The organism is Cohnella endophytica, assembly GCF_003628305.1.
In the GTDB taxonomy this organism is placed as follows: Bacteria; Bacillota; Bacilli; order Paenibacillales; family Paenibacillaceae; genus Cohnella; species Cohnella endophytica.
Genome location: NZ_RBZM01000011.1, coordinates 115,344 through 173,014 on the forward strand (window position 1 = coordinate 115,344; position 57,671 = coordinate 173,014).

The window sequence follows — 57,671 nt, forward strand, 5'->3', positions numbered from 1 at the left end:
GAACAGGCCGAACACTAAGGTAAGCATAAGGATTAGGGATAAACTTTTTTTCATAACCTTTTTTTCTCCTCCTCGAGAAAATATCTGTTTTGTTTGTTTGGAAGAATTATAGCTCGAATCTCTCATCGGTGTTTCACCCCCTTCCTTGAGTAGAGCATTGTCTATAATTGATGTCTGACGGCATGCCTAGTATGTAGATCATGTCGCAGAAACTCGTAAACGGTAGTAAAAAATCGATAGCGAACACAAAGAGGGCAGGGTAAAATATGCCACTTTCCCCATTATACATGAGGCGCTTGTGCAGCGTAAAGAAGATTTTGCTAGAGAGATCAGAAGATTAGTTCTAGAGTCCCTCTCGTTAGGCTCATCATGTTAAACGCACGGCGCGAAGAAAAGTTGCGATTATAATCAAAATGCCTTAACTTTTTTTAACCATATCTTATACGATCAAACCTTTGGCTATATGTAAGGGCATATCGCTACTCTAGTATAGCTTGGACAAGAGCCCTAGTCATTGGTAAATCATTTCCTTCTTAACCAATGAAAGCGAGAAAAAGGAGAGATCCATGGATCTCTCCTTTCTCTCAGCAGTCAGACTAGCTTAGATTTTTCGGGAAGATGCTTGTGCTTTTCTTCAACAGCTCGACCGTAATCTTACCGGCCTCCGCTCGCGTCATATAGCCTTTCGGGTTAAAGCTGTATACCGGCTTCTTCTGGCCCGGTACCGTTACCGGCGTACCCGTCATAATTTTAGCCTTGTTGACGGCATCGATGGCCGGCCTTGCATAATAATGGATGCTGCCGGAGTCCACGAAAGCTTTCGCCAGATTGTTCTCCAGCTTCGTATCGTTAATCGCCATCTTAAGCTTCATTGCCCTGGCGATCATAACCGCCGCTTCTTGACGGGTAATCGGAATTCCGGCGCCGAAGAATCCTTCGTCCAGTCCGGTTACGATACCTGCCCTTGCCGCGGTTTCGATATGCTCGTAATCCCAGGTCGTCGTTTTCGTGCCCGGCGTAATGTCGAAGAAGGTTTGATTCCCTCCGGCGTTAATCGGAAGATTCATTCCTTTGACTAGCAGCGTCGCAAATTCCCCGCGCGTAGTCATGTCATTGGCGCCGAACTCGTCGAAACGGACGTTATTCATAATGCCTTTGGAATAGAGAGCGTTCAAGATGTTGCGCGCCCAAGTATGGTTCGTAATATCGGTAAAGCCTTTTCTCAGCTTCACGACCATGTAATATCCGAAATCATCGAACGGTACGGTGATCGTATGTTTCTTGGTATCGACTTCTCCACCGATGTTCTCCCAATCGCCTTTGTCCGTGTAACGGAACACGGAGACGGTGTACCCGACTTCGTCAACGACGTTGGTGTCGTACTTGAGCGTCAATTGGCCGCGATTGGTCGGAATGACTTTGCGCTCGAGCTCGTACTCCGTAAATCTACCTTCTACGGAGTAAGGTGCAAGACCGTTAGTTGCAGGTTTGTACCCGATCTGTCCTTTATTGCCGAGTTCCCCTACCCCGCCGCTAATCCAGTAGGTCGGAGAGATTCTCGTGAAGTTCGTCGTATTCGTATTGTTGCCGAAACGAATGACGAGATAATCCGGAATGAGAATCGGGCTAGCGCCCTGATAGGTCCGAGCATCGTTGTTCACGTTAATGATATTGCCATAGTCGTTCCTTCTGTCCACGACGCCATCTACCGGATCCGCGATGCCGAACAGGAACATCGTATCATTATATAGCTTGGTAATTCCGTTCGTATTCGTGTTAGCCGATTTCAACACCGTTCCTTTAGGGAACGTCAACTGCAAGTTCTTATTGAATACATCGAATTTAGTCGTTAACTTCTGCATGAATTGGCTATCGACTTGAACGGTGCTTGTGTAATACACCTGTACCGTATCGCTGATCGTCGTGTCCGCCCGTTTGATCTGTACTTTGATGGCCGTCTGCTTGTCCGCTTTGAGTCCGACGAAATCGTAAGTAAAGCGATTGTTCAGATCCGCGCGTTTCGTAGCGCTGATGCCGTTAATCAAGACGTCCGTTGCGCCTTCGGCTTCGATGTCGAAGCGAACGAAGTTCTTGTTCACGATGATCTGATTGCCTACCGTCGGTTGAGGAGACAAGATCCGGTATGGAGAAACCTCTCTCGTGATCTCTAACGTCTGGTTCGTGCGAGCGCCGGTGCTGTTGATCAACTCAAGATTATAGACGTGAGAGCCTGGAGCTGCATACTTAATGTCTCTGATCCGCAGAATAAAGTCCTTCTGGTCCCCTGCGAAGTCATAATAGTAGGTGGTTCCGTTATATGCGAACGTGAGACCTTGCTCTAAAGTAGGCGAACCTTCTACCGGTATCGTCTTCGTGAAGAAAGAATCCGATCCGAGCTTCAGGTTAAGAATCGAAGCTCCGCCGCCGCGCATAACGAGATCGTAGCCGGTTTCGCTTGTTACGTATTTATCCGTTTTGAAAGTGAACTCGGGAGACACGGCGAAAATGTTCGCCATCTGAGTCGACGTATACGCTCCGAGATTTGCCGACGTAAATGCCTCTCGAGTAGCTACGCTAAGCGTAGGCTGCAGACGCGAGATCGTCGACACGTTCGTATCGATGAGGTAGATCTTGATTTCCTTGATGATCTCTTGGCTAATGCCCGTGGCGCCAGTATTCACGCCTTTGAATACGATTTTGTTTTCCCCGAAAACGAGTGGGCCGGTTCCGCCTATCGTGAGATCCAAGCTGAAACCCGCAGTCGCGTTCGCGTTATTAAGAACCGGAGTAGTCATCGCGATCCCGTTCACGAAATACTGAACGCCCGAAAGGTTCTTGAAGCCCATGTATTGACCGCTGACCGTCAACTTATTGCCGGTGGTCCGGGAATCGAACGTATAAGTCTGTCCGTCGTACAAGTTGGCTACATAGATGTAGCTTTTCTGAACGTAAGTAATATCCGCGTTATAAGTAGAAGACGAACCCGTGTACTTGAATTGGATCTTTTGTTGTCCGTTCGCGAAATTGTCTACTTTGTAGACTGTTGAAGTACCAGCAGTCCCCACCAGAGTCAATGTTAATGTTGTTGTGCTAAGAGGAAGATAAGATCCTAACAAAGGCGTAGTCGGCACTTTGTCAGAGTCTACCAAGATATAGAATGTCGAATCGCTTACCTCAGCTCCATTTAACGGCTCTTTGGCTGCGGTAGCAATGCTGCTAGTGCCATCGTAACCAGGCAGATACTGCATTTTCGTAATCGCAGTGTCGCCGGGCAAATATTTGAACTTACCGTTAAACGTCGTACTGAACGTTCCATAGGTGACCGTCAGATTTGCCACTTGATCTTTCAAATAGGCTCCGCCGCTTACGTCGAACGGGAAGCTAGCAGGCGTCACGAAGTGGATCAGCTTGTACTGCGGCGTAATGCCGTCCGCGCCCGGAATAATGGTTTCGGTAGTAGAAGTCGCAGCCGGAATGGTCGCCGTAACGCTACCGTTCAAGTTGTAGGTGGCCGTTCCGCCGAAAGCGGTCGCCGAGTATGGAGCGAGCATCGTCACGTCGAGCGTGGCTGTTTCCCCAGGAGGAGTCGTTCCGCCGGTCGTTAATTGCGGGATGTTATTCAAAAGCTGGTACGTTCCCGAAGAATGAACCAGCTTCACGTCCGTGTAAGGCTTGTTCAAGTCGAAATAATAAATATCGCGGGTAATATTGATCGTATTCGTTCCGTTGGTAATCGACATCTTGAGAGAGTTCAAGCCCGGCTGCAAAGTCAATGCCGGCGAGAAAAACGTACCGTCGTCCAACACGGAAGTCAGTACGGCCGTACCGCCGTTAACGCTTACGGTTGCTTTATTCGCGTTCTTGGCAACCCCTTGCAGCGTAATGGTTTGCGAAGGAACGACTGCTTGCGCGCCTTCGTTCAGATTAATGGTCGTAGATCCGCTAATGACCTTTAAGCTTTGAAGATACGGGATTTGATCATAGAGAACGTAGAAAACGTCCGAACGTTGGATCGATCCTTGCATCCCCGTGAACGTAATTCTGTTCATCCCGCTGAACAAGGTCAAGTTGCCAGCAGTAAACCGGTTCGTCGAACCCGTGTCCTCTTGAACGGAACCCGTCGTAAAATGAGTCGCGTCGGGTGTCCAAGTCCCATTTTGTTGGAGGTTCAACTGATCGATCTTAACGCTCATCGTCGTAGCTGAAACATACGCGAATGTTCCCTTGACCGTCAGATTTCCGGTATTCGTCGTATAAGCATTCGCGCGCGTAAGCAGAGTCGAAGCGCCAGCAACGTCGATCGTTCTTAACGCCGTGTCGCGGATTCCCGTAGTATCCGGAATGAAATAGGTGGCCGAACTGGCCGCGGTCGCTTCTTTCACAAGACCTGCAGGGACCAAGGTTACGGCTAGAACGAGTGCAAGAAAGGCTGATAATAATTTCTTCACGTAACTTCCTCCTTATGTATGGCTAGAGTCGTTGGACTCCCACTTATTAATGATGGAATGGCGATAGTCTATCTACGAACAAATCTCCCGATTGAGTTCCTCCCTATGGCGGTATTCGCCTAATTCGGCATGTTCTACCATTAGACGTCACGATTCCGCAAAAGTTCCGTACTCTTGTTATCGGGCTTCCGCAAGGAAATGTTTAGACGATCGGACGAAAAAAAGACCGGATCGCTCAACCTTATCGAGATAAGGTTAGCAATCTGGCCTTTGAGGTGTATGAATAAATGAATAGGATTACTTCCCGCGGGATTGAGTCTGCGGCTTCATGCGAAGACGAGCAATCAGATCAAGCACGGGACGGCGAGTCTGATCGACGATACCGATCAGTTCGGCTCCGATCTGGAGCAGGAAGACGAGCGCGCAAATAACGATGAACGTAATCCAATTGCCTAGACCCGAATTCGATACGGCGGACTGAATGACCGCGCATGCGCCAAAGAACGTCGCGATTCCATAGATGATAAGCACGGTCATGCGATGGCTGAATCCGAGCTGCTGTAAGCAGTGATGCAGATGCCCTTTGTCCGGGGCGAAGATCGGTTTCTTATGAATCCAGCGGCGAACGATGGCGAAGAACGTATCGGACAACGGCACGCCGATGATCAGCAAAGGCGTTACGAAGGAAACGATCGTAATCTGCTTAAATCCGAGCATGGATAGAGTCGCAAGCGCGAACCCTAGGAAAAGAGAACCCGAGTCTCCCATGAATATTTTCGCGGGATGGAAGTTAAAGAACAGGAAGCCCACGATGCTGCCGAGCAATACGGTAGACAGCAATACGACTGTGCTGCTGCCCATGATGATGCCCATGACTAGAATGGTAGCGACCGCGATGCCCGAGACGCCTGCGGCGAGCCCGTCCAACCCGTCGATCAAGTTGATCGCGTTCGTCACCCCGACGATCCAGAAGATCGTAAGCGGGATGCTGAGCCATTCGCCGAGCGGCTGCATGGACGAGCCGAACGGGATGTTGAGCAAGTTGATTTTGACGTCATAGCCGAATACAACGATACAAGCGGCACCGATCTGGATAAGCAACTTAAGCTTAGCGGATAGATCGAACTTGTCGTCGAGCGCGCCGAGGAGAACGATTACCGTTCCGCCTACGAGCATGGCGCTGATTAAATTACGGTCGTACGCGCTCAGCGTGCCTTCCGGCACCCAAGGCAATATAAGCAACAACCCGATAACGAACGAAGCATAGATCGCTACGCCGCCAAGACGGGGCATAATTCTCGTATGGACTTTTCGTTGGTTCGGCACGTCGATCGCGCCGATGCGAACCGCCAGTTTCTTGACGAGCGGCGTAAGTACTAGCGCAAGACCCAAAGCTGCAATGAATGAGATGAGTCCAATTCCTAGCATCCAACCTGACACCATTCACAACTCCCCTTTTTTCTGTACCGGATGAATTATACTCCCGCCGGAAGGATATGAACAAGGTGAACATTTAGTCGTTTTCAGCCGTTTTAGTTTATTTTCATCATTTTCATGAAAGTTTTCACGATGAATTGCTCTGTTTCAGGACTTTTTCTCCGTCTTTAATGACTTTGAGGGCAAATTTCGGAAGAACGAGCATCCGTCCGAACCGGCTAGGCTGCTGCAGCAGTCTGTAGAACCACTCCATCCCCATCTTCCGAAAAATGGCCGGAGCGCGCTTCAGCTTGCCCGCGACGACGTCGAAGCTGCCTCCGACCCCCATCACGACGGGTACTCCGAGCTCGGATTGGTACTTCTCAATCCAAGGCTCTTGATTCATCGTTGCGCGCGCCACGAATAACAGATCCGGACGAGCTTCGCGAATCGCCGCCACGACCTCTTCGTCATCCTTATCGGTAAAATACCCATCGCGGTGGCCGACGAATCGTACGCCGGGATAACGTTGACGTAATTTCTCGTAGGCAGTTCCGATAATGTCCGACGAAGCGCCGAGCAAATAAGCGCTCCAACCCTTCCGGTCTCCTACGCTCAGAAGCTCGTGCATCAGATCGAAGCCGGCCACCCGTTCCTGTACGGGCTGTTTAAGACGGCGCGCCGCCCATACGACGCCCGAACCGTCGGGAACGACTAAATCCGCGGTCGCCAGCGTATGATGGAAGGAAGGGTTGTCCAAGCCGACCATCAGCATGATCGGGTTCCCCGTCACTACGCGATGAAGACGACGCTCTTCGATCGCTTGGGTCAAGTATGCGACGGTTTCCTCCATGTTCATCTTGGAAAAAGGTACTCCGTACAAGGAAACCGTAGGATACGGCTTCGTATTGGGATTCAAATTGGGTCACTCTCCAGCTGTCATGTGGTTTGGCTGTAAACGCACATCTCTAAATAGTACGTATAGAAGCGATGATTTGTTGCGCGGGTCTCGTCGCTTCCTGCTTCAGGCGCTCGATCGCCGCGTCGGACTTTTGATGCCAATCGCCGGAGTCCCGTAAAATATCGTCGGCCTCGCGAGCGAATTGTTCCGCGTCCAGAGCCTCGGTCGTGCCGACGGCGCGCTGTCCGAGCCGTTGCAGAAACTGATCGATCTTGGGATCGTACGATACCCCAAGGAGCGGAATGTTACGATTCGCCGCATAAATGAGCGAATGAAGCCGCATCCCGATGAGCAACGCGCATCGGCCGACCTCCCGCAGCATCTGCTGCGGGTCATCGTGCGCCGGGGCCAACTCCAGCTCCGCCGGAGCGCCCGAGCGCGCTAGCCGTTCCATCACGTAGCGGGACGCGTCTTCGTCCTCGCCGCGATGGAACGGCAGGAAGCGCAGCCGCACGCCGCCCGGGCGGCGTCGGGCCAGCGCTTCAAGCGCGTCGGCCACGCGGTCCATGTCCGCGCGGTCGCCGCGCCAGAACCTGACGGACACGCCCACCAACGGTGGCGTGTCCACTTCCGCGGCGGCGGCGCTAGCACCCGCCGCAACGCCCTCGCCGCCGGTCTCAGCCGGCAGCGGCAAGCCCATGACCGGATCCGGCACCACTTCAATGTGCCCCGGATCTACGCCATAACCCCGCAGCAACGACGCGGATTCCTCGTCGCGCACCGACACGTACGCGGCCTTCTTGAAGGCCCGCGCGATGAAGGGCTTGAACATCGCCCGGTTTACCGGACCGATGCCCTGCGCGTACACGAACGTCGGCTTGCCCGCCCATCTCGCGAGCGCCATGATTCCCAAATAATACGGAATAGAACCCATTCCGGTTGCATCTTGGAGCAAACTTCCTCCGCCGCTGATGAGCCCGTCGCTATTCTTAAGCGCCTTGCGCACTTCGCCGAGCTTCGTCCGATGAACGGCTTCCACTCCGTACTGCCCGCGAGTCCATTCCGGATCTCCCGACAGCACGACCGGTTCGACGGCGATTCCGGACCGCTCCGCCTCCGCTTCGAGAGCCGCGAGTATGCTTTTGAGCACCGCTTCGTCCCCGCTATTGCGGAAACCGTAATATCCCGAGAGCACCACGCGGAACTTCTGCTTCCCGTTTTCATTCGCTTTTCCGTCACGATTTCCGATTTTCTCCCGCCCCAATCGCTTAGGTATACTTGTAGGATGCTCCATCGCGGCTCTCTCTACAAGTTACCATTTCTATATCCACTAAGCCCAATGATAATTTTTTAACGTTCTATCCGAGCCTCTCTTCGCATCAAAATCCCCCGCCGGCCGATCCTTCGGCCGAGCAGGGGATCGAGTGCGCTCGATGAGCTCCGTGTAAATCGGTTTCGGTTAAACCGTACGGTTTAACTTGTTCCGATATTTAAAGTAATATTTCTCCGCGACCTGCCAGACTGCGATGATGACGAGACCGAGCACGATTCCGATGCCTAACCCCAGAAGTATGCGGATTATGGACAGCATAAGCGGCGTATGGATGTGAGCGAACGTATCGACCAGGGACAGTTGCCCGATCGTACCGGCAATAATCAGCACCATTGCCCAACGGTAACGCAGCGCGAGAAAGATGCCCGCGAAGAACAACGGATGTCCAAGCAGGAATTCTTTCGTCCGCGGACGTACTCCGAACGTATTTTCCAAGATCGAACGGAACTTCATTTCGATTCCCGATACTTGACCCGCGTTACCCGTCCGAGTTAAGTAGTACATGCCCGCCGCTCCGAGAATTCCGATTGCGACGATCCACAGCACGGTAAGCGGCATGGACAGTATTCTTTTGGCGTTGCCGTATACCGTGGTTCCCGTACCGTATAAGAACACGTACAGGGCGACCAATGCGATCGGCGCCAAGTGCAGCAAAGCTACGCCGCGGAACTGTTGAAGCACCAAACTATACGAAATATGGTTAAGCAGCGCCACGATAAAAGGGATACCCGCAAGCGACAACAGCGTAGTCCGGACGAGAAGCAAAATTGCCCCTCCCAATCTGCGAACTCCCGAGATCGGTTGGCCCGCTCCGTTTTCTCTCAGAACGCGAAGGCGCTTGACGAGCAATATGACGGAAGCCGTCGGCGCGGAGATGGCAGCAAGCAGCGCTAACGCCTGTACCATAAGCGTCGGGCTCAGAACGTATAGGCCGGCTCCCCCGATTCCTCCGATAAGGAGCGCGGGAAGAAGCAACCCTGGCACGAACAAGCCGAAGGTTAGAGCGATAAGCACCATCGCGCCAATCATCGTGATACCTCTCAGCAAGAGCTCCTGCGGAGCTTTATGCACGTCGAACGCCTGCGGCACTCCGACTTCGAAGCCGAAATCTTTCAATTGCTGTACGACGCCGACCGAGTCTTCATCGCCTTGCAGAACGTCCTCGATCATCTGCATTGGGTGAGTGACTTGCCCTTTGACTACGTCCTTGACCGCTGCCGCGCGCAAATAGAGCAAACGTACGTCGCGATCCTTAACGGCCAATACGAGACGGTCTTCCAGAACGGGCTGCTTGATGACGGTCATTTCCGCCGCTCCGACGGAATGAGCCCGGATCGCGTTATAATCGAGCAGGTTGGCGAGCGTCGCCATCCCTTTCTGAGGAACCTTTAAGTTTTCGAAAATCGCTACGCCGATTTTGTGCTTCTTCAGTTCGCTGGCGAAGGTATGCAGGTTGGCGATGGAGATTTTATCGCCCTTGCCGTAGCCCGTAACCGCGTCTCCGTCGAATGCCACCTGCTTCACGCCCAAGTCTTGGAACGACTGAAGCCACTTGTCCATTTCTTTCGGATCGAACCGTTCGAAACGATCCGACAGCCTCGGCACGATGTTAAAGCCCGCGTCGTGAAGCATTTGCATCGCCAATGGATTCGGCTGCATCGGACGGATAGAAGCGTCGTCGTAGCCCATGTTGATGCGCAAGCCCGCCTGGCCCTTTACCGTCCACTCCGTGACCTTCGCGCCGTGCTGGTTAAACGCCCATTCGATGATCGGACGAAGCGTTTGTATGTGCTCAGGGCGATTGAATAAGAGGTACGTACCATTGTCCGTAGGGGGAGAAACCTGCCCCTCCAACAAACCGGCCTGCAGGGTATTGTAGACGTTGATCTCGCCTGCCCAAGCAAGTTCCTCCAGCGTGCTCTCGAACACGGTCATGCTGTTGACGCCCGAAGCCTTCAACAGCTTAAGTTGCTCCTGCACGAACCCCTGCGGGTCCGCTTGCGTATTGCCCACTTGGAGCAAATCGCGATAATCCATACCGATGGCGACTTTATCGGCGGAAGTCTCCGTCTGTACCCTCGCGTACATGACCGGCAAAGCCGCGACGACGCCTACCAACACGACCCACCAAAGCCATTTCGCAAATCTTGCGTTCCATCTGTTTAACCACTGGGGCACTACGGTCCACTCCTTCATTTCGTCTAGGCCAGCGAATCTACCCGTGCCATAACCGCTTTAGACAGCTGTCCGAGCGCTACTTTCGCGTTATCTAAGCTCGTGCCGCGCACCGCGAAATACACTTTGATCTTAGGTTCCGTCCCCGAAGGGCGCAAGCAGAACCATGAGCCATCCGCGAGCATGAATTTCAACACGTTCTCCGCGGGCAATCCGTCAAGTCCCTTGGAATAGTCCAGCACGCGGGTAACCGCTACGCCTCCGAGCTCCGCGGGAGGATTCGAGCGCCAATCGTTCATGATCGCGCCGATCTGCTCGACTCCGTTTTTTCCTTTGAGCGTTCTTGATTCCAATTTTTCCAGATAAGTGCCGTATTGCTCGTAGAGCTCCAACAATACTTCATATAATGTCTTGCCTTGCGACTTATAGAACGCAGCCGCTTCGCAGATTAAGAGGGACGCCACGACGGCATCTTTATCCCGCGCGTACATGCCCGTGAGGTAACCGTAACTCTCCTCGTATCCGAACAGGAAAGAATGGGAGCCCGTAGCTTCGAACTTCGACATGAGCTCTCCGATATATTTGAACCCGGTCAAGGTGCTGAACACCTCGCAGCCGTAGGAAGCCGCGATGTCCGCTCCCATCTCGCTAGTAACGATCGTCTTAATGACCGCTCCGTTAGCGGGCAGTTTGTCCTGGGCACGCAAATTCGATAATAAGTAATTCACCATTAACGCACCCGATTGATTGCCCGTGAGAACGACGAATTCGCCTTTATCGTTCTTCACGACGGCGCCCATTCGATCGCAATCCGGATCCGTTCCGACGATAATATCGGCGCCGGTCTCGTTCGCGAGCTTAATCGCCAGCGTGAAAGCTTCTTGTTCTTCCGGGTTCGGAGATTTCACCGTAGGGAACAACCCGTTCGGCTGTTCCTGTTCAGGAACGACGCGGACGTTGGCGAAGCCGGCTTGCGCCAATACGTTCCGGATCGGTACGTTACCCGCGCCGTGAAGCGGCGTGAACACGACGCCAAGATCGGCTCCGGCTCCGCCTTGAAGCACGTCCGGGCGAACGGACTGAGCGACGACGGTGTCCACGAAACGTTGATCCTCGGCATCCCCGAGCCAACGAATAAGCCCTTGCCCTTCGGCTTCCGCTTGCGTGAGCCGTTTGACTTGGTCGAAGGATTCGACGTCGCGTATGTACCCGATCACTTGCTCGGCATCGTGCGGAACGAGTTGTCCGCCATCCGCGCCATATACTTTGTACCCGTTATATTCCGGAGGGTTGTGGCTGGCCGTTACGACGATCCCGCCGGTTGCCCGAAGATCGCGAACCGCGAAAGATAATTGAGGAGTCGGACGCAAAGAACGGAATAAGTAAGTTCGAATGCCGTTCGCCGCAAGCACGCAAGCCGCCTCGAGCGAGTACACGTCCGAGTTGTTGCGAGAGTCGTGCGCGATGACGACGGATGGAGTCGCGGATTGTCCAAGCAAGAAATTAGCGAAGCCTTGCGTCGCCTTCCCGATGACGTAACGGTTCATCCGGTTCGTTCCCGCTCCCATAACCCCGCGAAGACCGCCCGTACCGAACTCGAGATCCCTATAGAAGCGGTCTTCGATTTCGCCGGTTTGTCCCGCGATCTCCCGTAATTCTTCCTTTGTTTTCTCGTCGACGTTCGGGTCGCTCAACCATGCCTCATATACTTGTTGCGGATTCTTTGCCATTCGCGTATTCCCCTTTCGGATTAGCCTTTTGACGGATCGGACAGCGCGAACATCAGCTCGCCTTCGGCTACGATCGTATCTCCCACCCTGGCGGTACCCCGGCCTTTGCCGATCGGTCCCTTCAAGCGCGTAACTTCCAACTCCAAAGTGAGCGTGTCTCCCGGTTTAACCTGTCCGCGGAATCTGAATTCGTCGATGCCCGCGAAAAATCCAAGCTTGCCTCTATTTTCTTCAAGCGCAAGCATGGCCACCGTTCCGACTTGAGCTAGCGCTTCTACGATCAGCACGCCCGGCATAACCGGATAGCCCGGAAAATGACCGACGAAATAAGGCTCGTTCATCGTTACGTTCTTCAGCCCTACCGCGCGCTTGCCCGGCTCCAGCTCCAAGATGCGGTCAACGAGCAAGAACGGGGGGCGGTGGGGAATTAATTCTTGAATTTGTACGATATCCAACATTTCTGGTTCCTCCGATTGGGCGACGTCCGGCGTCGCGATGTTGAGTTGTCGGGTCGCGCATAAGCCGCCTCGCGGCGGCGAATAATACGATCATCCCTGAAGCGAGCTGCAGTCGCGAAGGTTGATATAAGAGAGCTTGCCGCCATAAGCCGGCCGCGGGCTCTTTTGTGATCTTCGCGCTCCTTTTATCAGGATGCCCTGTTTAAACTTTTGAATTTCATAAAATAAATAAACGAAGCGACGAACGATAAAACAATACCGCACCAAAGCACGGTAAGGCCTCCCGGCAGATCGAAGAACATAAGCGTGATCGCGACGTAGTAGATCACCGTAGTCGCTTTGCCGAGCAAATTCGCCGGAACGGTCTTCAAACCGCGGAAGTGGAAAATGGCCGAGCCGATGATCATCGCGAGCTCCCGGAACGCCATAACCGCGAATGCGACTAACGGGAGTACGCTTTTAATAAGAAGCGCAAGAACGACGGACAACATCATCAGCTTGTCCGCTAGCGGGTCCAGCATGCTTCCGGTTAACGTGATCTGGCCGCTTCGGCGAGCGATATAACCGTCCAGAATATCGGTTACCCCGGCTACAAGCAAAATGCACAAAGCGACGATCGGCTCATCGTTCAAATAAAACAATAAAAACAGGGGGATCAATACGAACCGGGACATCGTCAAACTATTGGGTACGTTCATCCCCTAGTCCTCCCCACTTCCATAAAGTTCCCCATCATTATAACGCTCACCTCTACAAATGAAAACTCCCCGGGCGGAAGCCGGGGAGTTTCTGTCCCGGTTGCAAGACGCAGGCCAGGCATCAGCCGCTCTCCGCGAACACGAGATCATACATATGCTTCCAAGTGGTTGAATCGAACACTTCCGACGTGGGCCTGTTTCCCAGAACAACGTATCCGACCGCCAACCCTATGATGAGAGCAGCGATACATAAGACGGGGATTATCAGTACTTTGATGCTTGTCCATATGATTCGGGCGATTATCCTGCCGGAGGAACGCCGGTTAGGTTCATTAGGACGGGATGTCGCTTTCATGAAGCTTTCGTCTCCTTCAAGCGCGCAACGCCGTGGTCCCGTAGAGCCCGGGTCCGCCGCTAATCCCTTAACCGCGCAGGCTATTCGCCATCCCCATCATTTGTTCGCTTGAGGAAAGCGCCCTTGCGCTAAGTTGATAGGCTCGTTGCACGATCATTAAATCTGTCATTTCGTCCGCCATGTTCACGTTGGATTGCTCCACGAAGCCTTGACGAACCGTAATGCCGGTTTCTCCGTTCGGCAACGCGGCAATATCCCTTACGACATTGCCCGGAGCAACGTTGGCCGGTACTCCGTATAAGTTGTCCGCGACCGCTTGCAAGAGGCTGGGATTCGTCACTTCGACCAACTTAAGCTTGCCGAGCGCGATCGGCTCCAAGCCGTTGCCGACCGCTGTTAAAGTGCCGTCCGTCGCTACCGAAAGATCATACCCCTCGGGCACGCGAACGAAATCCTCCGTCCCGCCTACGTCCGCAACGACTTGCTGACCGGAGTTCGTGACCAAAATGCGATCGCCGTTGGCATCCGGAATGAGTTGAAACGGACCATGGCGGGTAAATGCACGAGCGCCATTGAGGTTGCCATCCGTACGAACCTCGAACAATCCGTTGCCCTCGATCGCGATATCCGTCATGTTGCCCGTCTGCTGCAACACGCCTTGGGAGAGATCCGTCTGCATGGCGGCCAATCTCGCTCCCCAGCCAAGGGTGAAGCCCAGCGGCGTGCGGCGTCCCGGCAGGCTGAAATCCTGCTCTTGCGGGCTGAGGCTAGTCAAAATATCTTCGAACACCGCGGTTTTGCGTTTGTAGCCGACGGTGTTGGAGTTGGCGATATTATCGGCAAGCATGTCCAACTTTTGTTGTAGGGCGCCCATAGAAGTGGACGCGATGCTCATGGAGCTGTTCACTTAGGAGTTCCTCCTATTCGTGTAGGTTATACGCGTCCGATTTCGTTAACGGCTTTTTCCAAGCTGCGGTCGTAGGTTTGGATAACTTTCTGATTCGCTTCGTATGCGCGCAGCGCCGCCATTAGGTCTACGGACGATTGGGCGGCATCCACGTTGGAGCGCTCTAGATAGCCTTGTCGGACGTCTACCCGGTCGCCTGCCGCGATCTGTCTAATGCCCGCCGGATCTCCGGCATAGCGGAAAAGTCCGTCGCCTTGCCGGACGAGCAGATAAGGGTTGTCTACTCTCATTATGCGAAGTTGCGGGTTGCCGGCCAAGGGCTGTCCGGTCGATTTGTCCAACAATCTTCCGTCGCCAGATACGCTTACTTGATCCCAAGAAACGTTCACGACGATGGGTTGGCCGTTCGCCCCTACGACGCTGAGCCCGTCGGCGGTCAAGAGCGTGCCGTCCGCGGCCGTCTTAAAGCTGCCGTCCCTCGTATATTCTTCCGCGCCGTTCGTCGACAAGACCGAGAAGAAGGCTTGCGGCTTATAAGTAACTTGTCCGTTCGCATCGATGGATTTGCCGGACTCGTCGAAGTTGACGCCGTCCACGAGCATGTCCGAGACTAAGGCCAAGTCCTGATTGCGATAAGTTTGTTGCAGATCCCCTTGGGTCAACTGCATAAGGTTTTCTTCCGCGAACACGCCCGTGCTCAGCTTCCCTATGCTGCCCTCCTTAGGATTAGCCCCTCCCATAACGGAGATCAGCATGTCCGGGAACGAACGGTTAACCGCATTGCTGCCCTTGAATCCCGGCGTATTGAGGTTCGCGATATTATTCGTGATCGTATCGTGGCGCCGTTGTTGCGCCACCATTCCGGACGCTGCCGTGTATAACCCTCTAAGCATGGAGAATCCTCCTCATATGCGTTGCGCTTGACTGCCGAGCTTCCGTCGTAAGGATTACCCTAGCTTGCGAGTCATTTTGTCGAGATGGTCGAGCATGATTCCCGTTCCTTTAACGACGCAATGCTTCGGATCTTCGGCGATCAGGACGGGCACTTTGATCTCGTCCGCGAGCAACGCGTCCAAGCCGTCCAGCAACGCTCCGCCGCCGGTCAAGATTACTCCGCGGTCGATAATGTCCGCGGACAATTCCGGAGGCGTGCGTTCCAAGACGGATTTCGCCGACGCGACGATCGACATGACCGGCTCCCATAGCGCTTCGCGCACTTCGTCGGAGTGGATCGTCACCGTAAGCGGAAGGCCGGTAACCATGTCGCGGCCGCGAATATCCATCTCTTCCCTGCGGCCGTTCAGGTATACGGTTCCGATCTTGATCTTAATGTCCTCGCTCGTGCGTTCGCCGATAAGTAGCTTGTATTTGTTCTTTATGTAGCGCATGATCGCGGAATCGAACTTGTCCCCCGCGACTTTAAGAGAAGAGGCGGTTACGACGTCGCCCATGGAAAGAACGGCAACATCCGTCGTACCACCGCCTATGTCTACCACCATATTCCCGCTCGGCTGGAAAATGTCCATTCCCGCTCCGATGGCCGCCGCTTTCGCTTCCTCTTCAAGGAATACTTCCTTGGCTCCGCTTCTCTCGGCCGCTTCGCGAATCGCTTTCTGTTCAACGGACGTAATATTCGTAGGAGCGCAGATCAGAATACGCGGACGGCTATACCAGTTCCTGCCGCCGACGCGCTGAATGAATGCCTTAAGCATCATGTCCGTCACTTCGAAGTCGGCGATAACACCGTCCCTAAGCGGACGGATCGCGATGATATTGCCGGGGGTACGTCCCACCATGCGATGAGCTTCTTCCCCGACCGCAAGCACTCTGCGAGTGTCGCTCTCGATCGCGACGACGGAAGGCTCGTCGAGTACGACTCCCTTGCCTTTCACATGAATAGAAACGTTAGCCGTCCCTAGATCGATGCCGATGTCTTTGCTAAACATGCGTCTATTATCCCTCGCCAAATAGTTAGTGTCTAATATTGTAATAGTATAATATTCGCCGCTTAAGCCGCAAATCCTTCTTTTTCTTCGACACCGTTAGCAAAATTATACTTTCCCCGCTGTCATAACTTCTCGTTTTTTGATCGTCGTCTTCTTGTATTTGATCTTGGTCGCTTCTCCCCCCCTTAGGTGCCGGATCGACTTATGGTACTCGAGGATGTGTTTAACCTGGTCCGCCAAATCCGGATTAATCTCGGGCAACCGTTCGGTAAGGTCTTTATGCACCGTGCTTTTGGAGACGCCGAATTCCTTGGCAATCGTTCGCACCGTATTGCGCGTCTCCACAATGCTGCGACCAATTTTAATCGTGCGTTCCTTGATGTAGTCGTGCACGCTCCCGCCTCCCTGCTGAAATAGATTGGTACAGTATATGAGGGGCGCGGTCACTTATTCTATGTTGCCAAGCCTGACGAGCTAGGAAAGTCCCTTTTCTGACTCTTTTTATAGGTCCGACAGCCTTTCGGGTGCATCTTAAGCCCTAAGAAAAAAGACTTGAGGGGAAATTCCCCTCAAGTCTTCGGACAGGTTGATCGCGTTATCGATCGGCTTTGCCGACGATTACGACGTTAGGATGCTGTTGCAGATCGAGCGTATACCGGCTCTCGACCGCTTTACCGTTCGCTTCGCCCACGATCTGGACGACGGGCCGTTGGATCGGACGCCCCGCCGTTTCCACGACTTGGGCGATCCGGCCGTCGCTCAGTTTCACCCGCATCGATACCGGATAGATGACGACGTGGTTCAAGAACTTCTTGACCAATTCCCAATCGAAATTATAGTTTCCGGAAGCGAATAGAAACTCGACCGCTTCCCCGGGCCTATAAGCGTTCCTATGATGACGCGGGGATCCAAGCGCATTATACACGTCCGCGATCCCGACGATCTGCGCGAACTCGGGAATGTGTTCGACGGTCATCCCTAAGGGATATCCCGTGCCCAAGTATCTTTCGTGATGCAGCAACGCGCATTGCGCCGATACCAACGGGATGTCTTTCATTCCTTTCAGCACGCGATACCCTTCGCTCGTATGTTGGCGCAAGATCGCAAGCTCCGAATCCTTCAGCTCGCGATTTACTTTCGTGAAATCCATCGGCAGCCGGGTCATCCCGATATCGCAGAAGAGCGCGCCTACCGCCAACTCTTGTTGTTGCGAACGATCGAGTCGCTGGGCGATTCCCATTACGCTCGAACACAAGGTAACGTTAAGGGCATGCTCGAACAGAATTCGGTCCGTCTGCATGATGACGCTCAGTTCATCGGCGAGGGCGGGTTGCGATACGATATCCAGGAGCATCTCGCGAAACTGTTGCCTGAACTGGCTCTCCGGAAAAGGCAACGCTACCCGTTCCAGAATTCGTTCTTCGTCCGCGAACTCCGCGACCAGCTTGACCGCTTCCTTGCGTGCCTCCTCGTTGTTCTTCATCTCTTCGATGTCCGACCTCATCCACGACTCTTGCAAGGAATGTCGAGATGCTCTGACATTATCGGCCACGAACGTTTCCGAAGCGTCGCTCAGGTACACGGTTTTGATCTTCAAGGTTCTAAGCCTATGAATATATTTCTCCGTAAGAACCGTTCCCGCCTCTAGCATTACGATTCCGTTGTTGCCAAGAACCGATTTTGCTAATACGTCTCCGGTCTCCAGTTCCGTTATTCCGATTATCCTCATCGTACTCTACCTTCCTATCGCAATCTCGTGAATAACTTGGGCTCTTCGCCAAATTATGACATATGGATCCCGATATTGTCGAGAATTCGATAAGGATAGCAAAAGGGCGACCCTATCGCGTCTTCGCGTAAGGATCGCCCTTTTCTTTCTTGCTTCTCGCGAATTACTTCGCGGACTTGATCAGCGTGTTCGGGTTCACGGAAATTCCGTTGTTGCGAACCTCGAAGTGGACGTGCGCCCCTTCGCTCGGTTCAAGCTCGCTTGTTCCGGAAGTCGCGATTTTGGCCCCTTGCTTCACTTCGTCTCCGACTTGGACTTTCAGATCGGTCAAGCTTTGATAGACGGTAACCAAGCCGTTCGGATGCTCGATTTGCACCTCGTAACCGTTAGTCGGCGTCTGGTCGGCAACCGTTACTTTACCGCTAAGCGCGGCGAGCACATCGAACGTCGCCGCGTCTTTGCGGGCGAAGTCCGTCGCCATGTGCGGCTTGAACGACTGATCGTACTCTACCATTGCCGCTTCGCGATCTTCCAAGGATGCCGTAGCGTCATAGAACGGAATCGGCGTGGTCATGTCTTCGATCTTGCTTACCGGCCACTTGAGCGTTTCGCCGTTGGTAGATACCGCGGCTGCATCCGGGCTGGCCTTTCCGTTTGCGGTTGCTTCGTTCTCGACGCCTGTCAGACCGGGGACGGCAGCCTTCGGATCTTTTTGACCCGTTCCCGAGTTCAGCCAGAGAATCGTAACGATAATTGCTGCCGCGGCCATGTAAGCTGCAGGGAATACCCAGCGTTTTGAGAGCAGCTTTTTGAATCCTGAAGGCCTGGCAGCGTGGGATGTTCCCGCAACCTTGTGAGACTCTTCGATCTTGCGTGGCGTTTTGTTTCCATCATTCATTATTATCATCACCTCAGTAAGCCATTGTTACCAGGTGACGGGCTTTTATACCTGTTTCGCTTAAAAGTTTACAATTTTTATAGTGAAGGTTCCTCTATGGATACGATTAGAGGCCTAAAGCAAGCTTCGAAACTTCCTCCGTCCGGACTCCCGTATAATAGTATTCGACGATTTGCCTGGCCGTCTTTCCCGCTTCCGCCATGCCTTCCGCTCCCCACTGGCTCATCCCGACGCCGTGTCCGCTACCGAATGTCGTGAGGGTCAGGTTCCCGTTCTTCACGCTCCAATCGAAGGCGGCGGATCGCAAACCTAGCATATGCCGCGCTTCCGTGCCGGATAACTTCTTCCCGCCGACTACCATTTCTTTCACGCGGCGCCCCGGCGTCCATTCCAATATTCGCATCGTCTTGGGCGTATTGGCGCTTGCACCGACCGGAACATCGACCAAGCCGATCTTGCTATAGAAGTCCGCCATGCTCATCTCCACCGTTTCCTCCGCTCTCGGGGAATTCGCTTTATCCCACGGACTCGCCACCGACCTCAAATAAGGCAGCTTCATTGAGAACACTTCCTCCGAATTTTCCGTAAACCCATTGCTGGTCGAGAAAAACAAAGCTTCGATAGGCTCGTCCCCATAGACGATAATCCGGCCTTCCGTGTTCTTCACCGCCTCTTCTACTTTGTGCCATTCGCTATTATGTTGATCTTGCAATTTTTTCATGTCCTCTTGCGATTTATAGACTTGATGGGTTTGAGTGTTCGTTACGTCCGCGCCGTCGACGGGAACGCCCGAACGATCATGAAGCCAAAGCCTACGAACAATGTACGTACGCGCGGCCATTGCTTGAGCCTCTAAAGCCGCCGGCTTGAAGTCTAGCGGCATCTCCGCGGCAACCACTCCCGCGACGTAGTCTTCCAACGGCAATGTCTCGATCGTGCGGTCCTCTTCTAAATAAACGCGTATCGCGATTCCGTCGTTCTTCGGCGAGGAACCGGATTGGGGCGCATTTTTCTCCCGCAAGGTTTCGCCGATTATAGATCGAGAGTCTTTCGTATCGTCGCCGCTCTTGCCCGGAATAATAGACCACGCTTGTTCATTGGCTATTCTCGCTTCGTTGTCCGCGATCAAAGGTCGGGCGGGTCTAGTTCCCGCTTCATGCAGCATGAGCCACGCCATTGCGGACACAAGCAACCCGCTTACGAAAGCCAGCCAATACTTCATTCCTCCATCCGCCGCCCGGCTCCTCTTCCAGATCGGACTAGCGATTCTCGCCCGCGCTCTCCCAACTCCGCTTGACCCCTGCCTCACTCTTTCACCTCATCTAGCACGATTTCGGAGTTCCTTTCGCCTTAGCAGTTCTATCGCATAACCGTGATTTCAAAATATGCAAGATTCGCAGACGATAGAACCTTCCTTGCTAGATGGGAAATTTCTAATCGCGAACCTATTGAAGGGGACGAGCGAAAAACAAAAAAACCCCCGTCCGCATGGAGGGAGTTCTCGATTGTTCAACTTATCATCGTAAGTATAAGTACGCGTTAAAGATTACTTATGCAAGCGTAGGTTGAATTTTGCGTAGTACGACTTCCGGCACTGCCGTTGCGCGTTGCTCCAGCTGCTGGAGCAGCACCTCCGGTTGTAAGGACGCTTGCTCGGATTCCTGCAGAACGTCTTCAGGCGAAGGAGCACGGTAAATATCCGCACCGAGAGCAGCTAATTTGTTCACGATGTCCATGTAGCCGCGTTCAATATGATGAATGCCGCCCACTTCCGTGTTTCCATCGGCGACGAGCGCCGCGCATATCAGTGCCGCGCCTGCCCTAAGGTCGGTCGCGCACACGCTGGCTCCGGAAAGCTTGGTGCCTCCGGTAACGATGGCCGTACGTCCGTCCACTTTGATCTCCGCGCCCATCTTAATCAATTCATCCACGTGCATGAACCGATTCTCGAATACGGTTTCCGTAACGATGCTCGTTCCGTCGGCGACCAACAACAGCGTCATCATCTGCGCCTGCATATCCGTCGGGAAGCCGGGATAAGGCAAAGTCTTCACGTCGACCGCGCGCAGCGGGTTCAGTGCTTTTACGCGGATGCCGTTCTCGTCGCAATCGACGACGACGCCCATTTCTTCCAACTTAGCCACGATCGGCCCGAGATGGTCCCGAATCGCGCCTTCTACATAAACATCTCCGCCCGTGATGGCGGCTGCGATCATATAAGTTCCTGCTTCGACCCGATCGGGAATGACATGATGCTCCGCACCATGCAACCGTTCCACGCCTTCGATGCGAATAATGCCCGTGCCTGCGCCGCGGACTTTCGCACCCATTGCGTTAAGGAAGTTAGCAAGATCGACGATTTCCGGCTCTTTAGCTGCGTTCTCGATAATTGTGGTTCCGATTGCGGTAGCGGCGGCCATCATGATATTCTCTGTAGCGCCTACGCTCGCAATGTCCAAATAAATTCTCGCCCCGCGTAATTTACCCTCTACGGTAGCTTCAATGGTTCCTTGACCGAAGCCGATCTCGGCTCCCATCGCTTCGAACCCTTTCAAATGCTGATCAATGGGACGCGTTCCGATCGCGCATCCGCCCGGCAAAGAAATTCTGACTTTACCAAGACGAGCCAGCAATGGCCCCATAACTAAGAACGAAGCACGCATTTTCCTCACAAGCTCATAAGGTGCCTCGCATGAAGTCAGCGATTCCGCATGCAGACGAACGCTTCCGTCGTCTTGCTCTGCGTAAACCCCCAAAGCCGCGAGCACTTGCAGGATGTTCTTAACATCGTCCAGGGCGGGAACGTCATGAATGACGCTGGATCCTTCTTCCGCTAATAAAGCTGCGGCAAGGATCGGAAGGACGGAATTTTTAGCGCCGTGCACGCGGACAGTTCCCGTTAGGGTACGTCCGCCGCGGACGATGATTTTGCTCATGGGTGGTTCCCTCCGCGCGTTATAGATTCATTCCGAAGCTCAGCCAGTTGCCAGACCCCGAAAAACCCAAATTTTATCATACCACTCTGCCCAGCAAAGACACAAGCGGCATTTTCTGGGGATTTTCTCATTATTTCGACTTGATTCGTTGCTTCGCAGAAGATTTCGATGCATTGAATATTATTACCCAATCTTCTTGATCCGTCACATCGATTTTCGCGTTGCCGCGATTATTATTCATCCGGAACCGAACAACCACTTCAATGTGCCCACCCAATTCCAATAATCGAGAATAAATCCCGCAACCATTCGCCCCAGCGCGATCGCTAACAGCAACTGCAATACCCTTACTCGCGGCCCTCTCGGTTGGCGGGCGATTTTATCGAAATTGATTTCTTGCAGTACGATCCACGAGACGAAAACGCATCCTAACGTAACGAAGATCGAGAATAGGCCGTTCCAGCCAGCCATTTCGAACAGACCTGCATCATTGCCCATAACTTACGATTCCCCCTCCCCATACTGCTGATCGCCGCTACTCGGGTTGTTCATGCGGCATCCGATGAGGTTAATCATTGGACAATTGCAACTTGAGCCCGTAATACTGAGTGCGGTTGTACCGATTGGCCGTTACCTTCACGTAATAGCTTCCCGGCAACAAAACCATTTGTCCGGCAATCGACTTTTGCGCTTCCCCATTTGTCCATTTCTTTAGGGTTTGCAGCTTTTTATTCCGTAATTCAACGCTCAGGACCATTTGATCGGGGATGTGATCGACGGAAATCTTCACGACTTGTTTCTTAGTCAGCGTGAACCGAAACCAATCCTGATCGTTGTTCGTATAGATTAACCCGTTGAAGTATTTATCGGGAGTAAGCGGCGTGGAGGTAAGCGGTCCATCATTCGGTTCGTATAGATCCTCTTTTAACGCAATATATTCCAACGATACGGCATACGTCCCGATTACGGCTTCCGGGTTCGTAGAAACCGCGTTCGAGATCCGAATGAAGTATTTTCCCGCTTTGGCTTCGTTCGCCGTCCACTGTTCGCTCTCGCCGTCTCCATGATCGTCGACGAGTATTCCGGTTCCTCCGACAGGCTGAATCCAAATACCGGGATCGATTCTCGTCGTATCCGTCGTAACCGTAATCTTGAATAGTCCCGGTTTAGGCAACGTGATCGTGAACCAGTCCATATCTCCGCGTTGGTGGAAGGTTCCCGTCCATTTCTGACTTCGCGCGGGCAGAGTGAAAGCCGATGCCGCGCTGTCGTTCGGCTCGGTATCGTCGGCGTTCATCGCGAATCGGGAAACAAGCCTGTAACCATCCGGAGAGACTTTGCCGCTCGTCGGCTTCAGAACCTGAAGCCAATAGCTTCCTTTCTTCACTTGCCATTGCTTATAGATTCCGCCTTGAAGATTTGTCGCCGCGCGAGGTTGGACCTGGCCTTCTTTGCCGTAAAGCAGCAAACGCGATTCATCGCCCGTCAGGCTAAACAATCCATCGTAAGGCATATCCAGAACGAACCAATCGGCATCGGAAGCGCTGTCCCATGTTCCGGTTACCTCTTTGCCTAGAGGGAAACGCTTCGCATCGGTTCTCGAATCGTTCGGCTCCCGCCAATCCAGCGTCGAGGAATCCGTCTGAAGCGCCCCGATCGCGGAGATGAATCCATAGCCAACGCTCTCGTTCCAATCCGCCGCCCCATTACGCAACGCGGATCTTCGCAGCGTCTCTCTCACGCGGACCGGCTTCCAGTCGGGATGCATCGCCAGGACCATCGCGGCTATGCCGGCTACCTGAGGAGCCCCCATGGAGGTACCTTCCATCTCGATGCCGCCGCCGCCGATTGCCGAGGTTTGAACGAGCCATGCCGCGCTGACGTCATTCTCCGGTCCGGATGTCGATTGTTCGATCGGCTTGCCTCCGTCGGAACCGGATACCGCAAGCACCGACGGGTAAGAAGCCGGGTATTGTACGGCCGCCTTCTTCCCGAACACCGCCGCATCGTTGCCGCTCGCGGCTATGAGGAGAACTCCCTTGCTTTCCGCATAAGCGACAGCTTCCTTTAAACCCGCCGCATCCCTGCGTAAGCCTAGGGAAAGCACGATAATATCCGCTTTCTGGTCTACGGCGTACCTGATTCCTTGGGTCAGCTTATCTTCATTGCCCGACCCGTATTGGTCCAACGCTTTAATCGGCAGCAAACGCCCTTTCCATCTCCCCTGGCCGGAGGAGTTATCTCCCGCCTTGGCTATGGCTGCGATTACGCCGGCAACCGCCGTACCGTGTCCGTTATCGTCTTGAGCGCTTTTGCGATCGTTGATCAAGTTCTTTCCATCAAGGAGATACGGTTTTAAGTCCGGGTGATTGTAATCGACGCCCGTATCGACGATCGCGATCGTGGCATTAACGTCCTCGTTTAGCGCCGCCCAAGCTTCGGGGATCCCGATAGATTTAAGGAATGGCGACACACCGGAGGCAAGAGCGGGCATTGCGTTATCCGTAGCCAGAACATGTGCGTATTCCGCGATTTTTACTTCTCCCGATTCGGATGAAAAAGAATACGATGACGTTCTCGACGGATTATTCAAGCGATAGGGAATCATAACCTCGCTGACCATCGCGCAAACCATGAGCAAGAGGAACGCCAGCCTCGCGCTCCGATAACGCCGATTCACGCTTGAGTATTTACGCAACATCACCACACCTTTTCCTAGGTTTCCGCATAAAGGTAGTATTTAACTTCTATTTTCGACACGAATTCCCTTCTTTCCTAAGTAAAATCGGGTCTTTGGTCGCAAAACGAATCGCCCGATGACGGACATTTGTTACATACTAACGGCAATTTCTTCCGTTAATTCCGAGTTGTTAGTGATATCGGCAAGCTTAACATCCCTATTTGCCGCTATTATGGCCCCAAACAAACACCAGCCCCCAAGCCATATGACTTGGGGGCTGTTCGTTTATCCTAGTTTCCTTATCCCTGAAACATGACCAGATCGACCGGTACGGAGAAAATATCGTTAATCCAACCGAGAATCGGCATTGGCAAGAAGCCGAGCGCCAACGTCGCCAAGGTGCACAGTCCGATAACGATAGCGGCAGGCACCGTCATGCGCAAGCCTGAATCCAATGATCCGCTGCGCATGTACATCTGGCGAATTAATCCGAAATAGACCGCGTAGGAGATTACCGTCGTCACGAGAAGAATCGCCGCGAGCCAGTATTTATGGACTTGAACCGTCCCGAACAAGATGAACAGCTTACCGAAGAAGCCTCCGGTGACGGGCAATCCGGCCAAAGAACAGAGCAGCACCGTCATCGCGATCGCCGTCCAAGGCGCCCGATGGTATAAGCCGGAAAATCCGGACAGAGATTCGTTCCCGGAGTCCCTGCTTACGATCGTAAGCACCGTGAACGCGCCGATGTTCATGAAGGCGTAAGCTACGAGGAAATAAATGAATTCCGAGACCAGGGATTCATGCATCGGGTTCGCGAATAGGGTCGAAAGCGGGATCAGCAAGATTCCCGCATTGGCGACGCCGGATAGAGCAAGCAGTCTCTTCACGTTACGTTGCCTTAAAGCGCCGACCGTTCCCACGATCATCGCCGCCGCCGCGAGCACCGATAGCGCAAGCAAGATATCCTCGCGCACCGCCCCGTCCAAGCCTCCCCCGGAGGTGAACGTGTTCGCGAAAATTCGATAAACCATCGCGAACGCGGCTCCCTTGGCCACGACGGCCAAGAAAGCGGCGACCGGAGTCGGCGCGCCTTGATAGACGTCCGATGCCCAAGCGTGGAACGGCGCCAAGGCCAGCTTGACCGCGAAACCCGCGATCATCAAGAAGAAGCTGACGTATAACAAAGCTTCGAATTGATCGCTGGTCGAGGCGAGAACGCTGCGCATCAACGATACGTTCGTCGTTCCCGTGATTCCATAAAGGAACGACATCCCGTATAGGACGAATGCCGATGCCACGCCGCCGGTAACGACGTATTTGAACGCCGCTTCGCTGGATATGCGGCTGCTCTTGCGCGCGGCCACGAGAATATAAGAGGTAATGCTCAGTAGTTCCAAACCGATGAATAGCGTGATCAGATCCGCGGACGAAGCCATGACCATGGCTCCGAGCACCGCCGGCAACACCAAATAGTAGAGCTCTCCCTTAATGGGGACATCCTCGTCGCGAACCGTGCCGAGCGAGGAAAATACGATAAAGGCCGAAGCGCCCAAGAACGCCAGCTTCAACAAGTTGCCGAAGTCGTCGAGTTGATAGCTTCCTCCAAGCAATACGCGGGTGCCGGAAGCGCTGTCCGTCTCCGGGCCGTTCACGGCCGTCATCAGGATAACGACGAATGCGCCGGCTACGAGCAGTCCGGCAAGCGTCAGCCAGCCGATTACATTCCGGTTAACCCGTTTGGGCAACAACAGATCTAGCGCGATAAGCAGGATCGTAAAGCACGACAACACGATCTCCGGGGCAAGATACCACGCGTCTTCCCAGGTTAATGTCTGAAAAGCGTCCATGTTATCCCCCCATCCTCGTATGAATTTGTTCTAGAAAGCCGCTAAAGCCATGCTGCATGAGGTCCGTCAAAATGGAGGGATATACGCCTAGCAGAATGATTAGCGCGGCAAGCGTAATCATCGGCAGCGCCTCGATGAACCGGGCATCCTTCATCCCGACGTACTGCTCGGGAAGCGAGCCGTACGTGATGTTCAGGATGCTGCGAAGGACGTATACGGCGGCGAACAGGATGCCGAGAACGCCGATTGCCGTTACTATTTTCATAGAACCGAACATTCCCAAGAACGACAGGAACTCTCCTACGAATCCGGACAAGCCGGGTAACCCTAGAGACGCGAGACCTCCCAGCAACAAGACGCCCGAGATGAAAGGTACGGATCTGGCTAACCCGCCCAGTTCGCTCAATTGCGTCGTGTTCGTCCGTTCGTAGATACTGCCGACGATCAAGAACAACAGGGCCGAGATCAGGCCGTGGGATACGGATTGGTAGATCGCTCCTTGTAAACCGACCTCTTCCAAAGAGGCGATGCCGAGCAAGACGATCCCCATGTGACTAATGCTCGAGTATGCGAGAACCAGCTTGAATTCCGTCTGTACGCATGCAAGGATGGCACCGTACAAAATATTGATGACCCCGAGCACCGCGATCACGCCCGTCCAGGCATGCAGTTGTTCGGGGAAGAGGAACATCGCGAACCGGATTAGCCCGTATACGCCCATCTTCAGCAAGATGCCGGAGTGAATCATGACGACCGGCGGCGGCGCCTCCGTATGTACCCGAAGCATCCACGTATGGAACGGAAAGATCGGCACCTTGATCCCGAAGGCGATCAAGAGAAGCACGAACGCCGTCCACTTCGTCTGATCGTTCAAGTAAAGTCCGAATTGATGCGTTAAATCGTTGTCGACATTCGCATAGGCAGCCGGGTTCGACAGATTGCTTAGAATCGTGTCGTAGTTGCCGCCGAACAGCAGATTCACTCCTCCGGCACCTTCCACGGCGCTGAATCCAAGCGTAGCGATGAGGATCAGGAAGGAGAGCAGCATAGCCGCCGACCCCAGTCCGTTATAGATCAAGAAGCGGGTAGCGGCTTTCTCCCTGCCATAGTACCCCCAAATTCCGATCAGGAAGAACATCGGAATGAGCGTGACCTCGAAGAAGATGAAGAACAAGACCAGGTCCCTGGCCAAGAATACGCCGTAGATTCCCGTTAGCAGAAGCAAGAACAGCGAGTAGTACGTTTTCCATCGTTTCCGAATGTGCACCGACGCGAGCGCGGACATCGTGGATACGACGCCCGTCAGCAGGAGTAACGGCAAAGAAATTCCGTCGACCGCAAGGTGATAATCGAATACGAGCTTTAAGGACGTCACGCTGGCATTGAATTGCTCTTGGTTCAGCGGAATCGAGAGCCATGTGGAATGCTCCGTATACGCTCCGCCGCCTACCGCGGGTTGGTAATCCGCGAATAACCACAGCGTAAGGATAAACGGAATTAACGTAAAAATGATAGCCGTAATGCGAAGCCAATTGCTGCGTGCGCTCGGAAGAGCGAGTACGATCAAGGCGCCTAACAAAGGCGCTAAGACGATCAGCGAGAGTACCGGCAGGTCATCCAGCATTACCAGAACCTCCTTCCGGCGATGGCCACGACTAGGATGACGATGCTAATCAACGCGGTAAGTGCGTACGTCTGCACTTGGCCGCCTTGAAGCCGGGAGTTCAATCTCCCTAGGGCGGAGGCGCCATGCCCCGTCAGTCGAACGACTCCGTCGATCACGTAGTCGTCGAACAAATCGAGCACTTTGCCCAGGCCTTGAAGCGGACGGACGAACAATACGTGATAAAGCTCGTCGATATAATATTTGCGGGCTACCAAAGTTACGAGACCCGGCGCGCGATCGGAAATCGCATTCCGGCGAATCGTCCCCTTTACGAACGTAAGCCATCCGATATACAACCCCAGCAAGCCGACGGCGGCGGAGACGACCATGACTAAACCGCTGGCGTCATGTTCCGCACCTTCGGGAAAGAGCCAGTGTCCGAGCCAACCGTTAAACGGCGTTTCCACGAAACCCGAGACGGTTGCAAGCACCGCCAATACAATCAGAGGAATCGTCATGACCGAGGAAGATTCCTTGGCGTGCTGGCCTTCGCGCGGCTTGCCCGCGAACACGAGGAAGAACAGCCTCGCCATGTACAGCGCAGTGAAGAAAGCGGCTATTACGGCAACGACGAACAGAATCGGTTGCTTGTCGAGCGCCGCGGTCAAAATCGCGTCCTTGGACCAGAAGCCGGAGAACGGCGGTATACCCGATAACGCCAGCGAACCGAGCCCGAACGTCCATGCCGTGATTTTCATTTTGCGCCCTAAGCCGCCCATCTCCCGTATATCTTGGGTATGTACGCTATGAATGACGCTTCCCGCGCCCAGGAACAACAGCGCCTTGAAGAACGCGTGAGTGAACAGATGGAACATCGCCCCCGTGACGGAGCCGACCCCCAATGCGAGCATCATATAACCCAACTGGCTTACGGTCGAGTAGGCGAGTATTCGCTTAATATCGTTCTGAGCCAAACCGATCGTCGCGGCGAAAATCGCCGTGAACGCTCCGACGATGGCGACCGTATTCATGGCAACCTGCGAAGCTTCGAAAATATCGAACGTCCGGACGACGAGGAATACGCCGGCCGCGACCATCGTCGCCGCGTGGATCAGCGCGCTGATCGGCGTTGGACCTTCCATCGCGTCGGGCAACCAGACGTGAAGCGGGAATTGCCCCGACTTCCCTACCGCCCCTACGAAGATGAGCAGCGCGATTAAAGTCGTGATACCCGTGGAGATGGCTCCGCTCTGCGTATCGTATACGTTGTGCAGCGTCGTGAAATCGAGCGCGTGTCCGGGCATATACCAGAACAACAGGAGCAAGCCGATCAACAGCCCCAAATCCCCGATCCGCGTAACGATGAACGCTTTCTTGGCAGCCGCCTTCGCCTCCGGTTTCTGATACCAGAAGCCGACGAGCAAGAAGGAGCATACGCCGACGAGCTCCCAGAAAATATAGAACGTCAGCAGATTATCCGACAGCACCAAACCTAGCATCGAACTTGTGAACAAGGCCACGTAGGCGAAGAAGGTCGATATTCTCTCGTCTTTCTTCATGTATCCTTGCGAGTACAGATTCACGAGGAACGCGACCAAGGTCACGACGACGAGCATCAGCGTCGAAAGATTCGTCACTTCGAAGCCGGCGACGAGCTTCAGCTTGCCGATCGTTATCCAATCCATCTGGTTGCCGTAATCGGGCGCGTTCCCGGATAAGCGCTCGCCTGCGATGCACAACGAGAGAACCAAAGAGAGGAAGCTCGCGATCGTTCCGATCCAGGCTCCCGTTTTCTTTAATCCTTTGCCCATGGCGGTCAGTACGGCGAACGCGATGAAAGGAAACAGCGGGACGAGCCAGGCGTATTCCGCGAAGAAGGTATTATCCATGTCGTTACCCCCTCAACTCGTCGAATTCGTCCACGTTCACCGATGCGCGTCCGCGGTACAGCACGATCAATACCGCGATGCCGACCGCGGCTTCCGCCGCCGCGACCGAGATGGTGAACAAGGAGAAGATTTGCCCCGCTAGCGAGGGTTGAACTCCGTATTTGGAGAAGGCGATGAGATTCAAATTAACCGCATTGAGCATAAGTTCGATCGATAGCAGCACAATAATCGCGTTGCGTTTGGTTAACACGCCGTATAACCCGATGCAGAACAACACCGCGGCAAGCGTCAAATAGGAAGAAAGCATGCTCATGGCGTGTTCACCTCTCTCTTCGCGAGCGCGATGGATCCGATAAAGGCGACGGTAAGCAGCACGGATACGAGCTCGAACGGAATCGCGTATTGGGTGAAGAGCAGCTTCCCGATCTCCCGCGTATTGTCGTCCGTGAAGGGCGCATGCTGCGCGGGAAAATTCGCGTTGCGAATCGCGTAGAACAGAATCCCGAACAAGCATAGGCAACCGATCGCCGCCAACGTCTCCAGCAGAGGTCGCGCCGGTTCCGTTCCTTCTCCGTCGTGCTTGGTCATCATGATGCCGAAGATCATGAGAATCGTGATCGCGCCGACGTATAAGAGCACCTGCACGAATGCGATGAACTCGGCTTCCAGCACGATGTATAGTCCTGCGAGCGCAACGAAAGTAAGAGCGATCGACAGCGCCGTATGAACGACCTTCGTGAAGTTAATGGCCAAGACAGCCCCGACGATGGCGCATACCGAGAGCAGGAAAAAAGCGACGAACTCGCCGGTAAAATCAATATTAAAGTTCAGCACCGCTTATTTGGCGCCTCCCTTCGGCGAACCGATATTGTTGTTATCCTCGCGGATGTTCCGGTTGTTCTCGTACAGCCATTGCTTATCCTTGTAGAGATCGTCGCGGCTGTAAGCGGCGAGCTCGAAATTGTTCGTCATGACGATCGCTTCGGTCGGGCAAACCTCCGTGCAGAGGTCGCAGAGGATGCAGATTTCGAAATTCACGTCGAACGTGTCGATGACTTTCCCTTTTTTCTCAGGGTCCGGATTGGCTTTACCGGTAAGCGTAATGCAGTCGGTCGGGCAGATGCGCGCGCATTGGTTGCACACGATGCACTTGTCCGGCTCGAAATACTGAATGCCGCGGAACCGGTCCGGCATCTGGATCGGAACGTCGGGATACGACATCGTCACCTTCTTGGTTCCCATCGTTTTCAACGTAACTCCGAGTCCTTTGAGCATTCCTTTCATGGCGTCAGCCTCCCTATCCTATCCACTCTATCCCTATCGCGGTCAAGAAAATATTGAGTATCGCCAGCGGCAGAAGCGCCTTCCAAGCCAAGCCCATCAGTTGATCGACCCGGAGACGAGGGAAAGTGGCCCGAATCCAGAACAAACAGAACACGATTACCGCGAATTTGAGGAAAAACCAGATGAGTCCCGGCACGAAATCAAGCGCCGGAATTGGAGAATTCCAGCCTCCGAGGAACAAGATCGTTGTCAAGGAAGCGATCGCGTACACGTAGATATACTCGGTCAACATGAAGAAGGCAAAGCGGAATCCGCTGTATTCGACATGGTAACCCGCGACGAGCTCCGACTCCGCCTCCGGCAAGTCGAACGGCGTGCGGTTCAACTCGGACACCGCCGCGATAAGGAAGATTCCGAAGCCCAAGATCTGGGGCAGGAAGTTCCAATGCCAGAAATAACCTTCCTGCGAGATGACGATATCCCGCAGATTCAAGCTTCCGGACATCATAACGACGCCGACGACGGACATGACGAGCGGCACCTCGTAGCTGATCATCTGCGCCGCGGAGCGCATGCCCCCGAGCAAAGAATACTTGTTATTGGACGCCCAGCCTGCCACGACGATGGCAATCGTCGTTATTCCCGAGAGGGCGATGTAATACAGAAAGCCGACGTTCAGATCGGCGAATTGCAGGTTTAGCGTATAAGGGATGAAGGCAAGCACCGCAAAGGAAGGAATGAAAGCGAGCGCGGGGGCTAGAATGAACAAGCCCCTGTCGGCCTTCTTCGGAATCGTGTCTTCCTTGAGCAGCAGCTTGGATACGTCCGCCACCGTCTGCAGCAAGCCCAGCGGCCCCGTGCGGTTCGGGCCTTTGCGATACTGCATCCAGCCAATAAACTTGCGTTCGAAATAGATCGCGTACGTAACGAAAAAGATAACGACGGCCAGTACTCCGATGGCCGCGGCCACGAATATTCCCGCGGTTCCCCAACTGAGGGACTTATCCCAGAAGTGCTGCATTAGCAGTCGACCTCCCCGAGCACGATGTCGATGCCGCCGAGAATCGTCACTAAGTTCGTCATGTTCTCCCCGACGAGCAGCTTGGGCAAGATTTGCAGGTTAACGAACGACGGTCGGCGGAATTTCAGACGGTACGGCTCTGCTTTGCCCTTGGATACGATGTGGCAACCGATTTCTCCGCGCGGCGATTCGATGCGCACGTAGATCTCGCCAGCCGGAGGACGGATGACGCGAGGCACTTTGCCCATCGTCTCTCCGTCGCCGGGGAACTGCTCCAAAGCTTGATCGAGAATGCGGAGACTTTGTTCGATCTCGGCCATCCGGATCTGGTAGCGGTCGAAGCAATCTCCGTTCTTGCCGACGGGTACGTCGAATTGGAACCGATCGTACAAGCTGTAAGGCTCGGCTTTGCGCAAGTCCCATTGAACGCCCGTGCAACGTAGATTCGCGCCGGAAAGACCATAATTGATGGCGGTCTCCGCGTCGTATTGGCCTACTCCCTTGATTCGGGAAAGGAATATTTCGTTGCCGCTGACGAGGTTGTGATATTCGTCGAGACGGTTGTACATATCTTTGACCAGCGTTTTTACGCGATCGATCCAGCCCTCGGGGGCATCCCATTTCACGCCGCCGACCCGCATGTAATTATAAGTGAGCCGCGCCCCGCACAGTTCATTGAACAGGCCGAGAATGCGTTCCCTGTCGCTGAAAGCATAGAGAAACGGGCTTATTGCGCCGATGTCGAGCAAGTAGGTGCCCCACCAGACCAAGTGACTCGCAATCCGTTGCATTTCCATAACGATCAGGCGCAAGAATTCCGCTCTCTCCGGAATTTCCAGCCCCATCATTTTCTCCACCGCATGGCAGAGCACGTAATTATTCGTCATGGCGGACACGTAGTCCATCCGGTCGGTATAAGGAATGATTTGCGTAAAATTCAAATTCTCCGCGAGCTTCTCCGTTCCGCGGTGCAAGTATCCCATGACGGGAGTCGCTTCCGTGATGACTTCCCCGTCCAATTTAACGATAATCCGAAACACGCCGTGCGTGCTAGGATGCTGTGGACCAACGTTGAGCAGCAGCTCTTCTGTACGAATCACGCGTGCTTACACCTCCGGATCGAGCGGAACGTAGTCTTTGCGTAGCGGATGGCCGACCCAATCATCGGGCATCATGATGCGTTTCAGATCGGGATGTCCGGGGAAATCGATGCCTAGCAGATCGTAGATTTCCCTTTCGTTCCAGTTCGCGGTTTCCCAGATCGGCGTGACGGAACCGACCGAAGGAAGCTCGCGATCCGCGCGTACTTTCACGCAATAGCATTCGCGGGAGTCCATGTTCAGCGGGTAGTAGACGACTTCCATGTACGTCTCATAATCTACGCCCGATACGTTGCGTAAATAACTGCATTGAAGATCCGTATGATTACGAAATAGACTAGCAGCTTGAAGCCAGCGCTCGTTCTTCACCACGAGCGTGGGCAGATGATCGTTCGCTTCATTTATGTAAGCCTCTTCGACCGCGTCTTCCGCGACGAGTTCCCGAAGCAGCCGTGTTACTTTGTCGAGAAGGGGTTGCTTCGGTGAAGGGGGCTTGGGCGGCGCTTCTTCGCCTTCCGAGCTTTCTCCGTCCCCCGCTTTCGCGGCGGCGCGTCCATCCGTTCCTGCCTGCGCGGCCTGGGCCGCGGCTTGGGCGGCGGCCGCCTTCGCGGCTTCGCGCGCCTCTAGCGCTGCTTTGCGGCGCGCCGCTTTCTCCTCATCCGTCTCGACCCGACGAGCTGGTGGAGGTGCTGCGGCCTCCTCTTGAGCGGCCGGAGCTTCGGCTTGAGTTGCAGGAGCTTCGGTTTGTGCTGCCGGAGCTTCGGGTTCAGAAGGAACTGCCGCAGCGGGTTGAGTATCGGTTGTTGCCGGTTCAGGTTGCGCAGTTTCCGTTTGTGCCTTCTCCTGTTGCGCAGTCTCCGTTTGAGCGGACTCGACTTGCGCGGGCTCAACAGTCGGCTCGGACGCTACCGGCGAAGACGAAGCTTCCGGCTGACCTTCCGGTTCGCGATTGTCGTTCTCGCTCATCGGCTCGTCACCTGCTTCCCGGTTTTCGCCTCGTAACGGATTTTCTCCTGCAGCTTGTTGATGCCGTAGATTAACGCCGCGGGATTAGGAGGACAGCCCGGAATGTATACGTCCACCGGAACGATCTGGTCCACTCCCTTGATTACGGAATAAGATTTCACATAGGGTCCTCCGGCCGTTGCGCAAGATCCCATCGCGATGACCCACTTCGGTTCGGGCATCTGATCATATAGACGCTTCAGCAAAGGCCCCATTTTTTTCGTTACCGTACCCGATACGATCATGACATCCGCTTGGCGCGGAGAGGTCCGGAAAAGAACGCCGAAGCGATCCAGGTCGTAATGCGCTCCCCCGGCGGCCATCATCTCGATCGCGCAACACGCTAGACCAAAGGTAAGGGGCCATAAGGAATTGCTCCGGGCCCAGCCCTTCAACTGGTCGATGGTGCCAAAGAATACGTTGCGTTCAACTTCCTTCCGGTCTTCCGGCGATACGTTCGCTAAATCGAATTCCATTTGAACACCTTCTTCCTCCAAGCATACGCTAGCCCTACCAGCAGCAATCCCGCGAAGATCGCCATCTCCGTCAAAGCAAATAGCCCCAGCTGTTTGTAAGCTACGGCCCACGGGTAAAGAAATACGGTTTCCACATCGAATACGACGAACATCAGCGCGTACAAATAATACCTTACGTTAAAGCGGATCTGGCTGTCTCCGACCGGTTCGTTCCCGCTCTCGTACGTCGTCTCTTTCTCTTCCGTCGGCTTCTTGGGCCGAAGCAAGGAACCAAGCCAGAGAACGAAGATCGGGAAGGCGATACCCAGTAGCAAGAAGACGGTAACTATGAGGTATGAATTGATGTACTTCTCCACTTCAACGCCTCCCAAGTCCAACTGCCTCCGCCGTCGTGGGACGGCTGCGCGCGTTTTGTTTCGTGCTATCGGATGAGAAGTATGTCGTGGAAAGATGCGCTTTCCGATAGTTGCAAACAGGTAAATTTACCCCATAAGTATAACAAATGCTCCCAATCAAGTCCACGAAAATAGCGTTTACATGGGGCGAGCGCGTGCAGAGTCTAAGGAAGCGCCCGTCTATTAAACAGACAGTTCGTCTTTCTTCGCCTTCGCCCGCTTTTCACGATTCCCCCCTTAGCTGCGCTCAGTAACCGCCGTTTTGACCGTTAAAGGCGAAACCAAACTTTCTATTGCGGCCATATCGGCCTTTTTGACCGTTAAAGTCCCCATTTCAGCCCCAAGGAGGGATCATGAGGCGTTTTAGCGGTCATATTGACCTTTAACGACCAGCTTCGGTCCTCGCAAGTATTAGTAAAAGCCTTTTTGACCGTTAACGCCAAATTACCTCGTGAATTTGTTGCCTCTCTTGGTCCCCCAATAGACTTACATATAAGTGAACATGCGCAAAAATAGAACACCGCGCCTCTAGGAGACGCGGTGTTCCATATTGTTCCGCCTCGATCGCGGTGGAATGGCGGCTTTACGCCAACGTGGACTTCAGCATCCAAAGCTGCTTCTGCAGCTCCTCGATTTGACCGGTAAGCACGTCGGCCGTAGCCGCGTCGCCTTCTTCGTCGGCCAGATCCGCCGCGCTCTTCAACCCGCCGGCGAGCGACGCCAGATCCTCGATCGTCGCGGACAGCATATCGTTCTCCGACTTGGCCTTGTCCGCTTCCACGATCGTCGCCGCGGACAGAAATTCCTTCATCGTAGACAAAGGCTGGCCCTCGATCGCGAGAATTCGTTCCGCGAGCTCGTCCAGCTTCAGCGCGGCCAGCTCATACAATTCCTCGAATTTGACGTGCAACACCGGGAAATGGGGTCCCTTCACGTACCAATGGAAGTGATGCAGCTTAAAATACAGCACGGACCAGTTAGCAAGTTGTACGTTTAATGAATCGTTTAGTTTTTTCGTCATGGAACATCCCTCCAGAGATCGCTATCGTCTTCTCCGTAATAACTTACCCGGGAGGGATGGCCGTCAACCATTAAACCTTAAACATTCCAACTTTATTAACCTTAACCTTTTACGGCCGCGTCCACGGTAAGCGCGTTCTCCACTTGCTCGCTGAAGAACACGTACACAAGCACGGTAGGGAGACTCGCGATCGTCATCGCCGCTCCCATCGCGCCCCAATCCGTCGTGAATTGTCCTTGGAAGAACAACAAGCCGAGCGGCAAAGTCTTCAACGTTTCCTTGCTGATCATGATGAGCGCGATCGGGAACTCGTTCCACGCCGCCAAGAAGACGAAGATAATCATCGTGGCGATCGCCGGACGGATGATCGGGAGCATAATGCTGAAGAACGTCCGGTAGATCGACGCTCCGTCCATGCATGCCGACTCCTCCAGCTCCAGCGGAATCGTACGGAAGAACCCGTAGAACACCATCGTCGTAAACGAGAGGTTAAACGCAATGTAAGGCACGATCAAGGAGAACAGCGAGTTGACCAAATGAAAATCGCGCATGAGCACCGCAAGAGGAATCATGATCACTTGAACCGGGATGAACAATCCGATCAGCATATAGATGCGCGCCGTATCTTGGAACCGCCATCTCATTCTCGCGGCGGCGTAAGCGAACAGCACCGCTAGCGCGACAGCCCCGAAGACGGCCATGCACGAGACGATAACGCTGTTCATGAAGTAAACGGGAACCTTGAAGCTTTTCCATGCCGCTTCGTAATTCTCGAAGTGGAACTTCGTCGGAAACCCGAACGGGTTCGTGACGAAGATCTCGTCGTTATTTTTAAGGGAATAGAAGACCATCCAAATCAGTGGATATATCGAGATCAAAGCGTAAATCCACATCGACAACTGGAGTATCGGCTGGCTCTTCCTGAAATTCGCAAACGTTCGCATGCCGATCTCCTCCTAGTATATGATCCGTTCGCGAGCGACCAAACGGTTTATCAGCAAAGTAACGAGCAGACATTCGATAACGAGTATCGTCGCCGATGCGCTTCCGTATCCGAATTCGTTGATCCGGAATGCCGACCTGTACATCAAATATGTTAGCGTGTAAGTCGAAGTTCCCGGTCCGCCGCCGCTCATGATGAACATCTGGGCGAACGCGTTCAAGCCGCCGGTTATGGCGAAAATCAGACAGAAGCGGTAAGTTTCCCGCATAAGCGGAATGGTAATCATCAGATGCGCCCTGAACTTGCTGGCGCCGTCTATTTTGGCGGCTTCGTGGAAAGCCGGCGGAATGGATTTCACTCCGGCGTACAGCAAAGCGAAATGGTAGCCCATGAATTGCCAAGCGTTAACTGCCGCTATCGCGTAAATCGCTACTTTAGGATCGCTAAGCCAATCTTGGCGATAGGACAACCCCAGAAATTCGAACAGTTTGTTCAGTAAGCCGTTATCTCCGTTATAAACGGCGATCCATAGCTGGCAGACGACCGTCACGGACAATACCACGGGAATGAAGTAGCTGATTCTCAACCATTTCCGTCCTTTAATGTGGGCTTCCGCAACGCCGAATGCGAGCAGCGAGCCTACGCCAATCTGGAATACGGCGATAACCGCCGCGAAGATAAGCCCGTTTTTGACGGAAAGCCAGAAGAGATCGTCTTGAAAGAGTTCCTTGAAGTTATCTAATCCGATGAAGGTACCGGCACTTAACCCGTCCCAGTCGAACATGCTGCGATAGAACGTCTGCACGACCGGCCAGAACACGACTACGGAATACAAGAGCATCGCGGGCAATACGAACAACGCGATCGCAAGCCGGTTTCCCATAAATTTATTCATTGCGTTCATCCTTCCTGCGCGCGGCCTCATTGCCGCAAGTATCCCCCAAGAAAAGACTTACACCGCGCAAGTACGCGGTGTAAGCTCTCGAGGCATGCCCTCGATGGCTTGCTATTGTCGAATTATTTTTCCAGCGCTTTGTCTACGGCTTTCACGAACTGATCTACCGAGCTTCCCGCGAGGAGCGCTTGGGACGCGTCTTCGATCGCCGCTTTGAATCTCGGATTGGACAATCCCCATGCGAAAGCGGTTGTTTTCATGTTCGGAATGGCTTTGCTTAATTCTTCCATCATCGGTGGGTAAGCTTTTTCGATCGGTTTGTCTACTTTGGTCGCTACGATCGGAGTGCCGTATTGCGTGTACTTGTACTCCGCGTATTTGCGGGACAAGAATGCCGCGACTTTTGCCGTAAGCTCAGGGTTTTTCGTGTGCGCGGATACCGCGTAGCCGCCTGGTCCGCCGCCGCCGCTGAAGGTGAGCTTCGACGTTTCGACGCTTGCCGCGTCCGCTGCCGGGTAATACATCCAGGCTACTTTATCGCCCATGGCTTTCGTAGCCGCGTCGATTTCCCATTGGCCGTTCAGGAACATCGCCGCTTTGCCTTGGTAGAACATCGCCGCCGCTTGGTCATAGTTCATGCTAGTCGCGCCTTTGGCGAGCAGACCCGCTTTAACGAACTCGGACAGCTTCTCGGCTGCTTTTCTGTAGTTCTCGTCGCTTGCTTTCGCTTGGCCTTTGTCCAGCTTGAGCACTCCGCCTTCGTCGAACCGCGTAGCGAAGATGTCGAACAAGGCTACATCAGGCCATTTTTCTTTGGCGAATACGGACAACGGCGTAATTTTATTTTTGTTGAACGTATCCACGGCCGTTTTCCACTCGTCGAAAGTCGTTGGAACCGCTACGCCGTATTGCTCGAAAATTTCCTTGTTGTAGAAAAGCAAGATCATTTCGTTACCCGCGTACGGGAACGCGTAAGTGTGACCATCGTCGGATACGAGCGTGTTCTGCGTGCTTGGCAGGATCGCGTCGCGGAAGCCCGTGCTGTCTACGTATTGATCCAGTTGGAGAATGTTGCCGGATTCCTTGAACGTGCTGATGATATCTTGACCCGCTTGGAAAATATCCGGCAGGTTACCCGTCGCCGCGTAAGTTTTCAGCTTCTGTCCATCGTCTTGCGCTTGAATGTCCAACTCCAGTTCGATGTTCGGCATTTCCTTCTTAAGCTCGGCTACCGCGTAGTCGTAAGGCAGCTCGGAATCTTCTCCGGCGTATTGCGCGTAGATGCGTAATTTCACCGGTTCGGTCGATTCGCTTGCTTGAGCGCTTTCGCTCGCGGGCGTCGTAGCCGATGCGGATGAAGATGGAGAAGCGGAAGATTCATTGCTCTTGTCGTTATTGCTGCCGCAAGCCGCCAAACCTAACGTTAAAGATAAGGCGAGAAGTAGCGATCCTGTTTTTCTAAACATTTAGTGGACCCTCCCTGGAACTGAATTCTTTGCTACTCGCTCATTATATAATTCAGTCCCGCAGGCTTTAATGGAAAAATCGATGCGGATTGGTACTATTCGCTTCATATTCCGAACGCGGACTCGAAACCTATTTATCCCTTGTTGCGAAGCAACCCGTTCTCGTATTCGCTCGGCGTCGTCCCGTAAAATTTCTTGAACACTTTGCTGAAATAGCCCGCGTCCTGGTAGCCTACCCGTTCCGCGATTTCCGAGAGTCGTATATTCGCCCCCAGTAGCTCCTTCGCTCTGCTCATGCGCGTATGCGTAATATACTCCCCCACCGTCATGCCGAAAGCTTTTTTGAACAACGCCCGCAAGTAACTCGCATTAATATAGGAACTCGCGGCGACGTTTTCCACGGACAGCTCGGGATCTTGATAATTTTTCTCGATGTAGGTTCGGGCTTGGCCCGCGATCACCGTCGAACGAGTCGTTTTGTGACGGTTGACGTAATCCAAAGAGTTGATGAACAAGGACTTGATCCATCCTTTGACCGACTCGGCCGTCTGCATCGTTCGAATCTCGGAGTAAGGAAAGAAGTGTTCCCCGAAACAATCCTCGATCGGATGGCCTAGCTCCGTTACGTGCGACAGACAGATCGAGATCCACCCCATGCAAGAAACGTAAGTCATGTCCAAGGAAAGCATATTCTCGTGAATACTCGCGAACAGCTCGTCTAGCTTCCGTTCCAAGCCCGGAAGATCCCCCGTGCGCAGCAGACGCTGCAGCATCTCGTTCGAATCCTGCAGGAACGCGGGGGCTTCCCTGCTCTCCGAAGTTTGCTCCGAATAAGGGATGACCTTGTCGTCCCCCAGCAAAAATTTTTGCCTGAGCGCGTCCCTGGCTTCTTCGTAAGAACGCCGAATGCCGACAAGCGATTTGTATCTCCTGCCTACGCCGATCGTTACCGTAAGCTTCAAGTATTTGCGGATGGAGAAAATCAACTCTTCGTAGCTGTCCAACTTCGTTAAAACGCCTTCGCTCAAGTTCGGATCTTTGTCGGTGCGAAGACATACGATTCTTCCTTCAGGACCGTTAAACAACAACGGCGTTCCTTCGCTTCCGAAAGCCTCGGAGAGAATGTTGGACACCGCGAATTTCCACAGCTCGCGTTCTGCCGCTTCGTTCCATCGCCTCTCCATATGATCGATTTCTATGCAAGCAACGCTATAGGTCTCGCCTTCGCCTCCCAACGATATGCCCCACTGCTCTAGCCGCTCCTTCAACGGTTCCGCGCGCTCCGACGAATCTCCGGTTACTAACCTGTACATTACGCTATCCACCATCAACTGGCGATCCGCCTGTTCCGTCTGCTTGGCTTCGAGAGACTGTTTTTGCTTCTGCCTGCATTTAAGCAGCGTCAGAACGAGCTCGTCCTTGGAGAACGGCTTCAGAATATAGTCCTCGACCCCCAGCCTGATCGCCTTTCTGGCGTATTCGAACTCGTTGTGACCGGTTATGATGACCACGTCGACGTGAGGATGCTTCTCCTTAAGCTTCTCGCAAAGCTGCAGCCCGTCCATGATCGGCATGTTGATATCGATCAGTGCCATGTCGTAATGACCCTCGTCCGCGAGCTTTAGCGCTTCCATTCCGTTCTTGGCTTCCCCGGCGATCCGAAAACCGTAGCGATCCCAATCTAGCGCCTGACGTAAATAATCCCGAAAAATGAATTCGTCGTCCACGATCATGATGTTCATTCGGCATTCTCCTCCGATTGCGTATATTCTTCGATGAGCGGAGCTTCAAGGGGAAGCGTCACGATAGCTTGCGTTCCTTGTCCCGGCTCGCTGACTAACTTTAAGCCGTATTGCTCTCCGAAATAAAGTCGTATTCTCTGGTCGACGTTGCGCAGACCGAAGGATGCTTCGTTTGCATTCGCTTGACGGTTCCAAAGCTCTTCAAGCTTGTCCAGACCGATGCCGACTCCATCGTCTTTAACGGTTATTCGAATTCGATCGCCGAGCTTTTCTCCCGTAATCGTAAGCTTGCCGAAACGATCCGCGGGCTTCAACCCGTGATAGATCGCGTTCTCTACGAGCGGCTGGAGCGTAAGCTTTAGAATCGCCGTAGCATGCAACTCGGAAGGTACCTCGATCGCATATTCGAATACGTCGGAGTATCGCACGGTCTGAATGGCCAAGTAATCCCTAACGTTATGCAGTTCTTCTCCTAGCGTAATCATCTCGCGCCCTTTGCTTAATACGATCCGGTAATAGTCCGCCAGCGCTTTCGTCGTTCGCTGAACCTCGCCGGCTCTCCCCATTCCGGATAACGTATAGATCACGTCCAGCGTGTTGTATAAGAAATGAGGTTTAATTTGCGCTTGAATCAACGCGAGCTCGTATTCTCTTTTGCGTTTTTGTTCCCAAGCGATTTCCTCCATAAGTCGGCGTATCCGTCCGATCATGGAATTAAATCCGTCGCCCAGCAATCCGATCTCGTCCTTGCCCTTCACGTCGAACGTAGAGTCCAGGGATTCTTCCTTGACCTTCCTCATCGTGCGGGTTAGACGTACTATAGGCGTCGCGATCGTCTTGGACAGCAATCCGGCGCTTGCGATAACGAGAAGCAAGCAGCTTGCGACGAGGAGCAGGACGAATAACGTAATGTTCCTCGTATCCTTGGTCAGCTCCTTCAGCGGAACGACCGATACGAGCGTCAACCCCAGCTTCGTAAGCGGATGCTCGATCGCCAAAATGCCTTCCTGCCTGTATGGCTTGGACGCACGCGAATCGACGGGACTCTCGACAACCCATTCGCGCAATCTTTCGTCGGCTATCGGTTGCAATAGCGTGTCGTGGTTCGCGGTCGAAACGACCTTGCCGCTCCCGTCCGACAAAAAGTTCATTTCCGACCTGTAAGCTCCGTTGCTCGGAAAAATGCGCGAAAGACGACGCTCGTCGATATTTAGAATAAGCCAACCCAGAGTTTTGCCCGTTGCAATATCGGACACTTTTTTTCCTAGCGTAAGCACGGTCTGTTCGGGCGTACGACTCAGATAAGATCTTTTCTCGACCGGAAACCATACGTTATTACCGGAAGAATGGAGCAGTTGCTCGTAAATATCGCTCGCAAAGTATTGTTCCGAGCTGGATTCCAATCCCGGCGCGGATGCGTAGACTTGGCCCATCGTGTCGATAAACGCCGCGGAATCCACGTCCGGAAAAACGAGAAGCGCGAAACTCAATTGATTGGTGACCAAGGAGACGTACCTGGGATCGGGTTCGTTCATGGGCTCGCCCTCTTCTTGCAAGACCCGATTCAAATTCAGCGTAAGAATATTCGCGCAGCTCTCCGCGTTGCGGACAACGCTTTCGACTTCCGTCATGATGAGACGCGAATTATCGGATATGCTTTGCTCCGCCTTCTGGACGATATTGTTCGTATACATCCTGTTCGACACGAGACCGGTTGCCAAGAGCGGAACGATCACGAGCGGAATGTAAATGAAAATAATTTTATTGCGAATCGTCATATCGCCGAGCCAGCGTTTCATTTTGTTTGGCTTGTACATGTTTCTGCCTGCTTCCTGAACGGATCGTCCTTCCATCCGCAATCGCTACCACTATAATTTCTGGATAGCCCCTTCGTCAACCCCGGGAGGCTTCGAATGCTTGAGTCTGGGAATAGCAAAAACGCCCTCCGAAGGATCTCGAGATCCTTCGAAGAGCGTTTTAATTCGGATTATTTATCGCCGGCGGTTTCCAGTCGGCTAATGGCGCGTTGCAGCGCCATTTCCGCGCGATGCGCGTTAATATCCGCTTGCTTCTGCGCGAGACGGCGCTCCGCGCGTTCCTTCGCCATGCGGGCACGGGACACGTCGATGTCCGACTCCAGCTCGGCGGCTTCCGCGAGGATAACCACTTTGTCTTTGCGCACTTCGATAAAACCACCATGAACGGCAATAAACTCGTTCGTATTGCCGATCTTGGCTTTAACCGGAGCAACCTTCAATGGAGTAACCAAAGGAATGTGGTGAGGCAGGATCCCCAGCTCACCCGCAACTCCTTTGACGACGACCATATTCACGTCTTTCTCGTAAACCTTGCGCTCCGGAGTGACGATTTCTAACCGTAAGGTACTCATATCGTTCCCTCCAAACCGGCGGCCGGATTAAACCGCAGCAGCGAGTTTCTTCGCTTTCTCGACGGCTTCCTCGATGATGCCGACGTTATGGAATGCCGGTTCCGGAAGATCGTCATGCTTGCCATCAAGAATTTCCCTGAAGCTGCGAATCGTTTCTTTGATCGGGGCGTATACGCCCGGGATGCCGTTAAACGCCTCGGCAACGTGAAGCGGTTGGGACAAGAACAATTGAACGCGACGAGCGCGGAGAACGACTTGCTTGTCTTCTTCGGACAGCTCATCCATACCGAGAATCGCGATAATGTCTTGAAGCTCTTTGTAGCGTTGCAGCAATTTCTTAACGCCTTGCGCTACGTTGTAATGCTCTTCGCCCACGATTTCGGGCGCGAGGATACGAGAGGAAGAAGCCAGCGGATCAACCGCAGGGAAAATCCCCATCGCAGCGATGTTACGCTCCAAGTTCGTCGTCGCGTCAAGATGCGCGAACGCAGTAGCAGGAGCCGGATCGGTATAGTCATCGGCAGGAACGTAGATCGCTTGGATCGACGTTACGGAACCATTTTTCGTGGAAGTGATACGCTCTTGAAGTTGACCCATCTCGGTAGCCAGCGTCGGTTGGTAACCTACCGCGGAAGGCATACGGCCTAGCAGTGCGGAAACCTCGGAGCCCGCTTGCGTGAACCGGAAGATGTTGTCGACGAACAGAAGCACGTCACGGCCTTCGACGTCGCGGAAGTATTCCGCCATCGTCAGACCCGTCAGGGCTACGCGCATACGCGCTCCCGGAGGCTCGTTCATCTGGCCGAATACCATCGCCAGCTTCGCGATAACGCCGGATTCCGTCATCTCGTGATAGAGATCGTTTCCTTCACGAGTACGCTCGCCTACGCCGGCGAATACGGAAATACCGCCATGGTTGGAAGCGATGTTGTGGATAAGCTCTTGCATGAGAACGGTTTTACCTACGCCGGCACCGCCGAACAGTCCGATCTTACCGCCCTTGGTATAAGGAGCGAGAAGGTCTACGACCTTGATTCCCGTCTCCAGCATTTCCGTCTGGGTAGTCAGGTCTTCGAAAGTCGGAGCCGCACGGTGGATCGGGTTAACGCTCGAACGGTCAACCGCGCCCTTCCCGTCGATTGGATCTCCCAGTACGTTAAATACGCGGCCGAGAGTAGCCGGTCCAACCGGAATCGTAATCGGAACGCCAAGATCGTTGACTTCCGTTCCTCTGACGAGACCGTCGGTGGAAGACATCGCGATCGCGCGAACCAGGTTATCGCCCAGATGAGTCGCGACTTCAACCGTCAGGCTGATATCGTTTCCGCTATCGGATTTTGCTTCGATTTTGATCGCATTGAGAATGTCAGGCAGATGTCCGTGCTCGAATTCGATATCGACGACCGGCCCCAATACCTGGACAACGCGTCCCTTGCTCATGGATTTACCTCCTAATTGTGCGACCAACGAGTAGCGCTTATGGCGTCTACGGTTGATCGTCACGTTGCAATTGATTCAACGCCCGCGGGCTTGAATCCAACCGTCACGTAATTTATTGCTGTGCGTTCGCTCCGCTTACGATTTCCGCGATTTCTTGCGTGATTGCCGCTTGGCGCGCACGGTTGTACGTAAGCGTCAATTCGGCGATCATCTTCGTCGCGTTCTTCGTCGCGTTGCCCATCGCCGTCATCCTTGCGCCGAACTCGCTGGCTTTACCTTCGAGCAGCGCGCTGAACACGAGCGTCTCCGCATATTTCGGCAGAAGGACGTTAAGCACTTCCTCGGCGGAAGGCTCGTACTCGTAGTCCGCTTTCTCGCCGGAAGATTGAATCTGTCCGAGAGGAAGAAGGCGTTTCAGCGTCGGAACTTGCGTGATCGCGTTATAGAACTCGTTATAAGCGAGATGCAACTCGTCGAACGTTCCGTCTACGTAACCTTGAACGGCCTTCGCTGCAATCTCTTTAATATCCGAGAACTTCGGAGAATCCGAAAGACCCGTAATCTCTTCGACAAGCGCAATGTTGCGACGTTTGAAGAAGTCACGTCCTTTGCGTCCGATGACGAATACGGCGTATTCGTCGGCAGACTTATGGTTCTCCTTGATCGTATTCAGAACTTTACGAAGGATGTTGGCGTTGTAACCGCCGGCAAGTCCACGATCCGAAGTGATGACCAGATAACCGGTTTTCTTGATCGGGCGGCTGATCAGCATCGGATGCTTGCTGCTTCCCGAGCCGGAGGCGATGCTGGAGATAACCTCCTTCATCTTGTCCGTGTAAGGACGAGCCGCTACCGCGGCTTCCTGTGCTCTTCTCAGCTTCGCTGCCGCGACCATTTCCATCGCTTTCGTGATTTGCTTCGTATTCTGCTTACTCTTGATCGAGCGCTTGATTTCGCGCATCCCTTTAGCCAATCGTTGTCACCACCTTATTGCCAGGCTTGCCAGCGGCAAACCCGGCTCAAGCTAATGTTGCGTTCCGTACCGTGAAAGATCCGCTTATGCCGTTACGGCAAAGCCTTTCTTGAACGCCGCGATGGCGTCTACCAGAGCTTTGTCGGTCTCAGGCGTCAAATCTTTCGTATCGCGGATGGAGCTAAAGATTTCCGGACGGTTCGCGTCGATGTAGGAAAGGAATTCCGCTTCGAAGCGGCGAACGTCTTGAACCGGAATCGTATCGACATGACCTTTGGTCACGATATACAAGGAAACAACTTGGCGCTCAACCGACAGCGGTTGGTTAACGCCTTGTTTAAGGATTTCGAGCGTACGGATACCGCGATCAAGACGGGATTTCGTAACTTTGTCCAGATCGGAGCCGAATTGCGCGAACGCCGCGAGTTCGCGGTATTGCGCAAGGTCGGTTTTGAGCGTACCCGCGACTTTTTTCATCGCTTTGATTTGAGCGGAGCTACCTACCCGGGATACGGAAATACCGACGTTAACCGCCGGACGTTGGCCGGAGTAGAAGAGATCGGACTCAAGGAAGATTTGACCGTCGGTAATGGAGATTACGTTGGTCGGGATATAAGCGGACACGTCGCCCGCTTGCGTCTCGATGAACGGAAGAGCCGTCATCGAACCGCTGCCCTTCTCGTCGCTCAGCTTCGCTGCGCGCTCCAACAAACGGGAGTGTAAATAGAATACGTCCCCTGGATAAGCTTCGCGGCCCGGAGGACGGCGAAGGAGCAAGGAAAGTTCGCGATATGCGGCGGCTTGCTTCGTCAAGTCATCATAGATGATCAGAACGTGCTTGCCGTTATACATGAAATATTCGCCCATGGAGCAGCCCGTGTAAGGCGCCAGGTACAGAAGCGGAGCAGGCTCGGACGCGCTCGCCGTAACGACGATCGTGTAATCCAACGCGCCGTGCTTGCGAAGAGTTTCGACAAGTCCGCGGACGGTGGATTGCTTTTGTCCGATCGCAACGTAGATACAAATAACTCCGTTGCCTTTTTGGTTAACGATCGTATCTACCGCGATCGTCGTTTTACCCGTTTGACGGTCGCCGATGATAAGTTCCCGTTGTCCGCGACCGATTGGAATCATCGCGTCGATCGCTTTGATACCGGTTTGCATCGGTTCGTGAACGGATTTACGATCCATAACGCCCGGAGCCGGGGATTCGATCGGACGAGTTTTCGTCGTGTTGATCGGTCCGTTGCCGTCTACCGGATGGCCCAGGGAGTTCACGACGCGGCCAAGAAGCTCTTCGCCTACCGGAACCTCCATGATGCGGCCCGTTCTTTTCACTTGGTCGCCTTCTTTGATTCCCATGGTAGGGCCCATGATAACGACACCGACGTTGTCTTCCTCCAAGTTGAGGGCCATGCCCACGACTCCGTTGGAGAACTCGAGCAATTCGCCGGACATACATTTCTCCAAACCGTGAACGCGCGCGATTCCGTCACCGACTTGGATGACGGTGCCTACGTCAACGACTTGAATATCGGATTGATACTGCTCGATCTGTTGCTTGATCAATGTGCTGATCTCTTCGGGCTTAATACTCAATTCGTTCACCCCTGTCTCCATTGCTAACAAATGGTAGTGTTAAAATTAAACCGCCGCCGACTGCAGCGTTTTGTCCAACCGTTCAAGCTTGCCGCGCAGGCTTCCGTCGTACAGCGTATCGCCGATTCGAACGGTAAGTCCTCCGAGCAAGTTAGGATCCACTTCGTTGACGACGCGGACCGTCTTGCCAAGCAAGGCGCCGAATTTGTCCGCCAACTTGATCTTCTCGAGTTCGCTAAGCGCGATCGAGGAAGTAACTACCGCGTCCGCGCGTCCAAGAACTTCTCCGGCGACTTGCAGATATGCCGCAAGCACCGCGCCGAGTTCGCCTTCGCGTCCGCGTTCGATCAGCAAGCTGATCAGGTTCAGCACGATCGGCGATGCCTTATCGCCGAAAGAGCCCCGAAGCGTGTTGAGCTTCGTATCCAAAGTAATGTTAGGCGCCGTAAGGAAAGCGCGAATGTTCGCGTCGCCTTCGATCACGTTAACGATTAGCTTCAATTGAATTTCCGTTTCCGACACGAGGTTCTGCGCTTGCGCGAGCTGGAACAGCGCCTTCGCATAGCGTTTGGCGACTACCGTGCCGCGGCTCATGACTTATTCCCTACGTCTTGCAGGTATTGATCCACGAGTTGTTTCTGGGATTGCTCGTCGACTTGTTTCTCAATGATCTTGGAAGCGATCAGGACGGACAAGCCGCTAACTTGCGCTTTCAAGGAAGCAACCGCTTTGTTCTTCTCGGCTTCGATATCGCGTACCGCGTCTTCCTTGATGCGGTTCGATTCGTTGCGCGCAGCTTGAACGATGTCGTCCGCTTGGCGGGATCCCGTCGTTTTGGCTTGCTCGATGATATCGTGGGCTTCTTTGCGTGCTTGTTGCAATGCTTGCTTCTGTTCTTCGATCAGGCGTTCCGCATCGTTGCGGTTGTTCTGAGCGCTATCCATCTGTTCCTGAACGAGCTGGCGGCGTTTCTCCATGACTCCGAACAACGGTTTGAACGCATAGCGCGACAAGAGCCAGAACAGAATGGCAAAAGCTACTAGTTGAATGAAAAAATTGGACCAAGTAATTGTCACCGATCTACACTCCTTTCACACGGCTCAATTCAAGCTTCGTGCATTAACTGCAAAAGGAAGGCGTGGAGGCTAATCCGACTCCGCGCCTTACGTTTCGATAAAATTGATTATTTCGCCCACATGAAGGCAAGAACGAGGGAGATGATCGGCATAGCCTCAACAAGACCGACGCCGATGAAAGCAGTCGAAGTCAATGTTCCGCGAAGCTCAGGCTGACGGGAAATACCTTCTACCGTTTTGCTGAAGATCAAACCGTTACCGATACCAGCGCCTAGCGCTCCAAGACCAAACACGATACCTGCTGCTACATAACCGTAAGTATTCAAATCCATTGTGTAAATCCTCCTCGAAATAATTGGGTTTAGTTGTTAGTGATCTTCCTCGTGAACGATCGATTGCGAGATGTAAACCATCGTCAGCATCGTGAATACGAAGGATTGAATCGCGCCTACGAAAATACTGAATCCTTGCCATACGAGCATCGCCGGAATTCCGATCCAGCCCATTCCAAGGATTACGCCGATCATGACTTCCCCGGCGAAGATGTTACCGAACAACCGCAATCCGAGCGTCAAAGGCTTGGACACGACTTCGATCAAGTGAATCGGCAAGAAAACGATGTTCGGGTTGTTAACGTAGTGCTTGAAGTAATGCTTGGCGTTTTGCCGGATGCCTTCGACGTGGGACAGCACGATGACGATCAGCGCAAGCGCCATTGTCATGGATGCGTCGGCCGTAGGCGACTTCCACCAGGACCAAGCCAGATGTTCGTGTTCTCCGGTAACGATAAGCTGGTGCCCGAACACGGACGGAATATGATTCCCGTGCGCTTCCGTCACGATGCTGAAGGGCAAGCCCAACATGTTGGAGACGAAAATGTACAGGATCAGCGTCAGCCCAAGCGCGAGATACGGTCTGCCTTTCTTGGGGTCCATCGTTTGTCCGATGATGCTTTGGACGAATTCGACGATCCACTCCATGAAATTCTGAACCTTGCCTGGATTCTCTACCGACAGGTTGCGTACCGCCAAGCGGGCGATGATGAAGACGATAAGACTGGAAATGACGATCATCATGATCGCGGCCAAATCGAACTCGATTCCGGCGACCTCGATCTTTGGTGCTAAATGTTCCATATTGTCATTTTTCACCCCTTTCGTCAGCGGACTGTCTCTCTCTTAGACGGCGACTGGACAATAAACCCAGTAACAGTGTCACCAACGGTAAAGCTAATATTCCTGCCGCGGTCGCCGCGAGGTTAAAGTGCAACCCTTCCACGGAAACGAGAGCGGCAAGCACTCCGATGGCTGCGCGGGACAGAAAGCCTAACCCGGATCTGCTCTTGCGGCCGGCGGCCGCCAAATCGCCGATACGCGAAACCTTCCAGGCTAGATGAAACGAGCCTATCAGACCGCCGATCACGCCGATCATGAAACCGCCGAAGTAAGGCTTGTAATCCGGCCATACTGCGAACCCTATGCAACCGATGGACAAAAAAAAGAAAGTAATGCGGGTAAGACGTCTCAGCATTGCGGGCAAATCAACATTCACGGTTTTCCAGCTCCCGTATATTTCCGGATCAGCGCCACGGCCGACCCAATACCGGCGATCAGTCCGAGCACGACGCCGGATAAATACCCGTAATCCGTACCGTTCCGATCGTCATACATCGTTCCCAGCCACCAGCCGAGTCCTATGCAGACAGCCAACTCCACTCCCAGGCTCGCGACGAGACCAGCTGTACGCCATGGATTCTCATCTTGAGGCAACTCGGGCTTGCGGGGAGATTCCGCCATCGATTTGTCGCTCCTTTGACGCTGCATGGGGTGTAGAAAAAGGTAATAGTAAGCCCTTTCTTCCCATGTTTCACGATATATTGTATCTTTCGGCGACAACGTTTGTCAATTGATCGAAATTCAAACTTTATGTGAACGGCAATGCCGCAAATCCCTTAAGATCAACCTTTCCGGGCCTTATAAACCATACAGTTCCGCTGTATGCTGTACGTATATCGCGCAAGTTCGGACATGCATTTCCAATATTACGCAATTCGCACTCCGAAGTATGATCCTTATTGCCGCCCAATATGCGCAAACAAAAGAAAAAAGCTCCAGATTCGGAGCCTCTTTTCTTCATTTATCTAGAAAATTGTTCCGGGCGCGGTCCTTTGCCGAAATGATGCAGGATCGCTTGCACGATCCTCGGAGAAGCTTGACCGTCTCCGTAAGGATTGGCCGCCTGGCTCATGCGGGCATACAACGCATCATCCGTCAGCAAAGCGCGCGTTCTGCCGTATACCGCTTCCTCGTTCGTCCCCACGAGCTCCAAAGTTCCCGCTTCGATACCTTCGGGGCGCTCGGTCGTATCCCGGAGCACGAGAACCGGAACGCCATAGGACGGCGCTTCTTCCTGCAGTCCGCCGGAATCGGTCAGAATGAGGTGGGTATGAGGATAGAAATTGTGAAGCTCGACGACGTCCAGCGGATCGATCAACTTGATCCTTGGGTGATCCCCTAGAATTTCCTTCGCCGGCTCGCGAACGGCCGGACTCGGATGAACCGGATAAACGATGGCGATATCTTCGAATTCGTCCGCGATCCGTTTGACGGCGCGGAAAATCTGACGATGCGGTTCGCCTTGCGCTTCGCGGCGGTGCGCGGTCATAAGGATCAGCTTCCTGTCGCCCGCCCATTCCAGAACGGGGTGGGCGAAGTCGCTTTTCACCGTATATTGGAAAACGTCCGTAACCGTGTTGCCGGTAGTATAAATATGTTCGCCGTTCTTGTTCTCCTTCAGCAAATTGCCTGCGGACAAGTCGGTAGGGGCGAAGTGGAGATCGGCCAGAACGCCGGTCAGTTGGCGGTTCATCTCTTCCGGATACGGGGACAACTTGTTCCAAGTACGCAATCCGGCTTCGACGTGACCGACTTTGATCTGCTGCATGAACGCCGCATAGCTAGCCAGGAACGTCGTAAGCGTATCTCCGTGAACGAGAACGACGTCGGGCTTCGCTTCTCTCAAGACGGGCTCCAGCCCCTGCAGCACGCGAACGGAAATATCGTTCAGCGTCTGGCTTGCCTGCATGACGTCGAGATCGTAGTCCGGCTTAATGTCGAACACTTCGAGCACTTGGTCCAGCATCTGCCGGTGTTGCGCGGTAACGCATACGATCGGTTCGATCCGATCGGGATGCTTCTGAAGCTCCAGGATCAAGGGAGCCATCTTGATCGCTTCGGGGCGCACGCCGAATATGGTCATCACTTTGATTTTATCGCTCACGTCGGTTCTTCTCTCCCATTGCGCTATTTGGTTCCGTAAAGCCTGTCCCCCGCGTCCCCAAGGCCAGGTACGATATAACCGTGCTCGTTCAGCTTCTCGTCCAGCGCGGCCAAATAAATATCGATGTCCGGATGACGCTCCCGAACCGCCGCGACTCCTTCCGGAGCCGCGATCAGGCACATAAGCTTCGTCGGGCGGCATCCCTTAGCCTTCAGCATGTCGATCGCCGCGTTCGCCGAACCTCCGGTAGCGAGCATAGGATCGATCACGATCAATTCCCGTTCGGCAACGTCCGAAGGCAAACTGCAATAATATTCGACAGGTTGGAGGGTCTCGTGGTCGCGGTACAACCCGATATGCCCGACCTTGGCCGAAGGAATGATCTTAAGCACCCCGTCCACCATGCCGAGGCCGGCGCGTAGAATCGGGATAAGGCCCATCATTCTTCCGGCGATTACTTTTCCTTCCGCGATCGTCACGGGCGTTTCTACCCGAATAGACGAAAGCGGAACGTCCCTCGTTATTTCGTATGCCATCAGCATAGCCACTTCGTCGACCAGCTCACGGAATTGCTTCGTATTTGTCATTTTGTCACGGATAAACGTGAGTTTGTGCTGAATCAGCGGATGATCGCAAATGACCAGAGTCCCCATTAAGTTCTACCCTTTCTTATCGACCCGATGCCGGCAAATGCCGTCCATCGGCCGTTCTGCATATGTAGCTTGCCCGTACATTATATCATTGTCTCCGAACCGGTGCATAACATCCGTAGATATGTCCCGAATTTCGTCGAAAGATCGTGATCGCCGATGCTTGATTCCGCACGGTTCGTTAGGCAAGCGCATAGCATGGAATAGAACTTTTAGGAGGAATATCCATGAAAACACGCGTTCCCGCAAATCCTGCCGCTGCCGCCCCCGCCCCCCTATATAAAGCAGATACCCAATGGGTCGATCACGTCCGCAAAACGCGGAACAAGCTCGCCGACGTCAGCAGCCAGTGCATGAACCGCAACGTCCGTGTGCAGACGCTGGACGGCCACACCTACGAGGGCGTCGTCGTCGGAGCCGATCAATCCTACCTGCACATCATGACCGGCGATGCCCGTTTCTTCGGACCCTATGCTTCGAACGCCATCCTTACTCTAGTGCTGTACGAACTGCTGGTCATCACGCTGTTGATCTGAAATAGGCGCCCCAATCCATCTTCCGAATGCAAAAAACCGAGAGTCGACGCTAGTCGGCTCTCGGTTTTTCTGCATTTCAGGTCATTATTTCAACTCATTTTAGTATTGAACGTTCGGGTATAGCGGGTACTTCGCCGTCAGTTCGGCAACGATGCCGCGAGCTTTCTCGAGCGTAGCTTGGTCTTCCGGATTTTTGAGCGTCAACGCGATGACTTGCGCGATCGTCTTCATCGCTTCCGGACCCATTCCACGAGTCGTTACCGCAGGCGTACCTACGCGGATACCGCTGGTGACGAACGGGCTCGTCGGATCGAAAGGAATGGCGTTCTTGTTGACGGTAATCGCTACGGAATCCAATACGTGCTCGGCTACTTTGCCCGTAATGTTGAGATTGCGGGTATCGATCAGCATCAGATGGTTATCCGTTCCTCCGGAGACGAGGTTCAGGCCTTCGGCAACGAGAGCATCCGCCAACGCTTTCGCGTTCACGACTACATTGCGCGCATACTCCTTGAAGGAAGGCTCGAGCGCTTCTCCGAAAGCTACCGCTTTGGCCGCGATAATGTGCATAAGCGGTCCGCCTTGCGTGCCCGGGAATACCGCTTTATCGATCGCCGCCGCCCAAGGCTGGCGGCAAAGGATCATGCCTCCGCGAGGACCGCGAAGCGTTTTGTGCGTCGTCGTCGTGACGAAGTGCGCGTGCGGAACCGGACTCGGGTGCTCGCCGCCGGCAACAAGGCCCGCGATGTGCGCCATATCCACCATGAACAGCGCGCCCACGTCATTCGCGATTTGGCCCATTTTCTCGAAATCGATCGTGCGCGGGTAAGCCGAAGCTCCCGCTACGATCAGGCGAGGACGGTGCTTGAACGCCGCCTTGCGGACTTCGTCGTAATCGATCGTGAACGTCTGCTCGTCTACGCCGTAAGCGACGAAGTTGTACAGCAAGCCGGACGCGTTCGCCGGGTTACCGTGAGTAAGGTGGCCGCCGTGCGCAAGGTTCATGCCGAGGACGGTATCGCCAGGTTTCAATACGGCCAAGTAAACGGCAAGGTTCGCTTGCGCGCCGGAATGCGGCTGCACGTTCGCGTGCTCGGCGCCGAACAATTCCTTCGCGCGGTCGCGGGCGATTTGCTCGGGAATATCCACGTACTCGCATCCGCCGTAATAACGTTTGCCCGGATAACCTTCCGCGTATTTGTTGGTCAACACCGTTCCCATCGTTTCCAGTACCGCTTCGCTTACGATATTCTCCGAAGCGATCAATTCGATATTGTCGCGTTGGCGTTTCAGTTCAAGGTTCAGGGCTTCAACGATTTTCGGGTCTTGTTTGCGCAAATTTTCCAACATAGTCTTTTATCCTCCCAAATGGTTGTTCATGAATTAATCGCAAGATGGAGATGAGCTTTCAAGGGGCAACTCGTATACGGCTCGAGCTCCTCCGATCAGTCTCGGACGGGTCGTCGCCAGATTCGCTCTGGCGTGTCCGATCGCCCTAACCGTCGGTCTAAGCGGAACGGCTACCGGGCGAAGATGCATTCCGATCATCGTCTCGCCGATGTCGACGCCCGCATGAACCTGTACCGCCTCGACGAGGCACGGCTCTTCAAGGTTTCGATAGGCATAGGCAGCCATCGAACCACCCGCTTTAGGAACGGGAACGGCCGATACTTCCGTCCACCCCTGGGCTTCGGCCAAACGGCGTTCGGTAACCAAAGCGCGATTCAAATGCTCGCAGCATTGCCACACGACGTGGAAGCCGGCCTTTTCCCGAACCCTTTGGACTCCCGCATAGATATGTTCCGCGATATCTTCCGCGCCAGAGGTGCCGATTCGTTGCCCTCGCACTTCGCTCGTGCTCACTCCGAGCACGACGATCTGGCCGGCGCGTACGCCGCCCGACTTCACGAGTTCGTCCAACAGCTTCTCTACTTGATCGGCGATAGGCTGCGTTTCGGACGTTCCGGGAATGGAAATGGAATCCGGAGCCATACAATGACCTCCTTGCAGTTCGGCTGCATTGCCGACCGTTGACACAATAAAGGTATTATACCTGATTTCTACCGGCTCAAACAGTTCGACTGATTAAGCTTAGACATCGCGTCCGGCGCATCCCTCCCGTACTTTTGTGCTGAAGATAACCCCTAATAACGACAAAAAAGAGCAAGCATGCTTACGCACGCTGCTCTTTGCCCAGGCGACCGGCCGTCATTCCGATGCTCCACCGTGGTATGCTCCACTTGTCGTCGCCAGTTACATCGGAACTTTAAGTTATGATCCCATCATACCGAACGGGCAAGCAAAAATCAATCACCGTTCTTTGGAATCGGCGTCCAATTTGTCTACGAGCGTCATTAGAATATCCTCTAATTCGTCCGCGCACTGCTCGTATAAAGACAAAGAGCCGCCGAAAGGATCCGCGATATCGAAATCCGGAATTCTCCGTTGCAATTCGAACAGCCGAGCGCGTTCCTCGGCGGACAAATTCTGGCCTAAAGCCTGCCTTACCTGCCACTCCGAATAGAGTCGCTCCGCTTCCGCCACGTCGTCCATGACCGGATCTCCGCGCAAAGCGTATTCCTTCAGCGTGAAGGTTTTGGGCAAAGCTTGCGGGAATCGTTCGAGAATCGCTCTTTTGTGACCGGAGGTCATCGTCAGAATCAAGTTCGCCCACAGCACTTCGTCCGCGGTCAGCGCCGTCGAGTCTCCCGGCAACATGAGCTTCCGTCTTCTTAACGTCGAGGCGGCATGGGGAGAAATCGGCAAACCGTTTACCGTAGCTACCCCGGCGGAACGAATCTCGAGGGGTTTGCCCGTTCGTGCGGCTAAATCTTTCAGCATCGCTTCGGCCATCGGGCTTCGGCAAGTGTTGCCCGTGCATACGATCAATATCCGGTTCATGGGGTTCCGTGCCTCCTCCCGTCGCTCCTAGATGCGCAAAAAGCTTATATAAGAAATAATAGACCAAAAGCGAGCAAAATAACACCGCCCAAAGCTTCTCCATATCCTCCCAGCGACCGGCTCGCCCGTCTGCCCAGCATTAATCCCATCACGCTCATGGCTCCGCCGAAAAAACCGAACAGGAGCACGGTCAGCAGCACGTGAGCGGAGAACATCCCCATGGATATGCCTACGGAGAACGAGTCGATGCTCACGCTAAAAGAAAACACGAGCATTCCCCCTACCGCGCGGTGATCGATCGAGTCCACCGCTTCTCCTCGCAGCGAGCTATATACCATATGCCCGCCTAGCAGCAAGAGCAACCCGCCCGCCACGGTTGTCGCGATCCCGCCCAGCAATCCGCTAACGTATTGACCCGTCAGCATTCCGCCGAGAGGCATCAACACGTGAAATAAGCCTATGATCGAGCTGAGCTTAACAATATCGTATAGCCGAACGCCCTTTAACCCGATGCCGACCCCGAGAGAAAAAGCGTCCATGCCCAAGGCGACCGCCATTACGAGAATCGTCAGTATTTCCCCGGTGGCCGCGGACAATTCGAACATAGCCTGTCCCCCTCATTCCATCTTCTGCGCAGTCCGCTGTTGTCTCTTCCAACATATGCGGACAAGAAGGGGAACATGCAAGGGAGCCTGACGTGCTTATTCATTCGAGGGTTAATGGCTCGCGTGGGAGTTACCTGACGACAATTTCGCGTCCTCCCGCCGCCTTGCGAAGCCTGTTCATGAGCGCGGCTCCGATTCCTTCTTCGGGATATCCCTCCGCCAAGATGAAATCCAACCCGCGCTCGTCGCATTCGCGCAATCGCGCATAGAGCGCGCGCGCCGCTTGTTCGGGATTGCCTCGTTCGCCGCAGTCGAAGACGGCTTCCGCTTCCCGATACAGACCGGCGTGCTCCGAGCAGCACAGAACGGCGATGCGACGGCCTAGCTTTGCCGTTTCATCGGTTTTCGCTTGAATAGCTTCGACCAACATTTCTTGCGGACCTGAGAAAACAATCATTTCGCCTCGAGGCGCATAATGCGCGTACTTGGTTCCGGGCGAACGGGGAGCTTGCTCGGAATCCGAATCGGGTTCCGAGGACGAGGTCGTAACCTTCGCGTCGTTCTCCGGCGATACGATATCGGCTGTTGCCCCGACGGCCTCTTGCAGTTGTTCTTTCGTGACGCCCCCCGGTCGCAGGATATGGACGATGCCGTCCAATACCCGAACGACCGTCGATTCCAAGCCCACCCCGGTTTCTCCTCCGTCGAGAATGCCGTCGATGCGGCCGTCCAAGTCTTCCAGAACATGGCTTGCCCGCGTCGGGCTCGGACGTCCGGAGCGATTGGCGCTCGGCGCCGCCAGAGGGCAGCCGGAACGCCCGATGAGTTCCCGTGCCAGCTCGTGCGCCGGTACCCTAACCGCCACCGTATCCAGCCCCGCAGTTACGAGAGACGATACGGCGCCTGCCTTTACCGGAAGA

Annotated in this window: 55 protein-coding genes and 1 riboswitch (2 of these 56 cut by a window edge); of the genes, 1 reads left to right on the forward strand and 54 read right to left on the reverse strand. The window is 53.9% G+C overall.

The features are described from left to right. The 49 genes from D7Z26_RS23510 to upp form a co-directional block, all read right to left on the reverse strand. Positions 1 to 126: the 5' end (the start) of an S-layer homology domain-containing protein gene (locus D7Z26_RS23510; protein ID WP_120979470.1), read on the reverse strand. It extends 3,018 nt beyond the left edge of the window; only the first 126 of its 3,144 coding nucleotides appear in the window; its start codon is at positions 124 to 126; its stop codon lies beyond the left edge, outside the window. Positions 127 to 596: 470 nt separating this feature from the next. After that, entirely contained in the window at positions 597 to 4,448 is a 3,852-nt protein-coding gene (locus D7Z26_RS23515) for an S-layer homology domain-containing protein (RefSeq protein ID WP_120979471.1), read from the reverse strand. A 297-nt stretch (positions 4,449 to 4,745) separates the two neighbouring features. Beyond that, entirely contained in the window at positions 4,746 to 5,876 is a 1,131-nt protein-coding gene (locus D7Z26_RS23520) for a glycosyltransferase family 4 protein (RefSeq protein WP_120979582.1), read from the reverse strand. 136 nt (positions 5,877 to 6,012) lie between these two features. Continuing rightward, complete coding sequence (locus D7Z26_RS23525; RefSeq protein WP_325050472.1) at positions 6,013 to 6,783, reverse strand: WecB/TagA/CpsF family glycosyltransferase; 771 nt, start codon at positions 6,781 to 6,783, stop codon at positions 6,013 to 6,015. Positions 6,784 to 6,832: 49 nt separating this feature from the next. Then, positions 6,833 to 8,059 (reverse strand): polysaccharide pyruvyl transferase CsaB, encoded by a 1,227-nt coding sequence (gene csaB / locus D7Z26_RS23530; RefSeq protein WP_120979472.1) that lies wholly within the window; start codon positions 8,057 to 8,059, stop codon positions 6,833 to 6,835. 165 nt (positions 8,060 to 8,224) lie between these two features. Continuing rightward, on the reverse strand, positions 8,225 to 10,276 hold the full coding sequence (locus tag D7Z26_RS23535) for a DUF5693 family protein (RefSeq protein WP_120979473.1): 2,052 nt from the start codon (positions 10,274 to 10,276) through the stop codon (positions 8,225 to 8,227). Positions 10,277 to 10,299: 23 nt separating this feature from the next. Then, on the reverse strand, positions 10,300 to 12,003 hold the full coding sequence (locus D7Z26_RS23540; protein WP_120979474.1) for a phospho-sugar mutase: 1,704 nt from the start codon (positions 12,001 to 12,003) through the stop codon (positions 10,300 to 10,302). Positions 12,004 to 12,023: 20 nt separating this feature from the next. Next, entirely contained in the window at positions 12,024 to 12,461 is a 438-nt protein-coding gene (gene fabZ, locus D7Z26_RS23545) for a 3-hydroxyacyl-ACP dehydratase FabZ (protein WP_120979475.1), read from the reverse strand. Positions 12,462 to 12,649: 188 nt separating this feature from the next. Further along, entirely contained in the window at positions 12,650 to 13,159 is a 510-nt protein-coding gene (locus D7Z26_RS23550; RefSeq protein WP_120979476.1) for a CDP-alcohol phosphatidyltransferase family protein, read from the reverse strand. Between the two features lie 121 nt (positions 13,160 to 13,280). Beyond that, positions 13,281 to 13,514 (reverse strand): DNA-directed RNA polymerase subunit beta, encoded by a 234-nt coding sequence (locus tag D7Z26_RS23555; protein ID WP_120979477.1) that lies wholly within the window; start codon positions 13,512 to 13,514, stop codon positions 13,281 to 13,283. 67 nt (positions 13,515 to 13,581) lie between these two features. Continuing rightward, positions 13,582 to 14,421 (reverse strand): flagellar hook-basal body protein, encoded by an 840-nt coding sequence (locus D7Z26_RS23560; RefSeq protein WP_120979478.1) that lies wholly within the window; start codon positions 14,419 to 14,421, stop codon positions 13,582 to 13,584. Between the two features lie 26 nt (positions 14,422 to 14,447). Further along, positions 14,448 to 15,314, reverse strand: a complete 867-nt coding sequence (locus D7Z26_RS23565) for a flagellar hook-basal body protein (protein ID WP_120979479.1) — start codon at positions 15,312 to 15,314, stop codon at positions 14,448 to 14,450. Between the two features lie 54 nt (positions 15,315 to 15,368). Beyond that, positions 15,369 to 16,367: a rod shape-determining protein MreB gene (mreB, locus tag D7Z26_RS23570; RefSeq protein ID WP_120979480.1), complete on the reverse strand. Its 999-nt coding sequence runs from the start codon at positions 16,365 to 16,367 to the stop codon at positions 15,369 to 15,371. A 105-nt stretch (positions 16,368 to 16,472) separates the two neighbouring features. Further along, a complete protein-coding gene (gene spoIIID, locus D7Z26_RS23575; RefSeq protein WP_120979481.1) occupies positions 16,473 to 16,760 on the reverse strand; it encodes a sporulation transcriptional regulator SpoIIID in 288 nt (95 codons plus the stop codon). A gap of 202 nt (positions 16,761 to 16,962) precedes the next feature. Beyond that, positions 16,963 to 18,096, reverse strand: a complete 1,134-nt coding sequence (locus D7Z26_RS23580; protein WP_120979482.1) for an HD-GYP domain-containing protein — start codon at positions 18,094 to 18,096, stop codon at positions 16,963 to 16,965. Positions 18,097 to 18,259: 163 nt separating this feature from the next. After that, the gene (locus tag D7Z26_RS23585; protein ID WP_120979483.1) at positions 18,260 to 18,994 is read right to left on the reverse strand and encodes a M23 family metallopeptidase; all 735 of its coding nucleotides are present in this window, start codon (positions 18,992 to 18,994) and stop codon (positions 18,260 to 18,262) included. Positions 18,995 to 19,100: 106 nt separating this feature from the next. Continuing rightward, a complete protein-coding gene (spoIID, locus tag D7Z26_RS23590) occupies positions 19,101 to 20,216 on the reverse strand; it encodes a stage II sporulation protein D (protein ID WP_120979484.1) in 1,116 nt (371 codons plus the stop codon). A 328-nt stretch (positions 20,217 to 20,544) separates the two neighbouring features. Then, the gene (murA, locus tag D7Z26_RS23595; RefSeq protein WP_120979485.1) at positions 20,545 to 21,930 is read right to left on the reverse strand and encodes a UDP-N-acetylglucosamine 1-carboxyvinyltransferase; all 1,386 of its coding nucleotides are present in this window, start codon (positions 21,928 to 21,930) and stop codon (positions 20,545 to 20,547) included. Positions 21,931 to 22,167: 237 nt separating this feature from the next. Then, complete coding sequence (locus D7Z26_RS23600) at positions 22,168 to 22,428, reverse strand: DUF1146 domain-containing protein (RefSeq protein ID WP_120979486.1); 261 nt, start codon at positions 22,426 to 22,428, stop codon at positions 22,168 to 22,170. 70 nt (positions 22,429 to 22,498) lie between these two features. Beyond that, entirely contained in the window at positions 22,499 to 24,631 is a 2,133-nt protein-coding gene (locus D7Z26_RS23605; RefSeq protein WP_120979487.1) for a S8 family serine peptidase, read from the reverse strand. A 278-nt stretch (positions 24,632 to 24,909) separates the two neighbouring features. Then, positions 24,910 to 26,460 carry an NADH-quinone oxidoreductase subunit N gene (locus D7Z26_RS23610; RefSeq protein WP_120979488.1) on the reverse strand — a complete coding sequence of 517 codons (1,551 nt, stop codon included), beginning with the start codon at positions 26,458 to 26,460 and terminating at the stop codon, positions 24,910 to 24,912. Between the two features lies 1 nt (position 26,461). After that, positions 26,462 to 28,084 (reverse strand): complex I subunit 4 family protein, encoded by a 1,623-nt coding sequence (locus tag D7Z26_RS23615; RefSeq protein ID WP_120979489.1) that lies wholly within the window; start codon positions 28,082 to 28,084, stop codon positions 26,462 to 26,464. After that, positions 28,084 to 29,955, reverse strand: coding sequence for an NADH-quinone oxidoreductase subunit L (gene nuoL / locus D7Z26_RS23620; protein ID WP_120979490.1), 1,872 nt, complete (start codon positions 29,953 to 29,955; stop codon positions 28,084 to 28,086). The genes D7Z26_RS23615 and nuoL overlap by 1 nt, the downstream gene beginning before the upstream one ends. Before the next feature lie 4 nt (positions 29,956 to 29,959). Further along, positions 29,960 to 30,262: an NADH-quinone oxidoreductase subunit NuoK gene (nuoK, locus tag D7Z26_RS23625; RefSeq protein WP_199731773.1), complete on the reverse strand. Its 303-nt coding sequence runs from the start codon at positions 30,260 to 30,262 to the stop codon at positions 29,960 to 29,962. Positions 30,263 to 30,264: 2 nt separating this feature from the next. After that, positions 30,265 to 30,789 carry an NADH-quinone oxidoreductase subunit J gene (locus D7Z26_RS23630; protein ID WP_120979492.1) on the reverse strand — a complete coding sequence of 175 codons (525 nt, stop codon included), beginning with the start codon at positions 30,787 to 30,789 and terminating at the stop codon, positions 30,265 to 30,267. A gap of 3 nt (positions 30,790 to 30,792) precedes the next feature. Continuing rightward, on the reverse strand, positions 30,793 to 31,239 hold the full coding sequence (gene nuoI / locus D7Z26_RS23635) for an NADH-quinone oxidoreductase subunit NuoI (protein ID WP_120979493.1): 447 nt from the start codon (positions 31,237 to 31,239) through the stop codon (positions 30,793 to 30,795). Positions 31,240 to 31,252: 13 nt separating this feature from the next. Then, a complete protein-coding gene (gene nuoH / locus D7Z26_RS23640; protein ID WP_120979494.1) occupies positions 31,253 to 32,260 on the reverse strand; it encodes an NADH-quinone oxidoreductase subunit NuoH in 1,008 nt (335 codons plus the stop codon). Further along, entirely contained in the window at positions 32,260 to 33,360 is a 1,101-nt protein-coding gene (locus tag D7Z26_RS23645) for an NADH-quinone oxidoreductase subunit D (protein ID WP_120979495.1), read from the reverse strand. The genes nuoH and D7Z26_RS23645 overlap by 1 nt, the downstream gene beginning before the upstream one ends. Before the next feature lie 6 nt (positions 33,361 to 33,366). Beyond that, on the reverse strand, positions 33,367 to 34,326 hold the full coding sequence (locus tag D7Z26_RS28025) for an NADH-quinone oxidoreductase subunit C (protein ID WP_120979496.1): 960 nt from the start codon (positions 34,324 to 34,326) through the stop codon (positions 33,367 to 33,369). Continuing rightward, positions 34,323 to 34,841 carry a NuoB/complex I 20 kDa subunit family protein gene (locus D7Z26_RS23655; RefSeq protein WP_120979497.1) on the reverse strand — a complete coding sequence of 173 codons (519 nt, stop codon included), beginning with the start codon at positions 34,839 to 34,841 and terminating at the stop codon, positions 34,323 to 34,325. The genes D7Z26_RS28025 and D7Z26_RS23655 overlap by 4 nt, the downstream gene beginning before the upstream one ends. Continuing rightward, a complete protein-coding gene (locus D7Z26_RS23660) occupies positions 34,826 to 35,197 on the reverse strand; it encodes an NADH-quinone oxidoreductase subunit A (RefSeq protein WP_120979584.1) in 372 nt (123 codons plus the stop codon). Before D7Z26_RS23660 ends, D7Z26_RS23655 begins: the two co-directional genes overlap by 16 nt. A gap of 622 nt (positions 35,198 to 35,819) precedes the next feature. Further along, the gene (locus D7Z26_RS23665; protein ID WP_120979498.1) at positions 35,820 to 36,257 is read right to left on the reverse strand and encodes a Dps family protein; all 438 of its coding nucleotides are present in this window, start codon (positions 36,255 to 36,257) and stop codon (positions 35,820 to 35,822) included. A gap of 101 nt (positions 36,258 to 36,358) precedes the next feature. Beyond that, positions 36,359 to 37,201 carry a carbohydrate ABC transporter permease gene (locus D7Z26_RS23670; protein ID WP_120979499.1) on the reverse strand — a complete coding sequence of 281 codons (843 nt, stop codon included), beginning with the start codon at positions 37,199 to 37,201 and terminating at the stop codon, positions 36,359 to 36,361. Between the two features lie 12 nt (positions 37,202 to 37,213). Beyond that, entirely contained in the window at positions 37,214 to 38,095 is an 882-nt protein-coding gene (locus D7Z26_RS23675) for a carbohydrate ABC transporter permease (RefSeq protein WP_120979500.1), read from the reverse strand. Between the two features lie 122 nt (positions 38,096 to 38,217). Further along, positions 38,218 to 39,561, reverse strand: coding sequence for an ABC transporter substrate-binding protein (locus D7Z26_RS23680; protein WP_120979501.1), 1,344 nt, complete (start codon positions 39,559 to 39,561; stop codon positions 38,218 to 38,220). Positions 39,562 to 39,695: 134 nt separating this feature from the next. Then, positions 39,696 to 41,303, reverse strand: a complete 1,608-nt coding sequence (locus tag D7Z26_RS23685) for a response regulator (protein WP_120979502.1) — start codon at positions 41,301 to 41,303, stop codon at positions 39,696 to 39,698. After that, positions 41,300 to 43,120, reverse strand: coding sequence for a cache domain-containing sensor histidine kinase (locus D7Z26_RS23690; RefSeq protein ID WP_158602420.1), 1,821 nt, complete (start codon positions 43,118 to 43,120; stop codon positions 41,300 to 41,302). The genes D7Z26_RS23685 and D7Z26_RS23690 overlap by 4 nt, the downstream gene beginning before the upstream one ends. 170 nt (positions 43,121 to 43,290) lie before the next feature. Further along, positions 43,291 to 43,692, reverse strand: coding sequence for a F0F1 ATP synthase subunit epsilon (locus tag D7Z26_RS23695; RefSeq protein WP_120979504.1), 402 nt, complete (start codon positions 43,690 to 43,692; stop codon positions 43,291 to 43,293). Between the two features lie 27 nt (positions 43,693 to 43,719). Next, a complete protein-coding gene (gene atpD, locus D7Z26_RS23700; RefSeq protein WP_120979505.1) occupies positions 43,720 to 45,132 on the reverse strand; it encodes a F0F1 ATP synthase subunit beta in 1,413 nt (470 codons plus the stop codon). Between the two features lie 112 nt (positions 45,133 to 45,244). Continuing rightward, positions 45,245 to 46,105, reverse strand: coding sequence for an ATP synthase F1 subunit gamma (atpG, locus tag D7Z26_RS23705; protein ID WP_120979506.1), 861 nt, complete (start codon positions 46,103 to 46,105; stop codon positions 45,245 to 45,247). A gap of 84 nt (positions 46,106 to 46,189) precedes the next feature. Beyond that, entirely contained in the window at positions 46,190 to 47,704 is a 1,515-nt protein-coding gene (gene atpA, locus D7Z26_RS23710; RefSeq protein ID WP_120979585.1) for a F0F1 ATP synthase subunit alpha, read from the reverse strand. Positions 47,705 to 47,749: 45 nt separating this feature from the next. Further along, the gene (locus tag D7Z26_RS23715) at positions 47,750 to 48,298 is read right to left on the reverse strand and encodes a F0F1 ATP synthase subunit delta (protein ID WP_120979507.1); all 549 of its coding nucleotides are present in this window, start codon (positions 48,296 to 48,298) and stop codon (positions 47,750 to 47,752) included. Further along, positions 48,295 to 48,780 (reverse strand): F0F1 ATP synthase subunit B, encoded by a 486-nt coding sequence (atpF, locus tag D7Z26_RS23720; protein WP_120979508.1) that lies wholly within the window; start codon positions 48,778 to 48,780, stop codon positions 48,295 to 48,297. The genes D7Z26_RS23715 and atpF overlap by 4 nt, the downstream gene beginning before the upstream one ends. A gap of 107 nt (positions 48,781 to 48,887) precedes the next feature. Beyond that, entirely contained in the window at positions 48,888 to 49,112 is a 225-nt protein-coding gene (atpE, locus tag D7Z26_RS23725) for a F0F1 ATP synthase subunit C (protein ID WP_120979509.1), read from the reverse strand. A gap of 36 nt (positions 49,113 to 49,148) precedes the next feature. After that, on the reverse strand, positions 49,149 to 49,916 hold the full coding sequence (atpB, locus tag D7Z26_RS23730; RefSeq protein ID WP_120979510.1) for a F0F1 ATP synthase subunit A: 768 nt from the start codon (positions 49,914 to 49,916) through the stop codon (positions 49,149 to 49,151). 4 nt (positions 49,917 to 49,920) lie between these two features. After that, a complete protein-coding gene (locus D7Z26_RS23735; RefSeq protein WP_120979511.1) occupies positions 49,921 to 50,331 on the reverse strand; it encodes an ATP synthase subunit I in 411 nt (136 codons plus the stop codon). Then, entirely contained in the window at positions 50,328 to 50,576 is a 249-nt protein-coding gene (locus D7Z26_RS23740; protein WP_158602421.1) for an AtpZ/AtpI family protein, read from the reverse strand. The genes D7Z26_RS23735 and D7Z26_RS23740 overlap by 4 nt, the downstream gene beginning before the upstream one ends. 340 nt (positions 50,577 to 50,916) lie before the next feature. Next, positions 50,917 to 52,038: a non-hydrolyzing UDP-N-acetylglucosamine 2-epimerase gene (wecB, locus tag D7Z26_RS23745; protein WP_120979586.1), complete on the reverse strand. Its 1,122-nt coding sequence runs from the start codon at positions 52,036 to 52,038 to the stop codon at positions 50,917 to 50,919. A gap of 44 nt (positions 52,039 to 52,082) precedes the next feature. Continuing rightward, positions 52,083 to 52,712 carry a uracil phosphoribosyltransferase gene (gene upp, locus D7Z26_RS23750; RefSeq protein WP_120979513.1) on the reverse strand — a complete coding sequence of 210 codons (630 nt, stop codon included), beginning with the start codon at positions 52,710 to 52,712 and terminating at the stop codon, positions 52,083 to 52,085. 224 nt (positions 52,713 to 52,936) lie between these two features. On the opposite strand from upp, the gene D7Z26_RS23755 reads away from it, so the two are divergent. After that, complete coding sequence (locus D7Z26_RS23755; RefSeq protein ID WP_120979514.1) at positions 52,937 to 53,245, forward strand: LSm family protein; 309 nt, start codon at positions 52,937 to 52,939, stop codon at positions 53,243 to 53,245. A gap of 99 nt (positions 53,246 to 53,344) precedes the next feature. On the opposite strand, the gene D7Z26_RS23760 is transcribed toward D7Z26_RS23755, so the two are convergent. From D7Z26_RS23760 to D7Z26_RS23780, 5 genes are all read right to left on the reverse strand, one after another. Next, the gene (locus D7Z26_RS23760) at positions 53,345 to 54,592 is read right to left on the reverse strand and encodes a serine hydroxymethyltransferase (protein ID WP_120979587.1); all 1,248 of its coding nucleotides are present in this window, start codon (positions 54,590 to 54,592) and stop codon (positions 53,345 to 53,347) included. Between the two features lie 36 nt (positions 54,593 to 54,628). Further along, positions 54,629 to 55,237 (reverse strand): TIGR01440 family protein, encoded by a 609-nt coding sequence (locus D7Z26_RS23765; RefSeq protein ID WP_120979515.1) that lies wholly within the window; start codon positions 55,235 to 55,237, stop codon positions 54,629 to 54,631. Between the two features lie 192 nt (positions 55,238 to 55,429). Continuing rightward, a riboswitch (ZMP/ZTP riboswitch) is annotated at positions 55,430 to 55,512 on the reverse strand. 43 nt (positions 55,513 to 55,555) lie between these two features. Then, the gene (locus D7Z26_RS23770) at positions 55,556 to 56,146 is read right to left on the reverse strand and encodes a low molecular weight protein arginine phosphatase (RefSeq protein ID WP_120979516.1); all 591 of its coding nucleotides are present in this window, start codon (positions 56,144 to 56,146) and stop codon (positions 55,556 to 55,558) included. A 44-nt stretch (positions 56,147 to 56,190) separates the two neighbouring features. Then, the gene (locus tag D7Z26_RS23775) at positions 56,191 to 56,751 is read right to left on the reverse strand and encodes a manganese efflux pump MntP (RefSeq protein WP_120979517.1); all 561 of its coding nucleotides are present in this window, start codon (positions 56,749 to 56,751) and stop codon (positions 56,191 to 56,193) included. A 130-nt stretch (positions 56,752 to 56,881) separates the two neighbouring features. Then, on the reverse strand, positions 56,882 to 57,671 hold the 3' portion of the coding sequence (locus D7Z26_RS23780) for an L-threonylcarbamoyladenylate synthase (RefSeq protein ID WP_120979588.1). The gene runs 296 nt beyond the window's last position; the window shows 790 of its 1,086 coding nt (coding positions 297-1,086); its start codon lies beyond the right edge, outside the window — the gene reads right to left on this strand; its stop codon occupies positions 56,882 to 56,884.

Excerpts from the sequence above, each read along its gene's own strand:
- D7Z26_RS23520 (WP_120979582.1), bottom strand. The coding sequence starts at position 5,876 with ATGCTAGGAATTGGACTCATCTCATTCATTGCAGCTTTGGGTCTTGCG.
- csaB (WP_120979472.1), bottom strand. The coding sequence starts at position 8,059 with ATGGAGCATCCTACAAGTATACCTAAGCGATTGGGGCGGGAGAAAATC.
- D7Z26_RS23540 (WP_120979474.1), bottom strand. The coding sequence starts at position 12,003 with ATGGCAAAGAATCCGCAACAAGTATATGAGGCATGGTTGAGCGACCCG.
- fabZ (WP_120979475.1), bottom strand. The coding sequence starts at position 12,461 with ATGTTGGATATCGTACAAATTCAAGAATTAATTCCCCACCGCCCCCCG.
- D7Z26_RS23550 (WP_120979476.1), bottom strand. The coding sequence starts at position 13,159 with ATGAACGTACCCAATAGTTTGACGATGTCCCGGTTCGTATTGATCCCC.
- D7Z26_RS23555 (WP_120979477.1), bottom strand. The coding sequence starts at position 13,514 with ATGAAAGCGACATCCCGTCCTAATGAACCTAACCGGCGTTCCTCCGGC.
- D7Z26_RS23565 (WP_120979479.1), bottom strand. The coding sequence starts at position 15,314 with ATGCTTAGAGGGTTATACACGGCAGCGTCCGGAATGGTGGCGCAACAA.
- mreB (WP_120979480.1), bottom strand. The coding sequence starts at position 16,367 with ATGTTTAGCAAAGACATCGGCATCGATCTAGGGACGGCTAACGTTTCT.
- D7Z26_RS23580 (WP_120979482.1), bottom strand. The coding sequence starts at position 18,096 with ATGAGGATAATCGGAATAACGGAACTGGAGACCGGAGACGTATTAGCA.
- D7Z26_RS23585 (WP_120979483.1), bottom strand. The coding sequence starts at position 18,994 with ATGAATGATGGAAACAAAACGCCACGCAAGATCGAAGAGTCTCACAAG.
- spoIID (WP_120979484.1), bottom strand. The coding sequence starts at position 20,216 with ATGAAGTATTGGCTGGCTTTCGTAAGCGGGTTGCTTGTGTCCGCAATG.
- murA (WP_120979485.1), bottom strand. The coding sequence starts at position 21,930 with ATGAGCAAAATCATCGTCCGCGGCGGACGTACCCTAACGGGAACTGTC.
- D7Z26_RS23600 (WP_120979486.1), bottom strand. The coding sequence starts at position 22,428 with ATGGGCAATGATGCAGGTCTGTTCGAAATGGCTGGCTGGAACGGCCTA.
- D7Z26_RS23605 (WP_120979487.1), bottom strand. The coding sequence starts at position 24,631 with ATGTTGCGTAAATACTCAAGCGTGAATCGGCGTTATCGGAGCGCGAGG.
- D7Z26_RS23610 (WP_120979488.1), bottom strand. The coding sequence starts at position 26,460 with ATGGACGCTTTTCAGACATTAACCTGGGAAGACGCGTGGTATCTTGCC.
- D7Z26_RS23615 (WP_120979489.1), bottom strand. The coding sequence starts at position 28,084 with ATGCTGGATGACCTGCCGGTACTCTCGCTGATCGTCTTAGCGCCTTTG.
- nuoL (WP_120979490.1), bottom strand. The coding sequence starts at position 29,955 with ATGGATAATACCTTCTTCGCGGAATACGCCTGGCTCGTCCCGCTGTTT.
- nuoK (WP_199731773.1), bottom strand. The coding sequence starts at position 30,262 with ATGCTTTCTTCCTATTTGACGCTTGCCGCGGTGTTGTTCTGCATCGGG.
- nuoI (WP_120979493.1), bottom strand. The coding sequence starts at position 31,239 with ATGAAAGGAATGCTCAAAGGACTCGGAGTTACGTTGAAAACGATGGGA.
- nuoH (WP_120979494.1), bottom strand. The coding sequence starts at position 32,260 with ATGCAGCACTTCTGGGATAAGTCCCTCAGTTGGGGAACCGCGGGAATA.
- D7Z26_RS28025 (WP_120979496.1), bottom strand. The coding sequence starts at position 34,326 with ATGAGCGAGAACGACAATCGCGAACCGGAAGGTCAGCCGGAAGCTTCG.
- D7Z26_RS23655 (WP_120979497.1), bottom strand. The coding sequence starts at position 34,841 with ATGGAATTCGATTTAGCGAACGTATCGCCGGAAGACCGGAAGGAAGTT.
- D7Z26_RS23665 (WP_120979498.1), bottom strand. The coding sequence starts at position 36,257 with ATGACGAAAAAACTAAACGATTCATTAAACGTACAACTTGCTAACTGG.
- D7Z26_RS23670 (WP_120979499.1), bottom strand. The coding sequence starts at position 37,201 with ATGCGAACGTTTGCGAATTTCAGGAAGAGCCAGCCGATACTCCAGTTG.
- D7Z26_RS23675 (WP_120979500.1), bottom strand. The coding sequence starts at position 38,095 with ATGAATAAATTTATGGGAAACCGGCTTGCGATCGCGTTGTTCGTATTG.
- D7Z26_RS23680 (WP_120979501.1), bottom strand. The coding sequence starts at position 39,561 with ATGTTTAGAAAAACAGGATCGCTACTTCTCGCCTTATCTTTAACGTTA.
- D7Z26_RS23685 (WP_120979502.1), bottom strand. The coding sequence starts at position 41,303 with ATGAACATCATGATCGTGGACGACGAATTCATTTTTCGGGATTATTTA.
- D7Z26_RS23690 (WP_158602420.1), bottom strand. The coding sequence starts at position 43,120 with ATGTACAAGCCAAACAAAATGAAACGCTGGCTCGGCGATATGACGATT.
- D7Z26_RS23695 (WP_120979504.1), bottom strand. The coding sequence starts at position 43,692 with ATGAGTACCTTACGGTTAGAAATCGTCACTCCGGAGCGCAAGGTTTAC.
- atpD (WP_120979505.1), bottom strand. The coding sequence starts at position 45,132 with ATGAGCAAGGGACGCGTTGTCCAGGTATTGGGGCCGGTCGTCGATATC.
- D7Z26_RS23715 (WP_120979507.1), bottom strand. The coding sequence starts at position 48,298 with ATGAGCCGCGGCACGGTAGTCGCCAAACGCTATGCGAAGGCGCTGTTC.
- atpE (WP_120979509.1), bottom strand. The coding sequence starts at position 49,112 with ATGGATTTGAATACTTACGGTTATGTAGCAGCAGGTATCGTGTTTGGT.
- atpB (WP_120979510.1), bottom strand. The coding sequence starts at position 49,916 with ATGGAACATTTAGCACCAAAGATCGAGGTCGCCGGAATCGAGTTCGAT.
- D7Z26_RS23740 (WP_158602421.1), bottom strand. The coding sequence starts at position 50,576 with ATGGCGGAATCTCCCCGCAAGCCCGAGTTGCCTCAAGATGAGAATCCA.
- wecB (WP_120979586.1), bottom strand. The coding sequence starts at position 52,038 with ATGACCATATTCGGCGTGCGCCCCGAAGCGATCAAGATGGCTCCCTTG.
- upp (WP_120979513.1), bottom strand. The coding sequence starts at position 52,712 with ATGGGGACTCTGGTCATTTGCGATCATCCGCTGATTCAGCACAAACTC.
- D7Z26_RS23755 (WP_120979514.1), top strand. The coding sequence starts at position 52,937 with ATGAAAACACGCGTTCCCGCAAATCCTGCCGCTGCCGCCCCCGCCCCC.
- D7Z26_RS23765 (WP_120979515.1), bottom strand. The coding sequence starts at position 55,237 with ATGGCTCCGGATTCCATTTCCATTCCCGGAACGTCCGAAACGCAGCCT.
- D7Z26_RS23770 (WP_120979516.1), bottom strand. The coding sequence starts at position 56,146 with ATGAACCGGATATTGATCGTATGCACGGGCAACACTTGCCGAAGCCCG.
- D7Z26_RS23775 (WP_120979517.1), bottom strand. The coding sequence starts at position 56,751 with ATGTTCGAATTGTCCGCGGCCACCGGGGAAATACTGACGATTCTCGTA.